Genomic DNA, 57,671 nt, shown 5'->3' with positions numbered 1-57,671 from the left:
TGCTGGCATGGGGGGCGGTACCGGTACTGGTGCAGCGCCAATCATTGCTGAAGTAGCAAAAGAGTTAGGTATTCTAACCGTTGCGGTTGTGACGAAGCCATTCAGCTTTGAAGGCAAGAAACGCATGGCGTTTGCTGAACAAGGTATTGAAGAGCTGTCGAAGCATGTTGATTCTCTAATCACCATACCTAACGAGAAGTTGCTGAAAGTACTTGGCCGTGGCATTACATTGCTAGACGCATTTGCGAAAGCAAATGACGTACTGCGTAATGCTGTTCAAGGTATTGCAGAGCTAATTACTCGCCCTGGTATGATCAACGTCGACTTTGCGGATGTTCGAACTGTAATGTCTGAAATGGGTCATGCGATGATGGGTAGCGGTATGGCTACTGGTGATGATCGTGCTGAAGAAGCGGCTGAAATGGCAATTTCTAGCCCGTTGCTTGAAGATATCGATCTTGCTGGTGCGCGTGGTGTGCTTGTTAACATTACAGCGGGCATGGACATGCGTCTAGACGAGTTTGAAACTGTGGGTAACACAGTGAAGGCATTTGCTTCAGACAATGCGACCGTGGTTATCGGTACATCGCTTGACCCTGAAATGTCTGATGAACTGCGTGTAACGGTTGTTGCGACAGGTATTGGCAAAGAGTCTAAGCCTGATATTACGTTGGTAACAACGTCGAAGCCGGTTCAAGCTGTTGCTCAAGAGAAAACAGCGACGCCAACGCCTGCAATGGAAGAAGCAAAGCCTGCTCCATTGACGCAATCTGCGCCAGTGACAGAGTCAGCTTCTCAGCCAGCGGCAGCGTCTACGGCAGCGAAAGCGAAGCCTCAAGCAGATCACGACTACCTTGATATCCCTGCATTTTTACGCAAGCAAGCTGACTAGCCTGCGTAAATAAGTTGGGATATTGGTTAAAAAGTGATATCATGTCCGACCTTTTACCGTGCTTTGGCAGGGTAAAAGGTGGCATATTGGCAAAATAATAGTTGAGATAAGCAGATGATCAGACAACGTACTTTGAAAAGCATTGTGCAAACGACCGGAGTGGGACTTCACTCAGGGCGTAAAGTCACGCTTATTCTACGTCCGGCTGCTGCCAACACGGGTGTTATTTACCGTCGTACAGATATGAATCCGCCTGTTGATTTTCCAGCAAATGCAGATTCTGTGCGCGACACCATGTTATGCACTGCCTTGGTTAACGAGGATGGTGTACGTATCTCAACTGTTGAGCACCTAAATGCGGCATTAGCTGGTATGGGTATCGATAATGTTATTATCGAAGTGGATGCGCCTGAAATTCCAATTATGGATGGTAGCGCCAGCCCGTTTATTTATCTGCTTCAGTCTGCTGGTATTGATACGTTGAATGCTCCTAAGCGTTTCTTACGTATCAAGAAAACTGTTCGCGTCGAAGATGGCGATAAGTGGGCTGAACTTCGCCCTCATAACGGTTTCCGTCTTGATTTCGCTATCGACTTTAATCATCCGGCGATTGAATCAGAGCAACAGCGTTTAGTGTTAGATTTTTCTAGCCAGTCTTTCGTTAAAGATATTAGTCGTGCCCGCACATTTGGCTTTATGCGTGATATCGAATACCTTCAGTCTCAGAACTTAGCGCTGGGCGGCAGTTTTGATAATGCCATTGTATTAGATGATTACCGTATTTTGAATGATGACGGTTTACGCTTCGACAATGAACTTGTGACACATAAAGTACTTGATGCTATCGGTGACTTGTACATGTGTGGCCACAATATCATTGGTGAAATGGTCGCGTTTAAATCAGGTCATGCCCTGAACAATAAGCTACTGCGAGCAGTGCTAGCTGATCAAGAAGCTTATGAATGGTCGACCTTTAACGAAGAACATGAAGTGCCGGTGACATTTGCTCAGCCAGGAATGGTACTTGCCTAAATCGAATAGGTAGTGTTGCCAACAGAATTAAAAAACGCCGAACTTTGTTCGGCGTTTTTGTATATCAGGGCTAGAGTTTTTTGACTTAGCTTTTCTTAGCTGACAGCGCCGCAATACGCTCAAGTCGCTTTTTGATTTTATCTGGTGCATCTTGGGCGGTATGTAATAAATATTGAGCGGCTAATGGTGAGATAGGTTTGCGGACAATATCGGGCGTTTTATCTTCTTTAATGACTGTCACTGCTGCCAGCTCGGGATTCACTTTGATATCGATGCGAGCCAAATTAGGCAGTAACTTTTCACGCAGTTTATTGATCAAGGTATTGCGTTCGTAGTTCAGGCGCATTGACCAAGCGGCTGATGCCGTTTCAATGATCAGTATCCCTTGGCGGTAATTGCTAACGCGGCAAAACTCAGCACAATCGAGGTGCAGTTTAACGGCTTTATTGAGCTTACTTAAAGCAATAGCACGCTGTTGGATGTTGCCAAGTTGGCTGTCATCAAGTAAGTCTGCTGTCGTTTGAGGGCGATGATCGCGCATAGCTAATCGTTCCTGAGCAAAAAGTAGGGGCTAAGTTCTAATTTTTCACATATGGTAAGTCTACCTAAGGGATTTGCCATAGGCGACACTGTCAATATGGCTTATTATATCAAGTCTGGCGGGGAGTGCCTCCTGTTAGCAAGGCTAGAATGTTCAAATATGGATAGTGATATATATTGCAAACTCTAGGATTGTTTTCATACTCCCCCTTGAAATTGTCGGGTAAAACCACAATATCATTTTTAACCACAGTTTTTCGGATCGGCTTCCGTTGTCACTTACGTGACGGATTTAGACGGGACAGGGATGATAGAAGTCTGAACTAAGTGTATAGCTTGGTTTGGTACAATCCCGGTTGAAAAATTCAGATTAAGCGATTCAGCCATTACTGTAGCTGAAATAACAAAGAGAAAACGGCATAGCCATGTTATCAAAACTACTGACCAAAGTTATCGGTAGCCGTAACGACCGCACACTGCGTCGTATGCGCAAAATTGTTGACCAAATCAACAAGCTCGAGCCTCAATTCGAGAGCCTCCAAGACGAAGAGTTAAAAGCCAAAACGGTTGAATTCCGTGAGCGCATAGAACAAGGTGAGAACCTTGACCTACTTTTACCAGAAGCCTTTGCAACGGTTCGTGAAGCCTCCAAGCGTGTGTTCGGTATGCGTCACTTTGACGTACAGTTGATCGGCGGTATGGTATTGAACAACTGCCAGATCGCAGAAATGCGTACAGGTGAAGGTAAAACCCTAACAGCAACCTTACCGGCTTATTTGAATGCCTTGACCGGTAAAGGTGTCCACATTGTTACCGTTAATGACTATTTGGCTGCACGTGATGCCGAAACTAACCGTGCATTGTTTGAATTCCTAGGAATGTCGGTTGGCGTCAACGTGCCAAACATGGCCCCTCAGGCGAAAAAAGAAGCGTACCAAGCTGATATCTTGTACGGCACAAACAATGAGTTTGGCTTTGACTACTTGCGTGACAACATGGCTTTCCGTGCTGAAGATCGCGTACAGCGTGAGCGTTTCTTTGCTGTTGTCGATGAAGTCGATTCCATCCTAATCGATGAAGCACGTACACCACTCATTATCTCGGGTCCTGCAGAAGATAGCTCAGAGCTTTACACCAAGATCAATACCCTGATCCCACAGCTGGTAAGGCAGGATCAGGAAGACAGCGAAGAGTACCGTGGCGAAGGCCACTACACGGTTGATGAAAAATCGAAGCAAACTCACCTGACAGAAAATGGTCAAGAGTTTGTTGAAGATCTGCTTAAGCAAAACAGCATGATGGAAGAAGGTGATACCCTGTACTCACCTGCTAATATCAGTCTACTGCACCATGTAAACGCTGCCCTACGTGCCCATGTATTGTTTGAGCGTGACGTTGACTACATCGTTAAAGACGATGAAGTGGTTATTGTTGATGAACACACTGGCCGTACTATGCCTGGGCGTCGTTGGTCTGAAGGTCTTCATCAAGCGGTTGAAGCCAAAGAAGGCGTGAAAATCCAGAACGAAAACCAAACGTTAGCGTCTATTACCTTCCAGAACTACTTCCGTCTGTATAACAAACTGTCAGGTATGACAGGTACTGCTGATACAGAAGCTTTTGAATTCCAATCAATTTATGGTTTGGAAACGGTTGTTCTACCAACCAATAAACCGATGATCCGTGATGACATGGGTGATTTGGTTTACATGACAGAGCTTGAGAAGTTTGCTGCGATTAGCGAAGACATTAAAGAGCGTGTTGAGAAAGGCCAGCCTGTATTGGTTGGTACCGTTTCGATTGAAAAATCAGAACTTTTATCTAATGCACTGAAGAAACAAGGCATTAAGCACGAAGTACTCAATGCTAAGTTCCACGAACGTGAAGCAGACATTGTTGCTCAAGCGGGTTCTTCAGGCGCTGTAACAATCGCGACTAACATGGCCGGCCGTGGTACGGATATCGTACTTGGTGGTGCTTGGCAAAGTGAAATTGCGAAGATTGAAAACCCGACAGATGAGCAAATTGCTCAGATCAAAGCTAAATGGCAAGATGCTCACGAAGCGGTATTAGCTGCTGGTGGCCTGCATATCATTGGTACTGAGCGTCATGAATCTCGCCGTATCGATAACCAGCTACGTGGTCGTTCTGGTCGTCAGGGTGATGCTGGTTCATCGCGTTTTTATCTGTCGATGGAAGATGGCCTGATGCGTATCTTTGCCTCGGATCGTGTATCAAACATGATGAAGAAGCTGGGTATGGAAGAAGGTGAAGCCATTGAACACCCATGGGTAACGAAAGCTATCGAGAATGCACAACGTAAAGTTGAAGGCCGTAACTTCGATATTCGTAAACAGTTACTTGAGTTTGATGATGTTGCCAATGACCAGCGTAAGGTGGTTTATGAGCTACGTGATGAGCTGATGAATGCTGATAATATCAGCGATATGATTGAGCAAAATCGCGAAGATGTGATTCAGTCGGTTATTGATGGCTATATTCCTCAGCAGTCTTTGGAAGAAATGTGGGATATCGCAGGTCTTGAAGAGCGACTAAAAGCGGATTACGACTTGGAATTACCAATCCAAGAGTGGCTAGACACTGAAGATAAGCTTTACGAAGAAGCATTACGTGAGCGTATCGTAGAAACGGCAGTCAGCGTTTATCGTCAGAAAGAAGAAGTCGTTGGTGCGGAAGTACTGCGTAACTTCGAGAAGACGGTAATGCTACAGAACCTTGATACGCTTTGGAAAGAGCACCTTGCTGCAATGGACCATTTGCGCCAAGGTATTCACTTACGTGGCTATGCACAGAAGAACCCGAAACAGGAATACAAGCGCGAATCGTTTGAACTGTTTGAAGAAATGCTGGAAAGCTTAAAATCTGATGTGATTGCTATCCTGAGTAAAGTACGTGTTCAGCAGCAAGAAGAAGTTGAACGTGTGGAAGAAGAGCGTCGTCGTCAAGCAGAAGAGCTTGCACGCCGTCAGCAATTCCAACACCAAAATGCTGATAATCAGATTGCAGATGAAAGCACAGAGCAAGACGATGAGTCAGCTCCTTACCAGCGAGAAGATCGCAAGGTGGGTCGAAATGAACCTTGTCCATGTGGTTCTGGTAAGAAGTACAAGCAGTGTCACGGTAAGATCAACTAATTGATCAACAGCATTGTTTGTTACTGTAAAAAGGCCGCTTAGCGGCCTTTTTTAAATCTGTTTATTTATAATTGAAATAAGTATGTGCTCTTTCTTGTTGGTGCTGACTTATCCTGCACAATGAATGATCATTTACTTATCCTGGTTGATAGTAGAAAAATAGGCGTTATACATTGGAAAAGAAACAAATATGGATATCAGCAGGAATCATTCTGAATGCTGAACAAGATCAAGTCTTTATTACTCAACGTGCGGCAAAAGCCCATAAAGGTGGTTTTTGGGAGTTTGCGGGCGGTAAAGTGGAAGCTGGTGAGACAGCCGAGCAGGCGGTGATCCGTGAACTTCAGGAAGAAGTAGGTATTCATGCCACGACGTTAGAGCATTTCATCGCACTAGAGCATGACTATCCTGAAAAAGCACTGAAGTTTGATTTCTTCTTGATCAAAGCTTTCGAAGGCGAAGCCTTTGGTAAAGAGGGGCAGCCGGGTGAGTGGGTCGCCTTATCGGCACTTTCTGAGTATGCTTTCCCTGAAGCAAACAATGTAGTGTTGCAGAAATTGATGTCGCGTTGATTAAGAGAGTAGGCTAATCGTCGGCCATTGACGATAATCTAAAGCCAAGATCCTTGTGAACGAATCAGCGGATCTTGGCGTCAGGGAGTTGTTAGTAGCCCATATCTTCAGACCAGCCATCAGAGTCGGACAGATCAGGCGCGCCTGGAATGGCTTTTTCTTCTTCTGCCCATTCACCAAGATCAATAAGCTGGCAGCGCTTGCAGCAGAATGGACGGAAAGGGCTTTGCTCTCCCCACTCAACCTCGGTTTTACAGGTTGGGCACTTCACAATAGTGACTTTCGTTGAAGGGGTAGATGATTGCGTCACAGGGAACCTCAGCAAATAGCTAATTTAAATTCAATTGTTTCAGCGATGGCTGCCCCTTCCTCAAACGGTAAGAAGCGAACAGCAAAGCGACTGCGGTGACCTGATATCATAGGATAAACGCCATGGCTTGGGCAAATATCTAATCGCAGTAAGCAGGCATCTTCGGCATCATGCTGAAAAAAACCACCTCTGGCGATTTGCGGTTGGTAATGACTTGATTCCCGTACCAGCCTTAGCCATAAATTTAGCGCGACAGTCAGTTCATCAATATGCAGGAGCCAACCTTTCATATTGCTTTGCTTGTGGGCTAAAGGCAGGTGTAACCAATGGTGAAGCGTGGGTAAGTCGAAACAACAGCTGCCGCCAGGGATTGAAAACCGTTGCTTAATACCGCCTAAAAAGCGATCTTCCCGTAATGCTTGTCCCAAGCGGTTGGCCGTGAGTAATTGGTGCTGAGCGGCTTCGAGCTTATCAAGCAGCTGAAGTAATGCACTTTGATCGACGCCTTCAATATTTAACCAGTTTTTCAATTTACTTCGCTGTTTATCAAGATCTTTGGCGAGCTCTGCTTTGAGCTGGATCTGATCGAGGATTTCGAGTAAATCGAATAATGCTCGGAAGAAAATTTGGTGCTGCCACTGATCATTGAGTTGGCTGGCATGCGTCATCTGACGAATTAAATATTCCAGACGAAGGTAAATGCGAACCTTTTCATTAAGTGGATGCTCAAAACGGTTAACTTGCATAGCAATTACCTAAATGACAGTTGACGTTGCTACGCAATCGATTTGCGTAGATATGGGTTTGTTATGATGGCGACGATTGAGACATCGCTAGGTATTGCTGGTGTAATGCTAACACTTGTTCATCAAGGCTGGCACTGTCACCATTATTACTAATGACATCATCAGCAACGGCTAAGCGTTCTTGTCGCGATGCCTGAGAAGCTAAGATGCTTTTGACTTGCTCAATATCAACACCGTCGCGCTGAGTCGTTCGTGCTATCTGGGTGTCTTCATCGACATCCACAACCAGCAAGCGATTAGTCATTGTTTGAAGGTTATTCTCAACCATTAAAGGAATAACGAGTAAGCAATAAGGTGATGTTGTTTGCTGAATATCAGCCTGCATTTTTTGTCTGATCATCGGGTGCAGTAACTCATTAAGCCAATGCTTCAAATTATCATCGCTGAATATTGCTGCTCTTAGCTTACTGCGGTCTAGATTACCATCTGTCAGTAGTATGTCAGAGCCTAATTTTTCTTCGATCGCTTGTAATCCGGCTGAACCGGGTGCCACGATCTCTCTCGCGACCACATCAGCATCAATAATATCAATGCTGTAATCGGCGAATAAGTTGGCTACAGTGGTCTTACCGCTGCCAATCCCGCCTGTTAATCCGATGACGATTGTCATAAATTAAAGTCCCACATACGCAGTTAGATACCAGTTGAGCAAAGGTTCGCCCCATAAAATTGCTATCCAGCCTGCAATTGCTAGGTAAGGACCAAAAGAGAAAGGGGTTTGGCTATCAGATTGTTGTACTCGCATTAATATGATGCCACAAATAGCGCCAACCAATGATGACAGTAATACAACAAAAGGTAGTAATTGCCAGCCTAACCAAGCACCTAATGTGGCAAGTAATTTAAAATCGCCATAGCCCATGCCTTCTTTACCCGTCAATAACTTAAACAGCCAGTAAACACTCCAAAGAGCGAGGTAGCCGGCCATTGCACCGATAACGGCATCGTGTAAAGAAACCGGAGACCAACCGAGCAGCGCAACAAGTAAACCAGCCCACAGCAACGGCAGGGTAATTTGATCTGGAAGCAGCATTTTATCGATATCGATAAAGGTTAAGGCTATCAATGCAAAACTAAAGAAAATAACCGCGATTGACCATTCTGACATTGGCAGCATTACAGCAACCGTGGTTGCAATGACGGCGGTCAATAGCTCGACGGCAGGGTAGCGGGCACCGATTTTAGCTTGGCAATGTTTACAGCGACCTTTCAGGATTAACCAGCTGATCACTGGAATATTTTCCCACATGCTTATTGGATGTTGGCAATGCGGGCAGCGTGAGCGTGGTACGCTTAAATTAAAGGGCGATGTGGTTTCTACTGCGCCAAATTCAGGAAAGCATTCAGCACAATCAGACTTCCATTCCCGCTCCATCATGATGGGAAGGCGGTAAATGACAACATTAAGAAAACTACCGACGAGAAGGCCAAAAACAGCAGCCAAAACAGGATATAGCCAAGGGTAGAAGGTCAGTAGTTCCATGAACGGTATCTCATATAAATCATTGAGGTTATTGTAGGGGAATCCTCGATCAGATCCTAGAACCTAAGCCCTAGTTCCGATAAAGAGTATGTGTTTGGCGTATATTTTAGCTTTTACTTTGTCTTGCCATTATTGTGCAATGGACTTGCTATATACGTTGCTGTTTAGCCGATGACACTCATTAGCTTGAAGATCGGCATATACATCGCAATAAGTAGTCCACCAATTAACCCTCCTAAAAAGATAATAATCAGCGGCTCAAGGATCTTACCCAGATTATCGACGGTATTATCCACATCATTTTCGTATAGGGTTGCCATCTTGTTGAGCATGTCATCCAGCGATCCCGACTCTTCACCAATCATTGTCATCTGTAACATGAGCTCTGGAAACACGTTACTTTGTCGGAGTGCAATGTGTAACGGCATGCCCGCTGCTGTACTGGCATGGGCTTCCAACATGGCTTGTTCGATATATCGGTTTCCTGCGGTTTTGCCTGCCGCATGGAGGCCGTCTAGCAGTGGAATACCCGCGCTAAAGGTTGTGGCAAGGGTGCGGGCAAATCGGGCAATGGTTGCTTTTAGCAATACAGTCCCAATGATTGGGATGCTCAGGTTGAGCCGGTGGATCGTGAGTTTGGTTTTAGCAGAACGTCGATAGCTGTAACTGAATAAAAATAACGTCAAGCCAAGGGCGATACTGAGATAAACCCCGTAATTGATCAGCCCGTCAGAAATGATGATCACTTGGCGGGTAAACCAAGGAAGCTCTGCGCCAAAGCTACTAAAAATACTGGCAAATTGCGGGATCACAAAGACCAGCATCATTATTGTCACCCCAATGGCTGTTAAGGTCACCATGGTGGGGTAGATCATGGCTTTGATCACCTTTTTACGCATTGCTTCATTTTTCTCACGATAGGTCGCGATGCGATCAAACACTTCGGCAAGGTGGCCGGTCTGCTCACCAGTATTGACCAAGTCACAATAAAAATTATCGAACAACGGCGAGCTATTACGCATGGCACGGGAAAGGGAGGCACCTGATTCTACTTGAATGGTAATTTGTGACAAAGTAGCCCGACCTTCTGCTTTGTGGTGGCTTTCTGCGATCAGTTTTAACGATTGAACAACTGGGACACCAGAGGCGATCATGGTCGACAATTGTCGGGTTAAAGCGGTGATGTCAGCTGGTGTCAGTTGGTTCTTCATTTTGCTAAATGAAGAGGGGGGGCGATGTTTGATCTTTTTTACTTGGATCATTTGTTCGCTGAGCTTAGCCCTAACTTCTTGCTCTTGAAAACCGAGGATCACTCCAGACAGCTTTTTACCGGCTTGATTGACACCGCGCCAGTGGTAATAGCGAATTTTACTGGCTTGTGCCATAACATTATCCTTCTCGGTGGTTTGTTCGGGGGGAAGATATTTAGCTAAAGTGCAATACACGCTGTAATTCGTTAAGGCTGGTGACCCCGTTACATAACTTCTCGATACCTGAGTGTTGCAGCTTTTGCATGCCTTGCTGGCAAGCAATGTCTTCTAATTCAAGCGTGCTTGCCCCACGCATTAGTGCCTCAGACAATTGACGAGAGAACGGCATGACTTCATAAATGCCAACACGTCCCATATAGCCCTTATTACACTCATCGCAGCCTTGAGCGTGAGCTTGGTACAATGTGGCTGTTGCTGGGATCATCAATCTATCGCGCATGAAATTATCGAGATCATGTTCTTGTTTGCAGGATGGGCATAAGCGACGTGCCAATCGTTGGGCGATGATCAAGCTAAGGGATGAGGCGAGGTTGAAGTCTTCAATTCCCATATTGGTCAAACGGGTAATGGTTTCGGCGGCAGAATTGGTGTGCAGGGTTGAAAGCACCAGATGGCCCGTTTGTGCAGCTTTAACCGCAATGCCGCCAGTTTCGAGATCGCGGATTTCGCCAACCATCACAATATCGGGATCTTGACGAAGAAACGATCGCAATGCTTCGGCAAAGCCCAGCCCCACGGTGGTGTTGATCTGAACTTGGTTGATCCCCGGTAAATTAATTTCTACCGGATCTTCTGCCGTCGAAATATTGCGCTCATCTGTATTGATGATATTCAGGCCGGTATAGAGTGACACGGTTTTGCCGCTACCCGTAGGTCCGGTCATTAGTATCATGCCTTGTGGTTGCTGCAGCGCAGCTAAGTAGTCCTGCTTTTGTTTGTCGTTGTAGCCCAAGAGGTCAATGTCGAGGTTGGCACTGGAGCTGTCTAAAATCCGTAATACTACCTTTTCCCCCCATAATGTCGGAAGGGTGGAAACCCGTAAATCAATCGCCAGTGTTGTCGATAGCCTGAGCTTGATCCGCCCATCTTGTGGCTGGCGGCGCTCGGCAATATTGAGTTTCGACATCACCTTAAGCCGCGTTGATAGTCGACGCGAAAGGTGAGCAGCTGGGGTGGCATGCTGATGTAAGATACCGTCACAGCGAAAGCGGATCCGAAATGTTTCCTCGTACGGTTCAAAGTGAATATCAGAGGCTTTCTTTCTTACAGCATCCATTAAGACTTGGTTGATATAGCGCGTAACGGGGGCGCTGTCTTGGGTGATATCGGTAGCATCATCGAGTAATTCGCCATCGCTTAAATCAACTAGCTCAACCAAATCGGCATCACTAACACTACGCTGATTTTGCTCTGCGCCTTTAATATCACTGCCATATACCCGGCGAATGGCTGCTTCTAGCTGTTTATGATCCAGCAACATCGGCTCAATGTTTTTACCAGTAGCAAAACGCAATTCATCCAACGCGTTCATCTGGGTGGGATCGCTCAAGCCAATGAAGATGGTATGGTCATTGGCTTGTAGTGGCAGCACTTTGTGTTGCAGCACTAAGTCTCGCTGGCTTAACGACTTGCAGCATTCACTGTAGTCGTACTGGTGTATATCTACCAAGGCGATAGCAAAGATGATTTCCAGCTGGCGAGCCAGTTCGGTGCTGCCCATAATGCCTAGTTGCACCAAAGCAGAAGGCACTGACGTGCCTTCTGCTTGGGCGAAATCCACCACTTGCTGCTGCTGCACCACGCTGAGTAAATTAGCTTGGTGCAGAATAGAGGCGAGATTGGAGTGCATTATGGGCAATAAGTTGTTTGTGCTTTATCACTAGCATCTTTGCATGATGTTACCCAAGTGATGCCGTCATTACTATATGTTGCATTCATAACATATGCTTCATCTTTGGCTATAGGGCCTTTTGCAGCATTTGCTTTAATTGTGATTGCTACATCATTGTCACCTGTACCACCTGCGGCTGTTATTTTCATATCATTCAATATGAATTCTGCTGGAACATAATCTTTAGCTGAAATACAGTTAGCCTTAAATGCAGTTCCATCAGAAGCGTTCTCATGAGCGCAAAGTTCAACAGCAAGTTTTACGGCAGATGCTGCTTTTGGAAATTCTGCTAAAGTCGCTTTCTTTGTATAGTCTTGATAGGCTGGAACAGCAAATGCAGAGATGATCCCAATAATTGCCACCACGATCATCAACTCAATTAACGTAAAGCCATTTTGCTTTTTCATCTTTTAATCCTTATTTCTTTATATCGGTCAATCACTAACCACTGAAAATGTTTTTGGTAAGCTCAGAATAAGGTTTTGCTGCAACTGTCTGAATTGGCTGGAAATGATTGCTCGGCGCAGTCGTGATTAATAATGCTGTTGTTGCAGAGGTTACAATGAAGGCTGCGACTGATTATCCGCTTTTTTACTAAGGGAATGGTTAATAAGGCTGGAAACCGGTAAATAGGGGATTAGCGCTGGGAGAAGGTTAATAATAAAGTTGGATACAAAAACGCGATAGCCGAGGCCATCGCGTAGTGTTATATCGGTAGTGCGAAGGTACGCCTTACTTAAAGCGCATCGATAAGTCCATGGCTTTCAAGTGTTTGGTCAACGCCCCGACCGAGATGTAATCAACGCCTGTTTCAGCGAACTCGCGGATTGTCTCGAGTGTTACATTGCCAGAATTTTCCAATGCCGCACGGCCTTGGTTAAGTGCTACCGCTTCACGCATCATCTCGGTGGTAAAGTTATCGAGCATGACGATATCAGCACCGGCATCAATCGCTTGCTGCAGTTCAGCAAGGCTTTCAGTTTCAACCTCAACCGGTTTGCCTGGGTTTAGCTGTTTCGCCGTTGAAATTGCCTGTTCGATGCCGCCACAGGCAATGATGTGGTTTTCTTTGATTAAGTAAGCGTCAAATACGCCGATACGGTGGTTGAAACCGCCACCGCAAGTCACGGCATATTTCAACGCACTGCGCAGGCCCGGAATGGTTTTACGGGTATCAAGTAGACGGCAGCCAGTTCCTTCCAGTTGCTTGGCGTATTGGGCAACGGTAGTCGCACAGCCCGATAGCGTCTGGATAAAGTTCATGGCGTTACGCTCGCCGGTTAACAGCATTCTCGATGGGCCAGATAAGGTACACAATGTTTGGTTTGGCTCTACCTTGTCACCGTCTTGAACATGCCACTCAATAGTCACGTCACCACCGAGCTGCTTGAAGACTTCATCTGCCCACATTTGGCCACAGAAAATACCGTGCTCACGGGTGATGATGGTTGCAACACCTTGACTGTCGGCTGGGATCAAACTTGCCGTGATATCACGGTTGGCATCGATCTCGCCACCTAAGTCTTCCCGTAGGGTGTCGGCGACGGCTCGGGTAATTTCAAGGGGTAACTGCTGTTTAAGGTAGTTTAAGCGCGATTCGCTGTCGTGCTTCTTTTCCATCTGAGTCATGACAATTCCGTAGCATGGGTTGAGCTGCTTATTATTGCGAGCTTACATCGTGGAAAGCCCCGCAATGGGATAACAGGGATCATACAATGAGATGAGGTGAGATCCTAGCGAGAGCGCGGCGTTATACATAAAGTAAAATGAATGTTTGATACAATTGTAAGCTTAATGAAGTCTGTTGATATGATGACGCACAGGATTTAGTGATGACCTTAACCATTAATTCAGAGCATTGGCTGGAAAACGTCAAGCATGTTCCTTCTCCCTTTTATGATCAACGGCCTGATAGCGACGATATTTCGTTGCTGGTGGTCCACAACATTAGTCTACCGCCGGGTGAATTTGGTGGGCCTTACATTGAACAGCTATTTACTGGGCAGCTAAACCCTGACGAACATCCCTATTTCGAGTTAATTTCCGAGTTTCGTGTGTCTGCGCACTGTTTAATTAGACGAAATGGCGATATCATTCAGTTTGTCCCACTTAATTGCCGTGCTTGGCATGCTGGTGTGTCGCAATTCGCCGATCGAGATAAATGTAATGATTACTCTATCGGTATAGAGTTGGAAGGAACGGATACCCTCCCATATACCCAAGCTCAGTACTTAACACTGGCTGCGCTCACACGGGTTATTGTTACGCGTTACCCTCAAATTATTCAAAGCCGTATCACAGGTCATGAGTTTATCGCTCCAGGGCGGAAAACCGATCCTGGGTTAGCGTTTGACTGGCTTGCTTATAAGTCGCTACTAGTAAAATAGTACATGGCTTTGATGCATAACTTCGATACATACCCTTTCGGTATACGCGGTTATAAAATGTAAGCAAATTGGTCAGACCATTGTGTGCTTTTTCGTCTCAAATCCGCTTGAACCCTGTTGGATACTGGTAGTGAACATGTTTTAACAAGTTTTCACAAGATGAAATTTTTGTTAAAACCACTCTCATTCTATGATTTCTGTCAAGTTGTCAGTGGACATCTTCAATTATTTCTGTAAACTTTCTTCGTATAGTTAAATTGGTAATACCAATTATCCGCACTCCGGAATTTTCTAGAACGCTATAAGTGTAAGAAGCATAATAAAAATGACTTATAAACGAATTCGCCAACCTAAGCTCTCTGATGCGATAGAGCAAGAACTGGAGCGCCTGATCCTTGAGGGAATTTTATCCCCTGGTCAGCAGTTGCCGCCAGAACGTGAGCTGGCTAAGCAATTCGATGTTTCTCGCCCTTCTGTTCGTGAAGCTATCCAGCGATTAGAAGCCAAACAGCTACTAACACGCCGCCAGGGTGGTGGTACTTTCGTGACTGAAAAACTATGGCAGAGTTTTTCTGAACCACTGTTAGATCTCTTAGCCGCCCATCCAGAAACCCAGCTAGACTTGCTGGAGTCTCGCCACGCCCTAGAGGGGCTAGCTGCTTACTATGCAGCTCTGCGAGGCAATGAAGACGATTTTAACCGTATTCGCGACTGCCATGCGCGGATACAGGACGCTCAGCAACAAGGTGATTTAGAAGCCGAAGCAACCGCCGTGATGCAATACCTAATTGCCGTCACAGAATCTGCGCATAATGTCGTATTGCTTCATATCATTCGTAGCCTTGCCCCATTGCTAGAGCAAAACGTATTACAAAACTTTGAGCTCCTGAACCGTCGCCCAGAAGTGGCGGGGAAGGTGCGAAAGCATCGAGCCAATATTGTGCAAGCAATCGTTTCTGGTGAGCCTGAGAAGGCCCGTGAAGCATCGCATGCACATTTGGCTTATATAGAGGAAACCCTGTTGGATTTATCGCGTGAAGATAGCAGACGTGAACGCTCTCTTCGTCGGATTCAACAACGCAAGGACGGGCTGGATTAGTGCCCCTAAAATAAGCCGTGGGTGGTAGTAAACAGTCGCGACATTGTTAGTTTTGTAGATTATCAACGAAAGGATAGATCGCATGTCTGAAGTCATGAAAAATGACGTTGACGCACTTGAAACTCAAGAGTGGCTAGAAGCTCTTGAATCAGTCGTTCGTGAAGAAGGTGTAGAACGTGCACAGTACCTGCTTGAGCAAGTACTAGATAAAGCGCGTTTAGATGGCGTAGATATGGCTACGGGCATTACTACGAACTACGTTAATACGATTCCAGCAGCACAAGAACCAGCTTACCCTGGTGATACAACGCTTGAGCGCCGTATTCGTTCCATTATCCGTTGGAACGCAATCATGATCGTATTGCGTGCTTCTAAGAAAGATTTAGACCTAGGTGGCCACATGGCTTCTTACCAGTCTGCATCGGCTTTCTACGAAGTGTGTTTCAACCACTTCTTCCGTGCACCAAACGAAGTTGATGGCGGCGATTTGGTTTACTACCAAGGTCACATCTCTCCAGGTATCTATTCTCGCGCATTTGTTGAAGGTCGCCTAACTGAAGAGCAGTTAGATAACTTCCGTCAAGAAGTTGATGGCAAAGGTATTCCTTCATACCCGCACCCTAAACTAATGCCTGAGTTCTGGCAGTTCCCAACTGTCTCTATGGGTCTAGGCCCAATCTCTGCTATCTATCAAGCTCGCTTCCTGAAGTACCTTAACGGTCGTGGCCTTAAAGATACTTCTGCTCAACGTGTTTACGCGTTCTTGGGCGATGGTGAGATGGATGAGCCAGAATCACGCGGTGCGATTTCTTTCGCTGCACGTGAAAAGCTAGATAACCTGTGTTTCCTAATCAACTGTAACCTACAGCGCCTAGATGGCCCTGTTATGGGTAACGGTAGCATCATTCAAGAGCTAGAAGGCCTATTCAAAGGTGCTGGCTGGAATGTTGTTAAAGTGATCTGGGGTAATAACTGGGATGCACTACTAGCAAAAGACACTACTGGTAAGCTTCTTCAGCTAATGAATGAAACTATCGATGGTGACTACCAGACATTCAAATCTAAAGATGGCGCCTACGTACGTGAGCACTTCTTTGGTAAATACCCTGAAACAGCTGCGCTTGTTTCTGACATGACAGATGAGCAAATCTTCGAACTTAAGCGTGGTGGCCACGATTCTTCGAAACTATTTGCTGCATTCAACAATGCACAAGAAACAGACGGTAAGCCAACCGTAATCCTTGCTAAAACTGTTAAAGGTTACGGCATGGGCGAAGCGGCAGAAGGTAAGAACATTGCACACGGTGTGAAGAAAATGGACATGACACATGTTCAACACCTGCGCGATCGTCTAGGCCTACAAGACATCCTATCTGATGAAGATATGAAGTCTCTTCCATACTTGAAGTTGGAAGAAGGTTCTGCTGAGTATAACTACCTGCACGCACGTCGTAACGCACTACACGGTTACACGCCTCAGCGTCTGCCTAAGTTCACTCAAGAATTCAAAGTGCCTGAGCTAGATGCATTTGCCCCACTACTTGGTGAGCAAAAGCGTGATATCTCGACCACAATGGCTTACGTACGTACGCTAAACATCCTGCTTAAAGATAAGAACATTGGTAAGAATATTGTTCCTATCATCTGTGATGAAGCGCGTACGTTCGGTATGGAAGGTTTGTTCCGTCAGGTTGGTATCTACAACCCACACGGCCAAGAATACACACCTGAAGACCGCGGTGTAGTGTCTTACTACAAAGAAGCGACGTCTGGTCAGGTTCTTCAAGAAGGTATCAACGAACTAGGTTCAATGGCATCTTGGGTTTCTGCTGCAACGTCTTACAGCACCAACGATCTGCCAATGATCCCGTTCTACATCTACTACTCAATGTTCGGTTTCCAACGTATTGGTGACATGGCATGGCTAGCAGGTGACCAACAAGCACGTGGTTTCCTATTAGGTGCTACTGCTGGTCGTACAACGCTTAACGGTGAAGGTCTACAGCACGAAGATGGTCACTCGCACATTCAAGCGAACACTATCCCGAACTGTATCTCTTACGACCCAACGTTTGCTTACGAGCTAGCGGTGATCATGCAAGACGGTATCCGTCGCATGTACGGTGAGAACCAAGAGAACGTGTACTACTACCTAACGGTAATGAACGAAAACTACGCAATGCCAGCAATGCCAGAAGGCGCTGAAGAAGGCATCCGTAAGGGTATCTACAAGCTAGAATCTTACGCGGGCGATAAGAAAGTTCAGCTGATGAGCTCTGGTACTATCATGAATGAAGTACGCAAAGCTGCACAGATCCTGAGCGACGACTACGGTGTTGCATCTGACGTTTACTCTGTTACCTCTTTCAACGAGCTAACACGTGATGGTCAAGATGTTGAGCGTTTCAACATGCTACACCCAGAAGCTGAGCAGAAAGTACCTTACATCACTACGGTAATGGGTTCTGAGCCAGCAATCGCTGCAACTGACTACATGAAGAACTACGCCGAGCAAGTTCGTGCGTTCATGCCTTCTGAGTCTTTCAAAGTACTTGGTACTGATGGTTTCGGCCGTTCTGACAGCCGTGCAAACCTACGCCGTCACTTCGAAGTTAATGCGGGCTACGTAGTAGTTGCAGCACTAACTGAACTGGCTAACCGTGGTGATGTTGAGAAGACAGTAGTTGCAGAAGCAATTGCTAAATTCGACATCGACGCTGACAAGATCAACCCGCTATACGCGTAAGAGGCAACTAAACATGGCAATCGAAATTAATGTACCTGACATTGGTGCAGATGAGGTTGAAGTAACTGAGATTCTTGTTAGCGTTGGCGACAAGGTTGAAGAAGAGCAATCTCTGATCACTGTAGAAGGCGACAAGGCTTCTATGGAAGTACCAGCTTCTCAGGCGGGTATCGTTAAAGAAATCAAAGTCGCTGAAGGCGATACGGTTTCTACTGGTTCTCTAATCATGATTTTCGAAGCCGAGGGTGCAGCACAAGCTGCGCCTGCTCCAGCGGCTGAAGCAGCTCCAGTAGCAGCTCCAGCAGCGGCAGCAGCGGCTGAGCTTAAAGAAGTTCACGTACCGGATATCGGTGGCGACGAAGTAGAAGTAACTGAAATTATGGTTGCAGTTGGCGACAGCATTGAAGAAGAGCAGTCTCTTCTTACTGTTGAAGGCGACAAAGCATCAATGGAAGTACCAGCTCCTTTCGCTGGTGTTCTAAAAGAAATTAAAATTGCAGCTGGCGACAAAGTATCTACTGGTTCTCTAGTAATGATCTTTGAAGTAGCTGGTTCTGCACCTGCAGCGCCTGTAGCTCAAGCTGCGGCACCTGTAGCAGCGGCTCCTGCTGTATCTGCAGCAAAAGAAGTTAACGTTCCAGACATCGGCGGTGATGAAGTAGAAGTTACTGAAATCATGGTTGCGGTTGGCGATACAGTGGAAGAAGAGCAATCTCTAATCACTGTTGAAGGTGACAAGGCTTCTATGGAAGTTCCTGCACCATTCGCGGGCACGGTTAAAGAAATCAAGATTGCAGCTGGCGACAAAGTGTCTACTGGCTCTCTAATCATGGTATTCGAAGTAGCTGGCGCAGCTCCTGCTCCAGTTGCAGCGGCACCTGCTCCGGCAGTGGCTGCTCCAGCTCCAGCGGCGGCAGCACCTGCACAAGCGGCAGCTCCAGCAGCAACGGGTGAATTCGAAGCTAACAACGAGTACGCTCATGCGTCGCCGGTTGTTCGTCGTCTTGCTCGTGAGTTCGGTGTAAACCTTGCGAAAGTTAAAGGTACTGGCCGTAAGAACCGTATTCAAAAAGAAGACGTTCAAAACTTCGTTAAAGATGCACTTAAGCGTCTTGAGTCTGGTGCAGCAGCATCTGGTAAAGGCGATGGCGCAGCACTTGGCCTACTACCTTGGCCGAAAGTTGACTTCAGCAAGTTTGGTGAGACAGAAGTTCAAAAACTATCTCGCATCAAGAAGATTTCTGGCGCTAACCTGCACCGTAACTGGGTAATGATCCCGCATGTTACACAGTGGGACAACGCAGATATCACTGCTTTGGAAGCATTCCGTAAAGAGCAGAACGCGATTGAAGCGAAGAAAGATACTGGCATGAAGATCACACCACTTGTGTTCATCATGAAAGCAGTAGCGAAAGCTCTTGAAGCGTTCCCTGCATTCAACTCTTCTCTATCTGAAGACGGTGAAAGCCTGATCCTTAAGAAGTACGTGAACGTAGGTATCGCAGTAGATACGCCAAACGGTCTTGTTGTTCCTGTATTCAAGGACGTTAACAAGAAAGGTATCTACGAGCTGTCTGAAGAATTGAAAGCAATTTCGAAGAAAGCACGTTCAGGTAAGCTTACAGCTTCTGACATGCAGGGCGGTTGTTTCACAATTTCTAGCCTTGGTGGCATCGGTGGTACTGCGTTCACACCTATCGTGAATGCGCCAGAAGTTGGTATCCTAGGTGTATCTAAGTCTGAAATGAAGCCAGTGTGGAACGGTAAAGAGTTTGAACCGCGTCTACAGCTTCCACTTTCTCTATCATACGATCACCGCGTGATCGATGGTGCTGAAGGTGCACGCTTCATTACTTACTTAAACGGCTGTCTATCTGATATCCGCCGTTTGGTGCTTTAGATTTTCCTTTCGTAGCGATCATGCCTGCAAAAGCAGGCATGGAATTGTTGCGTAGCTCACAGGCTATGGCAATTTACTTTTCAGTTTGTTAACAGGTCTGTAAACTTGTTGGCTAACTGAAACAAGAAAGTAGAACTTGCCTGATAGCCTGTTAGGGATATAAGACTTACAACGAGGTCATGATGAGTAAAGAAATTAAAGCCCAGGTAGTGGTGTTGGGTTCAGGCCCTGCAGGTTACTCTGCGGCGTTCCGTTGCGCAGATTTAGGTCTAGATACAGTCCTAATTGAAAAATACAGCACACTTGGTGGTGTTTGTCTAAACGTGGGTTGTATCCCATCAAAAGCTCTGCTTCACGTAGCGAAAGTTATTGAAGAAGCAAAAGCAATGGCTGAGCACGGTGTTGTTTTCGGCGAACCACAGACAGATATCAACAAAATCCGTCTTTGGAAAGACAAAGTAATTACCCAGCTAACTGGCGGTCTTGGCGGTATGGCTAAGATGCGTAAAGTTAACGTTGTTAACGGCTACGGTAAGTTTACTGGTCCTAACACTATCGTGGTTGAAGGCGAAGACGGTCCAACGACTGTTAGCTTTGACAACGCGATCGTTGCGGCAGGTTCTCGTCCTATCGAGCTACCATTTATCCCGCATGAAGATTCACGTATCTGGGACTCAACTGACGCGCTTGAGCTGAAAGACGTACCAGAAAAGCTACTTGTAATGGGTGGCGGTATTATCGGCCTAGAAATGGGTACGGTATACCACGCGCTAGGTTCTCAGGTTGACGTTGTTGAAATGTTCGACCAAGTGATCCCTGCTGCAGATAAAGACATCATCAAAGTCTTCACTAAACGCATCAAGAAGAAATTCAACCTGATGCTAGAGACTAAAGTAACAGCTGTTGAAGCGAAAGAAGATGGTATCTACGTTTCAATGGAAGGCAAAAAAGCACCAGCTGAGCCTACTCGTTATGATGCAGTACTTGTTGCTATCGGTCGTGTACCAAACGGTAAGCTTCTTGACGCTGAAAAAGCGGGTATCGAAGTTGACGAGCGTGGCTTCATCAACGTTGATAAGCAGATGCGTACTAACGTTGCTCACATCCACGCTATCGGTGACATCGTTGGCCAACCAATGCTTGCTCACAAAGGTGTGCATGAAGGCCACGTTGCGGCTGAAGTTATTTCTGGTAAGAAGCACTACTTCGACCCTAAAGTAATTCCTTCAATTGCGTACACTGAGCCAGAAGTTGCGTGGGTTGGTAAGACTGAGAAAGAAGCAAAAGCTGAAGGTATCAACTACGAAGTTGCGACTTTCCCTTGGGCTGCTTCTGGTCGTGCAATCGCCTCTGACTGTGCTGACGGTATGACGAAGATGATCTTCGACAAAGATACTCACCGTGTGATCGGTGGTGCTATCGTTGGTACTAACGGTGGTGAGCTACTGGGTGAAATCGGTCTAGCGATCGAGATGGGTTGTGATGCCGAAGATATCGCGCTAACTATCCACGCACACCCAACGCTACATGAGTCTGTTGGTCTTGCTGCTGAAGTATTTGAAGGTTCAATCACTGACCTTCCAAATGCAAAGGCTGTTAAGCGTAAGTAATTACGTTTTTCGACCTAATAAAAAAAGCGCCTAAGGGCGCTTTTTTTGTATCTGGTGACCCGTCCTACATAAGTACTTGCTCTGCCTTGATAACAGCAATTTTTCCAGCGTAATACTTAGATCGATTACTTATCCAGATTGGAATAAGAGAGCCGAAGCTCCCTTTTCTATGATTATCAGATCAATAGTTATCAAAAGTCGGGGTATACGCTATAGCTTAAATGTTCCAACCATGCCATCAAGGCGTTTAGATAGCTCACGCAGTGCTTGGCTGGCGCTTGCCAATTCGGTTGCAGTGTCAGCCGTACGCTGGGTGGTTTCGTTGATCTCTTCAATATTGCAGTTGATATCGGTCACCACTGTCGATTGCTCTTCAGTTGCGGTTGCCACTTGCGTATTCATATCGGAAATCAGAGTGATACGATCTGAAATTGAAATTAGTGCCCCAGATGCTTCATCGGCTGCAGACACCCCTTCATTACTCAATTGGCGACTGTGATCCATTGCGTTGACAGCATCACTGGCTTCCTCTTGTAAACGATTGATCATTGACTGGATTTCGTCAGTTGAGTCGGCGGTACGGCTTGCTAAGTTCCGTACTTCATCTGCAACCACTGCAAACCCTCGACCTTGCTCTCCGGCGCGAGCGGCTTCAATGGCGGCGTTTAATGCGAGTAGATTGGTTTGTTCCGAGATGCCGCGAATAACATCGAGAATACTGCCGATGGCTTGGGTGTTGTTGGCGAGGGAGCCAATGACTTCACTCACCTTTTCTACATCACTGGATAGTTGGTTAATCGTGTCACGAGCTTGGCCGACAACATGCTGGCCACTCTGGGTTTCTGATTCGGCATTATGTGCTGCTTCTGCGGCATAGGCGGCATTACTGGCTATTTCATTGACCGTTGCGCCCATTTCATTGATGGCGGTAACAACCTGAAGGGTACGGTCTCGTTGACTATGGCTGTTATCAAGCGTCGCTTGTGCTTGAGAAGCGACGGATTCAGCGGCTTCGCGTAGCGAGTTGCCGGTTTCCGCGACTTCTTTGACTGAGTAATGGATTTTACCAATAAAGCTGTTAAAGCCTGCTGATAGCTGCGCAATTTCATCATTGCCTTTAATGTCGATACGATGGCGCAGATCGCCATCGCCTTCACCCAAATCTTTGAAAATATGCGCTAGACGCTCGATTGGACGGGTAATATTGCTGCCGAGCCAGATTGCTAGTAAAACGAACAACACCGCAATCGCTGCAGTCCATAGCATGATTTGTTGACGGGCAGCGTTAAGTTCAGCAAAGGCCTCTTCAAGCGGCAACTCAGCTACCACGTACCAATCCATTGAGGGGATGTAAGTGGTGGCGATCAGTATTTCTTGGCCGTTTAAGTTAGCTTGAGCAACGTTAAAATCGCCTTTATATAGTAGCTTTTGGGCATATTCATAGCCATATATGGCCGCTAAGTCACGCTTACCCATAATGCTATTGTCTTTGTGGAGGCGGATCAGCCCATCACTATCAGCAAGGTAGACAAAACCGGTATCTTCAAGCTGGAATTGGTTTACAAAACGGACCATTTCATCCATGGATTTTGATAAGCCAGCCATGCCTTTACCATTGAGTTGTTGATAATTTATAAAAAGTTTTACATCGCCATTGGCTTCACGGAAGATACTCAATGATTGTGCTTGGCCACTTTGGGTAAAGCCATAGAACCAGCCATCTTGCTGTTGGTTAAGGCGACGAAGAAAACCATTTTGGTTCCAGTAATCCCCGGTAGAGCGGTCAGCGACAGAGGCATCAAAAAGGCGATATTGATTTTTAATGCCGTTCAGCTGTTGCGTGATTTGTGCTTCTTCTGCTGCAGTACGCTCTGGAGTATACATTTGAGTAATAAAGCGATTAGTCGCAAGTTGCTTGGCAGCTTCCTGCATCAGCGAGACTTCTTTATCAATGTTATTGCGGATTTGCATTAAAGTGGCAGGGAGTTCCGACTCCAGTAAGCGGTTCTCAACGACTTCTCTTGCTTGTTTTTGACTGATCACGCCAACGAGTAAGGTTGAAGCAAGTACTGCGATAACTATCGCTAGGATAAGCTTTTGCTTTATAGTGAATTGATTGAGCTTCATAATTCTTTTCTGCTAAAAATTAATAAATGAACGTGTTACCCGTTCTTGGATATATTCAGAATGACTCGACGATTGTCCCCAGCTCGAACCATTAGGTGGCTATGTTATCTGCCAAGCTATTGCATAACTTTAGTGAGAAAGATCACTTTTTTGCATTTAGTGGTGGTTATCAGCTCTGTTTCAGCGCCTGTATTTGCATCCGAAGCCCCCAAAATTGGTGTGGTACTCAGTGGCGGCGGGGCCAAAGGTGCTGCTCATGTTGGGGTATTAAAAGCACTTGAAGAGCTTCAGATCCCTGTCGATTATATTGTGGGTACCAGTATGGGGGCTTATGTTGGTGGCCTTTATGCCACCGGTATGAGTGCCAGCGAAATTGAAGCCTTACTCACCACGGTTAACTGGGAAGAGGGCTACAAAGATCGGGTTAAGCGGGGCGAGCGGCGAGTTCGTGATAAGCAACAGGAAGACCGATTTCAGTTTACGGGTGAAATTGGCTTTGATTTATTGCAATTAAAAGTGCCTCGCGGGTTTGTGCAGGGGCAGACCATGGGGGCAATTTTAAGATCAACGTCTGGTAATTTGTCTGTATTTAACAGCTTTGATCAATTAGCCATTCCTTTCCGCGCTGTGGCGACCGATATTGAGACGTTAACCCCGGTCATTATTGACCAAGGAGACTTGGCTGAAGCGATGCAAGCCAGTATGTCAATTCCAGGGTTGCTGCCGCCGATGGAGCTAGATGGCAAATTACTGGTTGATGGTGGGATCACCAATAACCTGCCCATTGATGTCGTTAAGGCGATGGGGGCTGATATTGTTATCGCGGTGGATATCAGCAATGATTTCAAAACACGGGATGAGCTGAATAATTATTTTTCGGTAATGGATCAGCTTACCGACTTCATGGTAAGGGATAACGCCGAACGTCAAATTACCGAGCTGACGGAACAAGACTTTTTGATTCGCCCAAATATTCGCGGGATCAAAACGACCGATTTTTCCCGTATGCCTTTGGCATTAGAAAGTGGTTATGTCCATACCTTAAACATGGAAGGTGGGCTTGCTTCGTTGGGCGGAGCATCCGTATTCCAAGCTTATATTGAGCGCAAGCAACAGCGTCGTCGTGGGCTACGCTACCTTGATGAGATCAAGATCGACAACATTACCTTAGTGAATAACACGACCTACTCTGATGATGTGTTATTGGGTCGGTTAGAGTTAGAAGCAGGTGATGAAATATCATCTGAAGAGCTGGCAGATAGTGTTCGTAGTCTGTACGCCCTCGATCGATTTGAGCGCGTGGATTATCGTATTGAGCATCAAGATGGTGAAAATAATATCTTGTTAGAGGTGAAAGAAAAAAGTTGGGGCCCTAACTTTATTGATTTGCGCTTCGCCATTGAAGATGATTTCGAGAACAGCACCGATTATTCGATGGGGCTGGCTTTCAATGTGACCGGATTAAGCCAGGCTGGCGCCGAGTGGCGGACAGAGCTGGAGTATGGCTCTGATAGCCGAATTGCGACTGGGCTTTATCTACCATTTATGACGAACCAAGAGTGGTTCAGTCTGTTATCTGCCGAATATAAAATTGCAGATAAAAACTTACCACTGCCAGATGATGAGCCGAGTTTAGAAAACCTTGATCTCTTTTTACCGGCAACGTACACCGATATTACTTTCGATGCTTCATTTGGCTGGCAACCCGAGCTGTGGCACGACTTCCGTGTCGGTGGACGTTATATTGTTGGTGAAACAGAAATCCAAGGGTTCTTCAATTTCGGTAAAGAGAAGCGTGAAAGTCAGGTGGCCTACATACGGTATAACCTCGATACCCTAGATGATTTTATGCTGCCTAAAAGCGGTAATTTCCTAGAGTTAGAATTCGCCATTTCTAATGACACGCTTCGCAGTTTAGGAGAAGAAGACGTAGACGTATCACTTCGCTACGATGCCATCTGGAAAGGTGCTCATACCATCGGGCGCCATACTTTGGTCGGGAAGGCGGAATATAACAGATTGGATTCTGGCCTTACTCGGGGACTAGAGCGGTTAGATCCAAATGAAATTGGTGGTTTCCTTAACCTTTCAGGTATTCCGAAGAATAGCCTCGCGGGAAATAATAAAATATTTACTGCCGGGATTTACCGTTATCACCTGACGGATACCGATTTTGGTTTGTTCAATTCATCTATCTACATTGGTGGCTCGATCGAATATGGCGGCGTGTATAACGATATAGATCTGAGCTTCGATGAAATACCGCTATATACCGCAGGTAGTTTATATACCGGGATCACCACGCCTTTCGGCCCTCTGCTTTTTGCTTATGGTCGAACAGAACAAGATAACCAGGCTTTTTATGTCTTCTTCGGTGGTGCTTTATAGAAAGCTTATCATCAGATAAATATGATTTTATGCGCATTTTGTGAATGTTGTAAAAGTCGGGCGGATTTTAATTTTAAGTTAAAAATGGTATGGTGTTTGAACGGTTTTGGTCTCCTTTGCCTTATTTTGGTTCGTGTTTGTGATGAATGAAGCAACAAATCGTGCTGATATAAGTGATAGGGGATCAATCACTTCCAAGGATGTTTAGTTAATAAAAGCTAAACCAAAAATGAGGAATATGTCGTGCTTGAAGCCTACCGTAAACACGTCGAAGAGCGTGCTGCAGAAGGAGTTGTCCCTCAGCCATTAAATGCTGAGCAGGTTGCTGCTCTCGTTGAGTTGTTAAAAACACCGCCAGCGGGTGAAGAATCTGTACTGCTTGATCTGTTAGAAAATCGTATTCCCCCAGGCGTAGACGAAGCCGCTTATGTTAAAGCGGGCTTTCTTGCTGCAATCACGACGGGTGAAGCCATTTCTCCTATCGTAAGTAAAGAAAAAGCAGCAGAACTGCTTGGCACCATGCAGGGTGGTTATAATATTGAACCACTTATCTCTCTGCTTGATGACGCTGAGCTTGCCCCAATCGCTGTAAAAGCACTATCGCATACCTTGCTGATGTTTGACTCTTTCTATGATGTTGAAGAAAAAGCAAAAGCAGGCAATGAATTTGCCAAGCAAGTGATCCAGTCTTGGGCTGATGCCGAGTGGTTCTTATCGAAACCTGAACTTGCAGAAAAAACCACGCTAACTGTCTTCAAAGTCACGGGTGAGACTAACACCGATGACTTATCGCCAGCACCTGATGCATGGTCTCGTCCTGATATTCCACTTCATGCTTTGGCGATGTTGAAAAATGAGCGTGAAGGTATTGAACCAGATCAACAAGGTTCTATTGGCCCGATCAAGCAAATTGATGCCCTGAAAGAGAAAGGCCATCAATTAGTTTACGTCGGTGATGTAGTCGGTACCGGCTCTTCGCGTAAATCAGCGACTAACTCTGTGTTGTGGTTCATGGGTGATGATATCCCGAATGTGCCTAACAAGCGTGCTGGTGGCTACGTACTTGGCGGTAAGATTGCGCCAATCTTCTTCAATACCATGGAAGATGCTGGGGCATTGCCAATTGAAGTTGATGTCACTGCGCTAAACATGGGTGACGTGATTGATGTTTACCCGTTCAAAGGTGAAGTTCGTCGCACGGATAGCAACGAAATTGTTTCAACGTTTGAGCTGAAAACTGACGTACTGATTGATGAAGTGCGTGCCGGTGGTCGTATTCCGTTAATCATTGGACGTGGTCTTACCGATCGCGCTCGTCAGTCACTAGGTCTTCCATCATCAGATGTCTTCCGTCGCCCAGTTGCGGTTGAAGATACAGGTAAGGGGTACACCTTAGCCCAGAAGATGGTTGGTAAAGCATGTGGTGTTGAAGGGGTTCGTCCTGGCACATATTGTGAGCCGAAAATGACCACGGTTGGCTCTCAAGATACGACTGGGCCGATGACCCGTGATGAGCTAAAAGACTTAGCTTGTTTGGGCTTCTCTGCTGAATTGACCATGCAGTCGTTCTGTCACACCTCGGCTTATCCTAAGCCTATCGATGTAAATACTCACCATACGTTGCCAGATTTCATTATGAACCGTGGTGGTGTATCGCTGCGTCCGGGCGATGGTGTTATCCACTCATGGCTTAACCGTATGCTACTGCCTGATACCGTGGGTACTGGTGGTGATTCACATACCCGTTTCCCGCTAGGTATTTCATTCCCAGCTGGCTCTGGCTTGGTGGCATTTGCTGCTGCAACTGGTGTGATGCCACTTGATATGCCGGAATCTATCCTTGTTCGTTTCAAAGGTGAGATGAAAGAAGGTATTACCTTGCGTGACTTGGTTCATGCCATTCCGTATTACGGTATCAAGCAAGGACTGTTAACGGTTGAAAAAGCAGGCAAGATCAACGAATTCTCAGGCCGAGTACTGGAAATCGAAGGTGTTGAGCACTTAAGTGTTGAGCAAGCCTTTGAGTTGTCTGATGCGTCTGCTGAGCGTAGTGCTGCGGGTTGTACGGTTAAGCTATCGCCAGAGTCGATTTCTGAATACCTCAGCTCAAACATTGTGATGCTTAAGTGGATGATCTCTGAAGGCTATGGCGATCGTCGTACGATTGAACGCCGTATTACTGCGATGGAAGAGTGGTTGGCTAACCCAGAATTGATGGAAGCCGATAATGACGCCGAATATACCCATGTGATCGAAATCGATTTGGCTGAGATTAATGAGCCAATTCTATGTGCGCCAAATGATCCAGATGACGCGCGCTTGCTATCTGATGTGCAGGGTACGCAGATTGATGAAGTGTTCATTGGTTCTTGTATGACCAACATTGGCCACTTCCGTGCGGCTGGTAAGTTGCTTGAGAAGTTTGGCGGCACTCTCGATACGCGTTTGTGGGTGGCTCCGCCAACCAAGATGGATAGAGATCAGCTAACCGAAGAAGGCTATTATAGTATTTTCGGTAAAGCTGGGGTACGTATCGAAACCCCTGGGTGTTCATTGTGTATGGGTAACCAGGCGCGTGTTGCAGATAAGGCGACGGTAATGTCGACTTCGACGCGTAACTTCCCGAACCGCTTAGGCACAGGGGCGAATGTTTATCTATCGTCTGCTGAGCTTGCTGCAGTCGGTGCGATCCTTGGTCGAATTCCGACTAAGGAAGAGTACCTCACGTACGCGAAGCAAATTGATGCGACAGCGGCAGATACTTACCGCTACCTCAATTTCCACCGTATGGATCAGTACACGAAAAAAGCAGATGATGTGATTGTTCAACAACCCGCATAAGCTTATCGATTGAACGTTTAAGTTGATCAAAAACGCCTCCAACTTGGAGGCGTTTTTTTTGGTTGATCTATGGCGATCGCTCAAGTGCTCAAGCCGTTTTAAGGTCCTGCTTTTGTTTGATGCGTTTTTTCAGCCAAAAGTGCTCCAGGCTAAGTCGTCCGCCACCTTGGATCATTAATGTTAGGTAAACCAACGAATAAATGAACGCGAGCTCTGCGCCAGCCCAACCTTTTAGCATGCCGATTGAATAAGCTGCAATGCCCATCGTAAATAGTAATACCAACGCACTTAGGCGTGTCATTGCACCCAGCAGTAAAGCGCTAGAACCCAGCACTTCTGCCAACATGGCAAGCACAAGGCTCGGGGTACTACCAATCCCAAGCGGGTCGATGAACGTAGGAGCCAGTTCACTAAAGTTCATTACTTTACCAATGCCGTGGGTCAGCATTGCGCCACCAATCGCAAGGCGAAGTAAGAGCAGTAATATATCTTCAAGTCGGTGTGAGCCATTACGGCCAGTAAGCAGAGAGAGTAATTTATTCATGGCTGCACTCCTGTGAGTTTCAGGGTTATAAGTGAATGATTCATCGCTTTAGCTAAACATAATTAGACGGTTGACGGGATGACTCTAACCTGAATATTGCGGATAAAAGTGAGCTGAAAGTAAAGATCGTGACATCGATCGAATGAAGCGCGGAAGGGATATGGCACAGATAAAAAAAGAGGCAGCAATGCTGCCTCTTTGATAACGACTTAATTCTGGACTAGCGTTTAGCCAACATCATTACTGCAGCCACATTGCGTGCGGTGGCTTGTACATTGAATGCAGCACCGTCAAGCGCATCTTGTAGCGTCATCGCACCTGAAACAACACTGAATGCGGCATCAATACCGTGATCATAAACCACGTTACAGTCATTCGACAGGCTACCGGCAATGCCGATCACCGGCACATCGAATTGCTTCGCGGTGCGGGCCACACCAATGGGGGTTTTGCCGTGGATGGTTTGGCTGTCAATACGGCCTTCACCGGTGATCACCAAGTCAGCATCAGCTACTATCTGTGCAAGGTTCACTGCATCCATCACAATCTCGATGCCTGGGCGTAAGCTGGCGTCGAGTAAGCCAAGCAATGCCGCACCAAGCCCACCAGCGGCACCGGCACCAGAGGTGTTTTTGATATCACGGCCTAGCTGAGACTTGATAAGCTCTGCGTAGTAGGCGAGATCGGCATCAAGTTGCTCAACCATTTCAGGTGTCGCCCCTTTTTGCGGGCCAAAGATATGTGACGCACCTTTCGGGCCACACAATGGGTTATCAACGTCACATGCAACTTCGAGTTTAATGTGGCTAAGGCGAGGGTCGACACCACTATTATCAATGGTTTTGATTTTAGCCAGTGCTTCGCCGCCAAAACCAACATCGTTACCATTTTCATCAAGCAGACGAATACCCAATGCTTGCGCCATGCCGATGCCACCGTCATTGGTTGCACTACCACCAATGCCAACAATGATATGCTCAACACCGTTATCGAGTGCAGCTTTGATCAACTCACCGGTACCAAATGTTGTGGTTTTTAGCGGGTTACGTAGTGCGGGTTCAACAAGGTGTAAACCAGACGCTGCCGCCATTTCAATGATTGCCGTTTTACCATGACCCATAAGGCCATAGAAACCGTCAACTTGCTCACCGAGGGGACCTGTTACGGCACACTCGACAATATCACCATTGGTAGCATCTACCAGTGATTGCACCGTACCTTCACCGCCGTCGGCCATTGGCAGTTTGATGTATTCGGCATCAGGTAGCACTTGGCTAAAGCCTGCTTCAATTGCGCTCGCCACTTCCATGGCTGTTAAACTTTCTTTGTACGAGTCTGGAGCAATAACAATTTTCATAGTTCTATTCCTTAAACGAAGAAGCCAAATACACCGAAGATAAGGGTTGAAACAACAGCAATTAATAAACCAACAGCAGATTCATAAGGGATTAACTTAAGACGTTCTTTGATATCCATGTGAACAGCACCACCCGTTGCATGGAAGAAGCTCCCGTGCGGCATGTGGTCAAGCACGGTTGCACCAGCATGGATCATTGCGGCACCTGCCAGTGCGGGTACACCTAACTCAAGGATGGTCGAGCTAAATACGCTGGCAGCAACAGCGGTACCCGCTGTCGTTGAAGCGGTCGCTAATGCCATCATTGAGCCAGAAATAGGTGCCAATAGGTATGAAGGCAAACCGGAAGCGGTAAGCATATCAATCAAGCCATCTTTCAGACCGGAGTTCGCGATGATCCCAGCGAGTGTACCTGTACCTAAGAGCATGACAGCAACGGGTGCCATTCGAGTCAGTCCAGATACGGCAAAATGGTTTGTGTCACGGAAACGGCCCATAACCATTGCTCCCACAAGGCCACCAAGTGGTAGGGCAATTAGAGGGTCGACATTGATATCCGCAATAGGGCGTAGCGCAAGTAATGCGATGGCAACCAATGGAGCAACGATAGCAGCCCCAAACTTTGGCAGGCGGCTATGATCGACGGCAACCACTTCGTGCTCTTGAACTTTACTTCCTTTGTTAACTAACTTCTTAGCAATGAAGTAGGCGAAAGCCATGCCAAACAGACCTGGAATAACACCAGCAGCCATAACCGAAGTTAGCGGGACATTGAATGCATCTGCAGCAGCAATTGCATTGGGGTTCGGGGACATGATGTTACCCGCTTTACCGCCGCCAACCATTGCCAGCAAAATGGCCATTTTGGAAAGATCGGCACGGCGGGCAATCGCCAGGGCAATGGGTGCAACTGTAATAACAGCAACATCAACAAACACACCGACAGCTGTCAGGATCATAGTGGCAACAGCCAGTGCCAATAATGCACGGGTTTCACCGACCTTTTTGACAATGGTTTCAGCGATGGACGTCGCGGCACCAGATTCAATCAACACACCAGCAAGTACACCTGCTGCAAGAATTCGCAGGACGGCAGTAACGATGCCTTGAGCACCGCCAATCATCAGGTTTACCGTGTCAGTGAGTGAGACACCACCGACAATCCCCCCGACAAGGGCACCAATGATCATACCATACGCTGGCGGGACTTTTTTAAGGATCAGGCTAATGGCCACTACAAGAGCAGCCAGTGCCCCCAGTGTTGATACTTCTACCATGTTTTTTATTCCAGAGATCAGAGAAAAAGGATACGTCAAAAAACTTTGCTGATATGGAATGTACTGCGACTCGCAGTGTTTAGCTTTAGGCGAGGCAACAAAAAGAAGTCACCACTGCGTGGCTATTTTGTGCAGGTGCACAATTTCTTGTTTTTCAGTTTAATTAATTAAGGCAAGGTACAAGCGAGTCTTGTCGCTTATGTTATTGAAATAAAGGCCGGTTTCTTGCTCTATACGGTCAAGGCGATAGCGGAGTGTATTACGGTGAACATGCAGCGATTCACACGTTTGAGCTAAGTCACAATTCTGCGCAAAATATGCCTGCAGCGTTTTCAATAGGGTGCCGCGCGGATCGCTCTGTTGTAATTGCACTAATGGTTGCTTTAATTGCTCGTAGCGCCACGGGTCTTGTCTTAGGCCGCTCAGCAACACAGGTAAGATGTGATCTTGGTAAAAAAGGACAGTATCATCGCTTGTTGTCGATTCTAACGTTGCTTTTGCGGTGTGATATGAACGAGCAAGTCCATGAAGTCCTGTGAAATATTCCCCCAGTGCTATTTTGATAGAGAAGTGACTTTCTTTTGCGACGCGGCGCATGAGTTTATTGACGCGCTTGAGTTCGAGTTCGCGTGACCAGCCTTCTTTCGTCAAGTGGATAGGCTTTAATACTACAATCTCATTCATTGAGACAGAGGTGATCCCGACCAGGTTGTCACGTTCAGGGTGCTCAAGTAAATGCACCATGCGCTGCAAGTGCTCAAGGGATAGGTTTTCACCTTTGGAAGGGATGACTTTTACGATAGCGGCAATACGAGGTTGGGTAAGATCCAGTGAGAGTTTCTGTGCAATGGATAGCAATTGTGACTCATTGAGCTCACTGCCACGGATCAACTGGAGAACCAATTCTTCTTGGTGGCGTTTATTCCATTGTATCTGTGACATAAGGGCTTCTTGTTCGACAATAAGCTCTGCTGTCATCTTGACCAGCTCACCGTAACTACGCACGTCAGTTGGGTCACCTGAGATCCCAACGACACCAATGGTTTGTTGCTTGAAGCGGATCGGAAGGTTAATGCCGGGTTTTACGCCTTTGAGTTGTAGGGCTGTCGCAGGGTCAATTTCAACCACTCGATTATCATTGAGAGCAAGAATTGCCCCCTCGTGCCGTTCATTGAGTCGAGAAGGATCACCAGAGCCAATGATACGACCGTATTCGTCCATGACATTGACGGAATGGTTAATGATTTTCATTGCACGCTCGACGATTTGTCGTGCGATAGTCCCATTGAGTTGCATTTCTATTTCAGATCCTGACAATGTGCGCTTCGCTTACGCTTATTACCGACAGTAATAGCATGTATCGAACCAGTTTATCACCATCGGGATCAGTATGTTCGGCATTAATCAAGAGGATAGCTATGGATTACGATTTTAAGAAAAATACCTTGGATGGTAGCTATCACGCCACGTTTTCAATGGGCCATGAGGCGTTGGGTCGCTGGCTGCTTGAAGAGATAGGCAAAAATTTTGAACGCATGGATGAGGTGATGTTCCAGCTTGGTGCACTTAAAAATAGCACACAAGAATGGCGCTTAATTGGCGATGAACTCACTTTGACCCTGCAAGATAATGAAGCGTTGATACAAGCTAATTTCTTGTTTTCACAAGACGATACTGAGCTGGAAGATGATTTTGATTTCTACGATGAAGAGTCTTTAGCACTGTGTGGCTTTGAGGATTTTGAGTTGGTATTGCAAGCTTGGCGGGCATTCGTTACGCGTTTTTAATTATTGGCGCGATCTAATCGAATAAATGCTTCCTTTTAGTGAAAGGGCTGCACCTTACTGGTGCAGCCCTTTTGCGTTTTTAAAGGGGGTTTTTGTTAACTCACTGAAAATAAAGAACTAAAAAAGTTGGCACGTTGCTTGTTTGTTAAATAACCATAACGGGAAGGAACTTCGTATATTGGGGAGCAGGCAATGAAACTAATCAACGCAATAATCAAACCATTCAAACTCGATGATGTTCGCGAAGCATTAGCGGATGTAGGGGTCGAAGGGATGACCGTTTCTGAAGTCAAAGGATTTGGTCGTCAGAAAGGCCATACCGAATTGTACCGAGGTGCAGAATATCAAGTGGACTTCCTGCCGAAGGTCAAACTAGAGATAGCGACGCAAGCTGACAACCTTGATGCCATTGTTGATGCGATTTCAAAAGCGGCACAAACCGGCAAAATTGGTGATGGCAAAATTTTTGTTTATGACCTAGACCATGCTGTACGTATTCGTACCGGTGAAACCGATTTAGAAGCTTTATAAGAATAAGATGAGTAGGGGATGAGATTATGGAATTAACAACAACCGTTACAGAGTTGCGCTATGCACTCGATACTTTTTTCTTTTTGATATCTGGCGCACTGGTAATGTGGATGGCAGCAGGCTTTGCCATGCTAGAAGCTGGTTTGGTTCGCTCGAAAAATACCACTGAAATCCTAACCAAGAACTTTTGTTTGTATGCCATCGCCTGTACCACGTATTTAGTGGTCGGTTATAACATTATGTATGTCGGTAATTCCGAAGGTGGTTGGCTACCGTCGATTGGTGCACTAATAGGCACGCAAGCTGAAGGTGCAGACCATTCACTTGAGTCAGACTTCTTCTTCCAAGTTGTATTTGTTGCAACAGCGATGTCTGTGGTTTCAGGTGCGGTAGCAGAGCGCATGAAGCTGTGGTCATTCCTACTCTTCTCGGTGGTACTAACGGCCTTTATCTATCCAATGGAAGGATACTGGACATGGGGTGGTGGTTTCCTATCAGAAGCTGGATTTAGTGACTTTGCAGGTTCTGGTATTGTTCACATGGCTGGTGCCGCAGCAGCGCTAGCAGGTGTGTTGCTACTGGGTGCTCGTCGAGGTAAATACGGCAAGAATGGTGAGATTTACCCTATCCAAGGTTCAAACATGCCACTTGCAACACTGGGTACCTTCATTCTATGGCTGGGTTGGTTCGGCTTTAATGGCGGCTCGCAGCTAATGCTTTCTGACTTTGAAAACGCAACTGCGGTTGGTCAAATCTTCTTGAATACTAATGCCGCCGCTGCTGCGGGTGCCATTGCAGCCTTAGCGGTATGTAAAACCACATGGGGCAAAGCAGATCTGACCATGATTTTGAATGGTGCGCTGGCAGGCTTGGTCGCAATTACTGCAGATCCTCTTTCACCTACGCCGCTAGCTGCTGTTGGTGTCGGTGTTATCGCTGGTGCCTTGGTTGTATTTAGTATCATCGGCCTAGACAAAATTAAAATTGATGACCCAGTAGGCGCAATCTCAGTACACGGTGTGTGTGGTTTCTTCGGCTTAATGGTCGTACCGTTTAGCAATGCTGATGCGACCTTTGGTGCTCAATTACTCGGTGCAGCGGTTATCTTTGCTTGGGTATTTGGTGCTAGCCTTGCTGTGTGGGCGGTATTGAAATACACCGTTGGTATCCGTGTAAACGAAGAAGAAGAGCTGGCTGGAATGGATTTACATGACTGTGGTATCGATGCTTACCCTGAGTTTGTAAGCGTGAAATAAGCATGTTAATCGACCAAGGAATACGTTGATTGTATTCATCATGTGATTAGGAAATTAGTAACATATATCTAGTTCACATCTTTTAATAAACGCCACTTCTTAGTGGCGTTTTTTTTCTTTTTCTTGTCTTTGCGCATTGTTTTACAGAGATGTCACAGTATAATTGCAGTGATATTGATAAGTGTTATCATTACAATTACATTTTGCGTTAAGGGAAGAATAATGAAAAAGCTGTTGGCATCGGCAATCCTATTTGGTCTGGCTGCTCCTCAAGCGGCTATGGCGGCTGAAGAAGTAAATGTTTACTCATACCGTCAGCCTTTCTTGGTTGAACCAATGTTCAAAGAGTTTACTCAAGAAACGGGCATTAAAGTAAACGTTATGTTTGCGAAAGACGGTTTAGCAGAAAAGCTTCAGCAAGAAGGTCAATACAGCCCAGCAGATGTCGTGCTAACAACAGATATTAGCCGTTTGGTTGAACTATCTGATAAAGGCTTAGTTCAAGCTGTTGATAGTAAAACGATTGACCAAAATGTACCAGCTCAATACCGTGACAATGAAGATGAGTGGTTCGCACTAACGTTACGTACGCGAAATGTTTACTCATCAAAAGATCGTATTGGTGCATTGCCGGCAGAGTTTGATTACATCGATCTCGCGAAACCTGAGTGGAAAGGTAAAATCTGTACACGTTCAGGTAAGCATGCATACAATATTTCGTTGGTTTCTTCGATGATCGCTCACTACGGCGAAGCAGAAACTAAAGAGTGGCTAGAAGGCTTCAAGGACAACCTTGCGCGTAAGCCACAAGGTAATGATCGCGCTCAGGTGAAAGCCGTTAAAGAAGGTTTATGTGATCTTGCAGTGGGTAACAGCTATTACCTAGGTAAGATGGTTAATGACGAGAAGCAGAAGTCTTGGGCTGAAGCGGTTGTGATTAACTTCCCTGGTCAAAAAGCCAATGGCACACACGTTAACGTCAGTGGTATGGCGATGGCTAAGTACGCACCGAACCAAGACAGCGCGCTGAAGTTAATGGAATTCCTAACGGGTGATACAGCACAACAAATGTATGCTGAAGTTAACTACGAATACCCAGTTAAAGAGGGTGTTAAGCGCTCTGAGCTAGTGGCATCATGGGGTGACTTCGATGCTGATGAGCTGTCTCTTGATAAAGTGGCAGAATATCACAGCACAGCAATCAAGCTTCTGGATGAAGTAAAGTTTGATCTATAAGTTTTTACAAAAAAAGGGGCTAAACGCCCCATTTTTTGTTTAAAGCCCAGTACTTTTTCCAATGAGTTGTGGTAGCTTCACTCCTTAATAATTAAAGGGTTTTTATTGTGCTTCTGGCATGGTAGTGAGGCTGTGGTTACACCGTCTGATTGCAAAAAGTACTAAGTAGTAGGCAATGAAAGAAAAATTTATGTTCTGGCAGACCAGCGGCTGGGGGCTTTCCCTGTTGCTGGTTTTGCCGATTCTGGCTATTTTTTATACCGCAATGGGCGCGTCTGACGAGGTGTTTGCACACCTCATGAGCACCGTCATGCCAACTTACACCATGAATACGTTCTTGCTGGTGGGGGGGACATTGCTGTTATCGGTGATTTTTGGCCTTCCTGCGGCTTGGATCATGGCGATGTGTCGTTTACCGGGAGAGAAAATTTTACAATGGGCACTGGTGCTCCCTCTTGCTATGCCCGGTTATATCATTGGTTATATCTACACCGACTGGTTTGACTATGCTGGCCCTGTCCAAATCCTGCTTCGCGATGTGTTTGGTTGGCAAACGGTGCAAGATTATTGGTTCCCCAATATCCGTTCTTTGGGAGGAGCCTGCTTTGTCTTAGCGTTAGTACTCTATCCCTATATCTATTTGTTGGTACGTGCTGCTTTTATGGAGCAAAGCACGAGCTTGCTGCAATCAGCCCGGTTATTGCGTTGTTCGCCGTGGGACAGTTTCCGCCGGATCTCCTTGCCTTTAGCTCGACCTTCTATTGCTGTTGGTTTGTCATTGGTGGCGATGGAAACGCTGGGTGATTTTGGTACGGTGAGCTACTTTGCCATCAACACATTAACGACAGCGGTTTATGATACATGGCTGGGTTATTCTAACCTCAATGCAGCAGCGAAAATCTCTGCGATCATGTTGATGGTTATTTTCTTGTTGATCAGTGCAGAGCGGTTTAGTCGTCGAAAACAAAAGCTGTTCCAGCAAGAGTTCGAGCATGGTGATGATATTCGTTATACCTTGACCGGTGGCAAGAAAGTTGCGGCTCTGGTGTGGTGTTGGGGGCTAGTGGTGATGGCTTTCTTGCTTCCTCTTGCACAATTAAGCTACTACGCTTGGCACTATTTCGGTGACAGTTGGACGAATCAGTTTCAACAATACAGCATTAATAGTCTGAAAGTTTCTCTCATCGCGGCTATCTGTGCTGTGATCTTAGCACTCATTGTGAACTTCTACCGCCGTCTTGATGGCCGTAGCATGACGGCTATACCATTACGAATTTCGTCTATGGGCTATGCCGTACCGGGAACTGTGCTAGCGATTGGCGTTATGATCCCACTGACCAGTGCTGATCACTTGTTAAATGATTTTACTATCGCTAATGGGCTTGGTCGTCCTGGTTTGATTTTCTCGGGCACAATGTTTGCGATTATCTTTGCCTTTGTCGTTCGTTTTGCGGCAGTAGCGATAGGTAGTGTCGAGAGTAGCCTTGCAAAAATTCCACCATCGCTGGATATGGCGTCAAAAACCATGGGGTATGCCTCTTTACCAATGTTGCGTCGAGTGCACTTACCCTTAATTCGCCGCGGCTGCCTGATTGCCGGGCTACTGGTGTTTATCGAATCAATGAAAGAGTTGAATGCAGCCTTGTTGCTGCGTCCATTTAATTTCGAAACACTTGCCACTTATGTATTTAACTTCGCATCTGATGAGCAGCTTGAGCTAGCCGCACTTCCCGCGATTTTATTGGTTTTCGTTGGCCTGATCCCTCTGGTTATCGTGAACCGTTCTTTGGAGCAGAAACACTGATGAATCATGCATTATCTGTAACTAACCTGACGTGTAAATATAACGGTCAGGCGGTGCTGGAGAATCTATCACTGCCAGTCAAAGACAATGAAATCGTCTGCTTGTTGGGAGCGAGTGGTTGCGGTAAAACAACGCTGTTAAAGGCGATTGCAGGACTGTTGCCATTAGAGAGTGGCGAAATCAGTATTAACAATCGTACCATCGCCGATAGCACGACATGGCTACCGCCCGAAAAACGCAATATAGGAATGATCTTTCAAGACTATGCGCTATTTCCCCATCTGACGGTGGCTGAGAATATTGCTTTCGGCTTACGTGATTGGGATAAAGCGCGAGTGACGGCAAAAGTTCAGGAAATGCTGACACTTGTGCACTTAACAGGGCTCGATACGCGTTATCCACATCAACTTTCAGGTGGACAGCAGCAGCGTGTGGCGATTGCGAGGGCTTTAGCCTGTGAGCCTGATTTGATTTTACTTGATGAGCCTTTCTCGAATATTGATACACAGGTTCGACATGGGCTGATCAAAGAGATCCGCCGAATCTTTAAAGCGCAAGGCGTGACAGCGATTTTTGTTACGCATAGCCGTGAAGAAGCGTTTGCTTTCTCCGATCGCATGGCAGTGATGAATAATGGCGTAATTGAGCAATTTGGTTGCGCGACAGAATTGTACTATCAACCAAGCAGTCGCTTTGTGGCTGAATTTCTTGGTACCGGCTCTTATTTGCCTGCGCAGGTGACCGACACCGGTAGTTTGACGACACCTTTTGGTGCAATTAATGTCAGTAACGACTTACCTTACGAACCTGAGTCAAAGGTTGAGTGGATGCTCCGCCCGCAAAACTTAAAGTTAAAGCTGGAGGTTAATGGCTTAGGTACGATAACCGAACAGCTGTTTATGGGTGACAACTGCCGTTATACCGTTGACTATCAAGGGCATAGTTTGATTGTTAATTCACATCTGATTTTAAACGTGGGTGACAAGGTGGCAGTGGAGTTAGAGCCGCACGCGCCTGTGGTATTTGCGACTGCAAGTTAAGCCATCATCAGGCATGCTTGAAGGAATGACCTTCACTAAACAACAAAGGCCGGTATTTTACCGGCCTTTGTTGTTTTTACGGTGAGGCTAATGACGAGGCAATAGTGCACGGATATGAGTATCAGCCTGTGCTTGCATTTGTTCGCAGTTAGGAGAGATATTTGTTTGTAGGTACAATACATAGAACAAACCTTGGAATTGCCAAGCTTGCTCTTTGGCGGAAAGTGACGCGTGTGGTTCAGCTTGTTCAAACAATGCAGTGAAAAGATCGAAGTTTTTCTGATTACTGCTGGTGAACAAAGGCCAAATTTCATCGCGCACTGAGGTACTCCATTCAAACCATACTTTTACCCAGTCTTGCTGCTCAATCACATCATCGATTAAACGATAGCAAAGTGTTGTGAGCTGGCTTTCAACTGGCTGTGTAGTATCAAGGCTTTCTTTCAATAACAGGTGGAAGTGAGCTTCTACCTGAGAAAGCACCTGCTCAACTAATGCTTCTCGAGTTGGGAAGTAGTTAAAGACCGTCGCCACTGAAACATTTGCCATGTCAGCAATATCGGCATGACCAGCACGGCCTATACCACGACGAGCGAAGACTTCAAGCGCGAAGTCAAGCAGTTGTTGTTTCCTCTTTTCTGGAGAGAGGCGGGTTCTGGTTTTCTTTACGATCGTATCCATATCGCTTATTCCCTAGCTTTAAAGTGTTTGTTTTACTTATGATTAGTGGTTATCAGATAACTTTACAGGAGCAACAGGGTGTATTCAAACTGCTTTTACTCAATGTGTGTCATATAATTGACAGAAGCGATAAAATAACTATTCGCATCAATGAGTGTTAGAATGAGCGTCCATTTTACCGTAGGCCGACAGGCGACTGGTGTAGTCGTTCTGATGGAGATAAAGATGAAGCATACAGTTGAAGTATTGATTTCTGAGCAGGATGTTCAGGCACGAGTAAAAGAGCTAGGACAGCAAATTACCGAGTGTTATAAAGACTCGGATGATCTGGTAATGGTTGGACTGTTACGCGGTTCATTTGTATTTATGGCTGATTTGGCACGTGCGATTGACCTTCCTCATGAAGTCGACTTCATGACTGCATCGAGCTATGGCAACACGATGGAGAGTAACCGTGATGTTCGAATCCTGAAAGATCTGGATGACGATATCAAAGGTAAAGATGTTTTGTTGGTGGAAGACATTATTGATACGGGTAATACCTTAAACAAGGTACGTGAGATTTTATCTTTACGTGAACCAAACTCTATTCGTATTTGTACATTGCTTGATAAGCCTGAACGCCGTGAAGTACATGTTGACGTTGATTGGTATGGCTTTGTAATACCAGACGAGTTTGTCGTTGGTGTGGGTATTGATTACGCACAGAAGTACCGTCACTTACCATTTATCGGTAAAGTGATCCCGCTAGAAGGTTAATCTTTCTTAGTTGTAAAAAAAGCGACCTAAGGTCGCTTTTTTTATGTCAGAGCGTTAGCGAAGGCTGTTCTCTAATTTAGGTAGAATGTCACTCATTGCCGATTGGTAGCTGATCTCGAGTGATTCGCGGCTTGTTGCCGTTACGCCAAGATCACGTAACACACCATTACCAATACCGTAGATCCAGCCATGGATCTTCACCTGCTGTCCTCGCTCCCAGGCTTGCTGCATAATCGTGGAGTTGCCCAGATTGTAGACCTGTGAAGCAACATTGATTTCACACAGTTTGTTATCCCATTCCTCACGGGCGAGCTGACCTAGATCGGAGCGGTGTTTTAAGTACAGATCGCGAATGTGTAATAGCCAGTTGTTGATCAGGCCAAGTTGTGGATTCTCGATAGCTGCCGTTACCCCCCCACAGCCATAGTGACCGCAGACAATGATATGCCTGACTTTCAACACGTCTACAGCGTACTGAACAACGGACAAACAGTTTAGATCGGTATGTATGACTTGGTTGGCTACATTTCGGTGAACGAAGAGTTCACCAGAATCCAGTCCAGTAAGGCGCTCGGCTGGAACGCGGCTGTCTGAACACCCAATCCATAAATATTCAGGATGCTGTGCTTTTTCGAGGTGGGTAAAAAACTCTGGCTTTTCTTCCTTGATATTTTCAGACCAAGAAACGTTATTTGCGAATAGCTGTTTAATATCTGCCATGATAATGCCTTTATTTGATACATTCGTATACCAAAGGAGTAGCGGCTGAAGTTGGCACTTCAGTTTACTCGTTGGGTACGACCAATTCACATATGTATCAGCACTAAATGATAAGATTGATAGATATGAAAACCGGCTTCACTATACACAAGTTGGCTGGCTAGCAAATCGGAGTAGTCCTCCGGTGAAATTTCTAACATAAAGATCGCATTTTATGAACGCATTGGAAATAAAAAATTTAAACAAAACCTATAAAGGTGGCGTTAATGCACTGAAAAACATGAGTCTATGTGTTAAAGAGGGCGATTTTTTCGCTCTACTAGGCCCAAACGGTGCTGGTAAATCAACCACAATTGGCATAATTAGTTCATTAGTCAATAAGTCTTCGGGCTCTGTTAACGTTTTTGGCTATGATCTTGACCGACAAAAAGTCGAGGCGAAGAAGCAATTGGGTTTGGTGCCGCAGGAGTTCAATTTCAATCAGTTTGAAACGGTTGAGCAAATTGTTGTTAACCAAGCGGGCTATTACGGCGTTGATCGTCCCCTCGCCAAAGTGCGAGCGAAGAAGTACCTTTCGCAGCTTGATCTATGGGAAAAGCGTAATGATCGCGCCCGTACCCTGTCTGGGGGAATGAAGCGCCGTCTTATGATAGCCCGAGCACTGATGCATGAGCCTAAACTGCTGATACTGGATGAGCCCACAGCAGGTGTTGATATTGAGCTGCGCCGCTCAATGTGGGATTTTCTGCGAGATATCAATCGCCAAGGGGTAACCATCATTTTAACGACTCACTACTTGGAAGAAGCTGAAATGTTGTGTCGCAATATCGGGATCATTAATAATGGTGAGCTGATTGAAAACACATCGATGAAAGCATTATTGGGCAAGTTGGAAGTGGAAACCTTTATTCTCGATATTAAGTTGAATGGCAACAAGCCTGAGCTTGATGGAGTGACGTGGAAATTGCCTGATAATCATACCTTGGAAGTTGATATTAATAAGGGCGAGAGTCTTAATCATGTTTTTTCTCAGTTAACACAGCAGGGCATTGATGTGATCTCGATGAGGAACAAGGCCAACCGTCTGGAAGAGCTGTTTGTTACTCTCGTTACCAATAGTAAGGGTGAGAACTCAAAACAAGGAGCGCAATCATGAATCAGCAGTATTGGGTTGCCTTCAAAAGCCTGATCACCAAAGAAGTGAATCGCTTTGCCCGTATTTGGGTACAAACAATGGTGCCACCCGCAATCACCATGACATTGTATTTCATTATTTTCGGTAACCTTATCGGCAGCCGAATTGGTGAAATGGGTGGTTTCAGTTACATGGAATATATCGTGCCTGGTTTGATCATGATGTCGGTGATCACTAACTCATATTCCAATGTTGCTTCGTCATTTTTCAGTGCCAAGTTTCAACATAACATTGAAGAGCTACTTGTTGCGCCTGTTCCTAACTACATCATTATTGCGGGTTTTGTGGGTGGTGGCGTATTACGTGGCTTAGGCGTTGGTTTGATAGTTTCTGTTGTATCACTGTTTTTTGTAGATTTGCAGATTGCCCACTTTGGTGTGATTGTCGCGACGGTGTTTATGACATCAGTGGTGTTTTCGCTAGGTGGATTAATTAATGCTGTTTTTGCTCGAACATTTGACGATATCAGTATTATTCCGACGTTTGTTTTAACGCCATTAACGTATCTTGGTGGGGTGTTTTACTCATTAAGTTTACTGCCGGAATTCTGGCAAGGGGTATCGAAACTGAACCCTATTGTTTATATGGTTAATGCGTTCCGCTATGGCTTTCTTGGCGTGTCTGATGTGGGGATCGTGACATCGTTTGCCGTTTTGGGGATGTTTACGGTAGGGCTTTATGCCATCGTTTACTTTCTGATATCAAGAGGTATTGGATTACGCTCGTAGCAACTGTCGTTACCGAGGGTGATACCGAAACAAAAAATCCCAGCCGAAGCTGGGATTTTTTTTCAACGGTAAAGGGCGGTTATTCCTCTGTCGCCGTTGATGGTGGAGTAAGCTCAACGACTTGATTATCAATCAAGCGGGCTTTTCCTAAGATAGCCGACATCAAAATCACAGCTTGCTGTGTTTCCTCAGTTACTGCTTGCAGGCTATTGGCATCGCGAATATAGATTTCATCCGGTTGTAGTCCAGCGGCACGTAATTGATCATTGGCATCGACAATGATTTCAGAAAGGTCGTTACGGCCACCACGCATCTGGCTGCTGATCCAGCGCATTGTGCGGGCAAGGACTGGCGCGCGTTGACGTTCGTCAACCGTGAGGTAGCCATTACGAGAGCTCATTGCAAGGCCGTCCATTTCACGTACGGTCGGTACGCCAATGATCTCGATATCCATCGCCATGTCGATAACCATTTGGCGGATCAAGGCAAGCTGTTGGTAATCTTTTTCACCAAAGCAGGCGACATCCGGCTGAACAATATTGAACAGTTTGGTGACGACGGTTGATACGCCTCGGAAGTGACTTGGACGTAATGCACCTTCTAGCATGGTAGATAAGCCGGGCACATCAACGCATGTTTGACGATCAAGGCCATCTGGGTACATGATTTCAGGTGTTGGCGTAAACACCACTTCAACAGCTTCACCGTTTAACTTAGCCAGATCACCTTCCATCGTACGTGGGTAGTTGTTTAGATCATCGGCTTTGTCAAACTGCATTGGGTTGACAAAAATGCTGACTACAACCACATCTGCGTGTTCGCGTGCTTTGCGAACCAGCGTCAGGTGGCCTTCGTGTAGGTTGCCCATGGTTGGAACAAATGCAATGCGGCGGCCTTCGCGGCGCCAGCTGCGGATCTGTTCTCTTAACGGGGCAATCTCGGCGAATGTTTGCATTTTTATTCCTTATTCAAAGGTATGTTCTGGGCCAGGGAATGTACCGGCCTCGACATCTTCTAAGTATTTAGTGACAGCTGTACGCATCTCGCCGGTTTCAGCCAAGTAGTTTTTGGAGAAGCGAGGCATATAGTTTGCTGAAATGCCGAACATGTCATGCATGACAAGGATTTGCCCATCGGTAACGTTACCGGCGCCAATCCCAATGACGGGGACTTCTACCGCGTTGGTAATACGCTCTGCCAGGCTTGCTGGCACACATTCAAGCAAGATAATTTGCGCACCGGCATTTTTCAACAGGATAGCATCTTTTACCATCTGCTCTGCGTGGTCGGAGTCACGTCCTTGCACTTTATAGCCGCCAAAAATGTTGACTGACTGAGGTGTTAACCCAAGGTGAGCACAAACAGGTACAGCACGTTCTGTTAATTTAGTGACGGTTTCAGCAAGCCAGGCGCCGCCTTCCAGCTTCACCATGTTTGCACCAGCACGCATTAGTTCAGCAGCACTCTCACAAGCTTGTTCTGGGGTGCTGTAACTCATAAATGGCATATCGGCCATTAAAAGTGAGTTAGGGCTACCAGCACGCACACAGCGCGTGTGGTAGGCAACATCAGCCACACTTACTGGTAAAGTGTCTGGTTTACCTTGTAATACCATTCCCAATGAATCACCCACGAGCATAACAGGCATCCCCTGTTGCTCGAAAAGCTGGGAAAAACTCGCATCATAAGCGGTTACAGATGCAAACTTACGACCTTCTTGCTTCCATTTCATTAGGTCGTTAATCGTGATTTTTTTCATTTTCTCTCCCTTAATACCGAAGCAATGGCTTATTTTGACCAAATAGTCAGACCATTACGGTCTACCTCTGCCAGCAAGCTTTGCAAGGCAGTGTTATCCGGTAGTACCAACTCAGGTGCAATTTCAGCAAGTGGGTAAAGTACGAATTCTCGTACTTTCATGCCGTAATGTGGCACGGTTAGGCGGTCACAGTGATGCTCAAGATTGCCATATAAAACAATATCGAGATCGAGTGTGCGCGGCCCCCAGCGTTCCGCTTTGCGAACGCGGCCATGCTCTTGTTCAATTGTCTGCGTACAGTCAAGTAGCGCCAGTGGCGTAAGTGCTGTATCGATGGCCACAACAGCGTTGATGTAATCCGGTTGGTCTTGAGGACCCATCGGTGTACTGCTGTAAAGTGATGACACCCCAACCACGGTAAGGTCAGGATGTTGTTTCAATATCTCAATGGCTCTGTTTGCCTGAGTGACGGGATCACTCAGGTTACTGCCAATAGCGATATAGGCACGGATCATGATGATTTAGCCTGTGGCTTTTTACGACGTTGGGTTGGACGGCGACGACGACGACGGGTTGTTCCTTCCCCCCCCTCGTTTATTGCCTGTACCATTTTGCCGCGCTGATTGCGGTCGCCATACTGGAAGTTATTCCACCATTGCGCGAGCTCTGCAATATCATCGCCTTCAAAGTTGGCACGCATCTCAAGGAAGTCATAAGCTGCACGGAACTTTGGGTGCTCCATCATTTTGAAGGCGCGTTTACCGCTGCGGCGGCTAAAGCGCATTTGCTGCTGCCAGATATCACGAACAGTTGTGGTAAAACGACGTGGGATAGCAATGCTTTTAACTTGCTCATCCAGCACATCGTTTGACGCGACCATGAAGGCATCGTAGTACGACAACCCACTAGCGAACGAGATTTCTTCTGCTCGAGTCACCATTGGGTACCACAGCATGGCCGCAAACATAAATGCAGGGTTAACACGCTTGTCTTCAGCTAAGCGTTTATCCGTCGCTTTTAGGATGTGCTCGATCATCACTTCCGTTTGGCTGTCCTGCTCTTCAGTAAAGTGCTCTGATAGTAGCGGGAACAGTTGCTGGAATAGGTTGTACTCTCGTAGCAGTTTATAAGTTGCGAATCCGTCGCCAGATTGCAGTAGCTTCAGGCTTTCTTCAAACAAACGCGCGGATGGAATGTCTTGTAGAAGGCTTGCCAGCGGTGCAATAGGCTCTGCGGTCTTGGTTTCAATTTCCATATCGAGCTTTGCAGCAAAGCGAACGGCACGTAGCATGCGTACCGGATCTTCACGGTAGCGTGTTTCAGGGTCGCCGATCAGACGAACAATACGGTTATCAAGATCTTCAACGCCATTCACATAGTCAGTGACACTGAAATCTTTGATACTGTAGTACAGAGCATTCACCGTAAAATCACGACGCTCAGCATCTTCTTCGATAGTGCCATAGACGTTATCACGCAATAGCATGCCTTCTTGGCTCTGAGCCGAAACCTGTTTTTTGTCTTTAAGGCTCGGTTTTGCATCTGCATGGTGCCCACGGAAAGTGGCAACCTCAATCACTTCGCGACCAAAAAGAATATGAGCAAGGCGGAAACGTCGGCCAATTAGGCGACAATTTCGAAATAGCTGCTTAATTTCTTCTGGTGTTGCGTTGGTCGCAATGTCGAAGTCTTTCGGTTGTTTGTCCAGTAGGAGATCGCGAACCCCCCCGCCGACTAAATAAGCGTCGTAACCGGCTTTATTTAGACGATAAAGGACCTTCAGCGCATTTTCGCTGATATCTTTACGTGAAATACCGTGCTCTTGGCGCTGATAAACTTGCAAGGCGAGTTCCTCGGTGTCGAGCGTACTATTATCGCGATTCAATACCTTACGGCAAAAGCTGGCTACTCGATTAAAGATAATACACCTCATTTATGTGGTTCGGGTTCAACAAACAGCCGCATATCATATATCACAGCAAAGCATTTTAGAATCCTAGCGTGATCGCAGTTGACTCTGGTAAGCACTCAATTTGCCAATTTTCGATGCCCCAGCGTAGGATATCTTCGATATTTGACGCGAGTAAGTCATCGGGCGGCGATAATCCAAGAAAACGCATCGCTTGAATGAGTGCGGGTTTCGGATTGGCTTTATCTATTGCTGGCGCATGGTTTTGCTTCGACAGCTTATTGCCATTTTCAGTCACTGCCAGCGGTAGATGCAAGTAGCTAAGCGCTTGCTGGCCCAGCAAATGATATAGACCAATCTGTCGGCCAGTGGGTTCGATTAAATCCGCACCGCGTACGACCTCGGTTATACCTTGTTCAATGTCATCTAATACGACGGCAAGGTTATAGGCATAAAGGCCATCTCGACGGCGAATAATGAAATCCTCTTCGGCGAGAAGGTGCGGGATCTCAATACGGCCATGACGACGATCGTTAAAGTGGGTGACAGGCAAGTCAACCTTTAGCCTAATCGCGCTGTCAGTCGCTGGGCGTTGTAAATCGCGGCAGGTTCCAGGGTAGAAACCACCCGCTTCTTTAATTTGTTTACGACTACATTGGCAATAATAGGCCTGCCCATGTGTTAGCCATTGATCTATTTGGGCTTGGTAGGCGGCATGACGTTGGCTCTGATACATTACAGTGCCATCCCAATGTAACCCATAGGCGTCTAGCGTTTGCAGAATGTCATCTGCTGCACCCACCACTTCACGGGGAGGGTCAAGATCTTCCATTCGCACTAACCAACAGCCTTGTTGTGATTTGGCTTGAAGGTAGCTACCAAGTGCCGCAATGAGTGAACCAAAGTGCAACGGCCCTGATGGTGAAGGGGCAAAGCGGCCAATGTAATTTGTGTTTGTAGTCATAAATAAATTAAACCAACCTCACAGCTGTTGAGTATAAAAGGTGCCAACAACGGATGATGGTTGGTAATGGATAAAAACGAAAAAGGGAGCTGACGCTCCCTCTTGATACAGTAGTCAGTCAATACCTAAGGTATTAGCCGGCCATCTGCTTTTCTTTGATTTCAGCTAATGTCTTACAGTCGATACATAGATCAGCTGTCGGACGAGCTTCTAGACGGCGGACACCAATTTCGATACCGCACGAGTCACAAAAACCAAAGTCATCATCTTCGATACGCTGCAATGTCTTCTCAATTTTCTTGATCAGTTTGCGTTCGCGATCGCGGTTGCGAAGCTCTAGGCTAAACTCTTCTTCTTGGGCTGCACGATCCACAGGATCAGGGAAGTTAGCCGCTTCATCCTGCATATGGTTTACTGTGCGGTCAACTTCTTCACGAAGTTGGTTACGCCACGCGCCAAGAATTTTTTGGAAGTGCTTTAGCTGCTCTTCACCCATATATTCTTCGCCAGCTTTTTCCTGGTAGGGCTCAAGCCCAGCAATAGCCAGGATGCCTAGCGATTTTTTAACTTTGCTCTCTGGCATATAGCATCTCCTAAATATACCTAATAACCGTCACTGGTTAAATTTGGGCGGTATCTATAGCAGAAAGGGGGTAATGTGGCAATTGCTGCATATATTCAATTTTATACCAATGTGAAGAAAGCATCACTTTGAGGTACCTGTTGGTTGAATTTTATGCAATGGTCCAAGTAGATTTCGTGTTGGTTTAATACCGCCTTGTAACACACGATTTCTACACCTTCCTGTTCTGCCTGTTGGATTAAAGTATGATATTCCGGGTCTATATGGTGTGCCGCGGTTACTTTTTCAATCCCTGAATGCAAAATAGCGAAAAAAAGTATGGCACGTTGTCCGCTTTGTGCCACTTCAATTAATTCTCGTATATGTTTTTGGCCTCGGGTCGTCACGGAGTCCGGGAAATAGCCCTGTCCATTATCCAGTAAGGTAACGCTCTTTACTTCAATATAGCAGGCTGGTTTATCCTTGGCCTCTAGAAGCACATCTATCCTACTGTTTTCGCTACCATACTTTACTTCTGTGCGAAGCGATGTATAGCCTGTTAATTCTGTGATGGCACCTTCATTTATAGCCTCAACAACTAAACGGTTGGCTTGAGCGGTGTTAACACAAATCGTATCCCCTTGTGCGGTTTGAGATAACTCCCAACTGTTGGGGTATTTACGCTTCGGGTTGTCCGATGTGGAATACCACACCGTATTGCCTGCATCGGCGCAGCCAGTCATGGCGCCGGTGTTGGCACAATGAATGGTTTTGACTGTACCGTCAGCGAGTTCGATGTCGGCCAGAAAGCGCTTATAACGCCTAATTAAGGTAGCAGACTGCAGTGAAGGTTCAAATTTCATTTACTTTCCTAGTTTATGTCGGAGCACGGTATATTCTTTTTCATTATTCGTTCGTGGCAACGGCCATTGCTGCAGGCTAGAGTAGCTCACACCGTGATGCCCTGACTGATTGCTGACGTGTGAAATATACAATCCAAATGACTCGAAATGAAAGGCAAAGTTATTGTATTCGGGCAATTGCTGCGGGCGATGGGCGACCGATTTTGTCAGCGTAATATGAGGGCGGTAAGGGCGAACCTCCTGATAAAGCTCAAGATCAGTGGTGAGAGTTTGCAGCTGTTGTGCGAGCTGAAGCAGGGCTGGCGGTGAAAATTCAGTACCAAGCCATAGAACTTTACTGCGTTTCCAATACCCTAGGACATCGAGCGTAAGGGTGAAGGGCGAAGGCAGGTGTATAGAGGAGGTCGAGGCTCTTAAGGTATTGATTTCTGACTCAGAGACATTGCCCACAAAGGCAAGGGTAATGTGCGTATTGTCGTGTGGGACTGGACGGCCGAAAACAGACAGAGTGTCGACCAGCTGGCATAACGACGTAAAATTCGGCGAATTCTTTGCTGGAGAAAGGGCAAAGAATAGGCGTTGTTTTTTCTCTTTCATGACGGTGATGTACAATGGCTTAGCTTAGTTTGAATATGACACAAGGTGTTCCCATTGTCACAGCTGCCTATCGAAGACGTTTTATCTCCGCTGCTTGAGCAACTCCAGTCCCGATCTCAATTGATCCTTAAAGCGCCGCCAGGGGCGGGGAAATCAACCCGTTTGCCATTGTTTATCTTGCAGCAAGCAGATCTACAGGGGCGGATCATCATGCTTGAACCCCGCCGCCTTGCTGCGCGTAATATTGCCGCTTATTTGGCCGAACAGCTGGGTGAGAAAGTTGGTGAAACCATAGGCTTGCGTGTGAGGGGAGAGACCAAAGTCAGCGCGAAAACCCGCTTAGAGATTGTCACGGAAGGGGTGATGACCCGCATGCTACAGCAAGATCCCGAGCTTGAAGGCATTGATCTGCTGATCTTCGATGAATTTCATGAGCGGAGTATCCATGCCGATACATCTTTGGCATTGGCGTTGGAAGTACAAGAGGCGTTGCGTGATGATCTGAAGCTGTTGGTGATGTCAGCAACGCTCGATGAAGAAGCTTTAACTGAGCTGCTACCCAATGCTGGGTATCTCGAGTCTGAGGGGCGTTGCTTTCCGGTTGTCCATCGTTATAAGCGCTTGGCCGATTCCGTCAACCTGATTGAAGCGATGGCACGTGAGATCACGGCATTACTTGATACGGAAACAGGATCGATGTTGGTTTTCTTGCCGGGGGCAGGGGAAATACGCCGCTTAGCTGAATTACTCAATGATCGTACAGATAGCCATGTAGTGATTAGCCCATTGTACGGTCAATTAGCTGGAGGCCAGCAGCAGCAAGCGATTGAACCTGCAGCCAAAGGGAAGCGTAAAGTGGTGCTGGCGACGAATATCGCAGAAACCAGTTTAACCATTGAAGGGATCCGGATTGTGGTTGATTGTGGCCTTGAGCGGATTGCGTTATGGGATCCGAAAACGGGGATCAGCCGATTGGAATCGGTGCGCATTGCCCGCTCATCGGCCGAGCAACGTGCAGGACGTGCAGGCCGTTTAGAGCCGGGGATCTGTTTACGCTTGTACAGTGAAGAGGCGTTAGCCCGCCAGCCCGCCACCCCACAACCTGAAATACTCCGCGCTGATTTAACGGCACTGGCCATGGAGCTTGCACAGTGGGGCTGTACCGATGCCAAAGATCTACATTGGCTCGATGTGCCACCAACGATAGCCGTGGATCAATCACGCCGTTTGTTGCAATCACTCGGTGCAATGGATGAACGCCAACAATTAACAGAGCAAGGGAAAGCTATCCAATCGCTCGGTGCCGACCCTCGCCATGCCGCTTTATTGCTGCTCGGTAAGACTCACGGTAGGCAGGCCATGGTAACCGCTGCAATGTTAGTAGCATTGCTGGAAGAGCCGCCAAGAGGGGTGAATAACCCTGATCTGCACTTTCAATTAAGCATGCTCGAAAGTGGCAAGTTACCGAAAAGTCGACATTACTTACAACGGGCTAAACAACACCTTGCTAAACTCGGTGGTCACCAATCTGGTGCGCTAGTGCCGGACAGAGAGTGGATTGCCCCCCTAATGGCAGCAGCTTTTCCTGATCGTATCGCTCTCTCTCGAGGCAAAAATAGCCGCTATCAATTGGCAAATGGGCAAGGCGCAATGCTGATGCCTGACGAACCGCTAGCAGATGAGGCATTGCTGGTGGTTGCTGATGTGATCAAAACACGGCAGGGCGATAGCCGAATATTCTCTGCTGTCGCAGCCAATTTATCCCGTCTGCAAGGTGTATTACCGCACCTGTTTAGTGAGCATGAGTGGCTTGATTGGGATGATAAGAAAGGCCGCCTAACAGCAGAGCAACATTTGTGCTGCGGTAAGCTTATTCTGGAACGGCGTGAAATGGGTGCGCCCGATCCAGCAAAGGCCAGTGAAGCATTGTTAAATGCCATTATTCGTAAAGGGCTTAAGGTGTTACCTTGGACACCAGCGGCGGAGAAACTGCTGGAGCGAGCGCGATGTGCCAACGAATGGCTGCCTGAATTAGCGTTACCTTGCATGGACGATGACGCCTTGCTAGCCGCTGCGGACGAATGGCTATTGCCATATATGAATGGAATGAAAACCCTAAAAGCCCTTGATAGGCTAGATGTGCTGGCCGCATTGGAAGCGCGATTAGGTTGGGATAAGAAGCAGTTACTTGATGACGCCCTGCCAACGCATTATCAAGTGCCGACGGGGTCTCGTTATCCGATCCGCTACCAAGTTGGGCAATACCCGGTACTGGCGGTGAAATTACAAGAAATGTTTGGTGAACAATCATCACCACAGATTGCTAATGGGAAAGTGGCGGTTGTATTGGAGTTATTGTCGCCGGCTCAGCGACCACTCCAGATCACCCGTGATCTGGCTGCTTTCTGGCAGGGGTCGTATAAAGATGTTCAAAAAGAAATGAAAGGGCGATACCCCAAGCATCCGTGGCCCGATGATCCGGCAACACACGCTCCGACTCGAAAAATCAAAAAATACATGTAGGGCTGAGTAAGCTCATTAGATTTCTTTGAAATTATGATGTTAATTTCCTCAGCAAGATGACGGCTGAGGAGGTAGGGATAAAGAATTTTGCCATTGAATAATATACCGGCACTTCGCTTTGCAGCGCAGGCTCCGAAAAAACCGGGGCCAAAGTCGGGCACCAAAAAGCCAACAACGCGGCGCAAGCCAGCCGCATCGACCGCGAAAAAAAAGCCTGCTAAATCAACGAAAAGTCGCAAAAAGGCTGCCGCGAAGAAATCTTCCCGTCTACCCGTGTGGCTAAAATGGTTGCTCGGGTTTGGGGTTAAAGTCGCTATTGCTATCTTTGCGGTGTTGCTGGTGGTCGGTATTTACCTTGATAACGTTGTTCGCGATAAGTTTGATGGACAGCTGTGGAATCTACCTGCCGTGGTGTATGGGCGAGTATTGAACTTGCAGCCAGGCCAAGCAATTACCTTGAACGAGGTGAGGCGAGAGCTTGATTTATTGCAATACCACAAAGTCAGTACACCACAGCGTAATGGTGAATACTCTTCTTCATCGACTCGGATTGAAATTATTCGTCGCCCCTTTGAGTTCGATGATGGCCCTGAAGGGGCACGGCATACGATGCTAACGTTTGCTGACGGTCAGCTTAAAAGTATTCATGAGGTCAGTAGCAAGCAGCAACTCGGTTATTTGCGTATCGAGCCTAAAATGCTTGGGATGCTCGGAACAACAGAAGGTGAGCAGCGAATTTTTATGCCTCGTGAGCAGTTCCCTGAAGTGCTGGTTGAGGCCTTACTGGTTACCGAAGATCGTAACTTTTATCATCATGACGGCGTTTCTCCGTTGGCCATAGCACGTGCAATGGTCGTAAATTTGAAAGCTGGGCGCACGGTGCAAGGGGGGAGTACCTTGACGCAGCAGCTGGCGAAAAATATTTTCCTGACCCGTGAACGCACACTTTGGCGCAAGTTAAGTGAAGCATATATCGCGTTGATCATCGATTATCGCTATAGCAAAGATCGGATCCTCGAGGCGTATTTAAATGAAATATATCTTGGTCAGAATGGCGGCAAGGAAGTGCATGGTTTCGCGTTAGGGGCGAGGCTGTATTTCGGGCGACCATTGCAAGAGCTACGTATTGACCAGCAAGCACTGTTAGTTGCGATGGCGAAAGGACCTTCTTATTACAATCCGTGGCGAAACCCGGAACGTGCACGTCAGCGTCGTGATCTGATCTTACGCTTGATGATGGACAGCGGTACGCTAAATGGAGCCCAATATGAACAGGCGGCTTCTCGCCCGCTTGATGTGCAAAAGAATGGCCCGCGAATATCAAGCCGTCAGCCTGCATACTTTCAGCAGTTGCAACGTGAACTAAAAGACAAAGTCGGTGATAACTTTACCCCAGGTGTTGGCTTGCGAGTCTTTAGTACACTTGATCCATTATCACAGCAAGAAGCGGAAGAGGCGGTATTAAAAATGATCCCGCAACTCGATAAGAAGGCCGGCGTTAAGGTGGAAACGGCACTGGTTGCTGCTGATAGGCAAAGTGGTGAAATCCGTGCGATGGTTGGCGGCAGCCGCCCGGGGTATGCGGGCTTTAACCGTGCATTGGATGCAAGCCGGCAAATAGGCTCTTTGGTTAAACCAGCGGTCTACCTTTCTGCATTGCGAGAGCCTGAGCAATTTACATTAGCATCAACGATTGATGATAAGCCGATAAAATTGGCGGGGAGCCGGGGCAACAGCTGGCAACCGAGAAACTACGATCGCAAGTTCAGAGGCGAAGTACCGCTGTACTACGCGTTGGCTAAATCGTTGAATGTACCAACGGTCAATCTTGGTTTACAGGTTGGGCTTGATGGGGTGATTGATACCATGGTTGATTTAGGGGTTGATCGCAATGAAATCCCGAAGTTGCCATCTATTTTGTTGGGGGCTTTTACTCTCACACCTTATGAAGTCACCCAGATGTACCAAACTGTCGTGAGTAGCGGACGGAAAGCAGAATTGACAGCGCTGCGCTCTGTGGTTGATATACAAGGAAGCATGTTATATCAGAGCTTCCCTAGAGCGACTCAGGCGGTACCTGAGCAAGCAGCATGGCTGACAACCTATGGTATGAAGAACGTCGTATCACAAGGCACTGCACGCTTTTTACAGCCTCAGTTTGGTTGGGCTGCGCTTGCGGGTAAAACAGGTACAACCGATAAGAACAGAGATAGCTGGTATGTGGGAGTTGATGGCCGAGAGGTCGTGACCGTTTGGATCGGGCGAGATGATAATAAATCGATTAACTTAACCGGTTCATCGGGTGCACTGCGTCTTTATAGCGATTACCTGCATCGACGTAACCCTGAACCATTGCGATTGACTTGGCCTTCCAAGCTCACCACGGTGAAATTTAATCGATTGGATAATGGTACTTTGTCACAAGACTGTAGTGGCCAGCATTCGTTACCCGTTTGGGACAGCGATGGCTCGGCGAAAGCTTATTGTGACTCGAGTCAGCCTGCTGGTTGGATCAAAGAGATGTTCAGTTGGTAGAATAATTAAAAAGGTTTGAAGAAAAACGCCTTGGCTTACAACCAAGGCGTTTTTTTTGAGAAGCGTTTGCCGTTTTAGCTTACCCGTATCGCTGAGTGTTAATCATCAGGATCAAAATAATACGACATTCGAACCCGAGGGTTTAAATAGGTATGTATTTTTTCGGGGAGCTTATGGGGGGGGATTGCCTGCTCAATACGCAGATCACTCTCTTCAAGCTCGATAATTGGTGCTTCATTTGATGGTACTGTTGGGTCGTATAACAAAACGTTGGGGTGCAACAGGCTTTCGCTATTGACTGAAATAACCAGCCCCAATTGCTTATTGGACAGCTGTACAACACTGCCTGGTGGGTAGACGCCCATTAAGCGAATAAGAAGCGCTAGGTAGTCATTGTTATATTGTGCCTTTTTGTTTTTAAACAAAAAGGAAAGAGCACTATAAGGGATCCGCGCCTTATTTGGGTCTTGTGGGTGGCAGAGGTTATCGTAAGCGTTTACAACAGCAACCAGCTGTGCTTTTAGATCAATTTGCTCGTCTTTAAGTTGTTTCGGGTAACCACTGCCATCGAGTAACTCATGGTGCTGATATAAAATAGGTTTTGCCGCTTCAGGAAAGTCATCAGTCAAATTGGCTAGATCTAAGCTGTATTTGGTGTGCAGCTTGAGGTAGTTGTTTTCCGGATCGGTTAACTGGGTGGTTTTTCGCGTGATAGCGGTGGGGATCTTTAATTTACCCATATCGTGAAACAGCGCCCCAAGGGCAATGGCTTTGATGTCTTCTTGTGACATACCGCAAGAGCGAGCTAGCATCATCGACATTATTGCGACATTCAGGGAGTGAAAATAAACATCTTCATTCTCTTTGTTATCGCCCATCAGGTGAAGCGCGACATTGTCAGATTCAAGCAGGGCATCCACCATCTCTTCCACTAACATCTCGGCTTCTTTTATCGCGGTGACAGGGCGGCTTTTTATTTTACCGACAATGGAACGCAATTGAGCCATTGAGCGGCCAAAACTTTTTTCACAGCGGTGGAGTTTCCGCTTATAGTTTTTTAACCGCGTAATTCGCCCCTGCTTCTCTAGCCACAGCTTTTCAGCCTGTTTATCAAGGAACAAGCTTTCTTGTTTACTAATCGCCTCTATGTGCGCTTCAGGGCCTTGTGGCTCGGTATCACTCTTTTCTGGGATCAAGAAAACATATTTAACGCCAAGGTTTTTAATCAAGCGAATTTGTTGTTGGTCTTTAATCTTGAAGTGGTTCAGTAGAAAAGGGTGATCTGTCCATTGTAAGGGGAGCTTGATATATAAACCTTCGGTTAAGCGCTCTACTGAGATTTTTATGCTTGCCATAGTTTCAGCGCGACCTGTGTCGTTATTAGAATTTGGGTGGAGTACCCCGTATCACTGCCAGCAAGAGACCATAAGCGACTGGCATGAATGAAAAATTTAATTGTAAACCATAATACCAACAGGCCAAATATGCACTCTGGGTAATATGGTGGTTATCGATTGAAGGTATCACTATGTCTTTTATCGCGCGGCACCGTATGGCGGGTAGTGTAAGTTGGGCTGTTTTTTTACAGGCAAAAAAAAACCTCATCATAAGATGAGGTTTCAAAAATGGTGCCGACTACCGGAGTCGAACTGGTGACCTACTGATTACAAGTCAGTTGCTCTACCTACTGAGCTAAGTCGGCAAATTATTTTTATTATCCTAAGCTCGAAAGCTTAAGATTTATTTGGCTCCCCCTGCAAGACTTGAACTTGCGACATACGGATTAACAGTCCGCCGTTCTACCAACTGAACTAAGGGGGAATTATTCTTTATCTAATACGATAAATCATATCGGATGAATAATGGTGCCTCGAGGCGGAATCGAACCACCGACACGAGGATTTTCAATCCTCTGCTCTACCGACTGAGCTATCGAGGCAAAAGTCACACCGAAGTGTTAACTCTTGCAACACTGCTTACGCAGTACTTGCTAA

At 46.5% G+C, this 57,671-nt stretch carries 47 protein-coding genes and 3 tRNA genes (1 of these 50 running past the window's edge); 22 read left to right on the top strand and 28 right to left on the bottom strand.

The window, feature by feature from the left end; all coding sequences use genetic code 11:
- A protein-coding gene (gene ftsZ / locus L4D09_RS06815) for a cell division protein FtsZ (protein ID WP_428456741.1) crosses the window boundary here: on the top strand, positions 1-892 show its 3' portion. 305 nt of this gene lie to the left of the window's left edge; 892 of the gene's 1,197 nt are visible here — the last part of the coding sequence; its start codon lies beyond the left edge, outside the window; its stop codon occupies positions 890-892.
- 114 nt (positions 893-1,006) lie between these two features.
- Entirely contained in the window at positions 1,007-1,924 is a 918-nt protein-coding gene (gene lpxC, locus L4D09_RS06810) for a UDP-3-O-acyl-N-acetylglucosamine deacetylase (RefSeq protein ID WP_428456740.1), read from the top strand.
- Positions 1,925-2,009: 85 nt separating this feature from the next.
- Here lpxC and L4D09_RS06805 read toward each other — a convergent pair whose 3' ends face one another.
- Entirely contained in the window at positions 2,010-2,465 is a 456-nt protein-coding gene (locus tag L4D09_RS06805; RefSeq protein ID WP_428456739.1) for a DUF721 domain-containing protein, read from the bottom strand.
- A 424-nt stretch (positions 2,466-2,889) separates the two neighbouring features.
- Here L4D09_RS06805 and secA point away from each other — a divergent pair, with 424 nt between their 5' ends.
- Positions 2,890-5,619: a preprotein translocase subunit SecA gene (secA, locus tag L4D09_RS06800; protein WP_428456738.1), complete on the top strand. Its 2,730-nt coding sequence runs from the start codon at positions 2,890-2,892 to the stop codon at positions 5,617-5,619.
- Positions 5,620-5,792: 173 nt separating this feature from the next.
- Complete coding sequence (gene mutT, locus L4D09_RS06795; protein ID WP_428456737.1) at positions 5,793-6,191, top strand: 8-oxo-dGTP diphosphatase MutT; 399 nt, start codon at positions 5,793-5,795, stop codon at positions 6,189-6,191.
- Positions 6,192-6,282: 91 nt separating this feature from the next.
- Here mutT and yacG read toward each other — a convergent pair whose 3' ends face one another.
- The 8 genes from yacG to nadC form a co-directional block, all read right to left on the bottom strand.
- A complete protein-coding gene (gene yacG, locus L4D09_RS06790; protein ID WP_428456736.1) occupies positions 6,283-6,501 on the bottom strand; it encodes a DNA gyrase inhibitor YacG in 219 nt (72 codons plus the stop codon).
- An 8-nt stretch (positions 6,502-6,509) separates the two neighbouring features.
- On the bottom strand, positions 6,510-7,247 hold the full coding sequence (gene zapD / locus L4D09_RS06785; RefSeq protein ID WP_428456735.1) for a cell division protein ZapD: 738 nt from the start codon (positions 7,245-7,247) through the stop codon (positions 6,510-6,512).
- 61 nt (positions 7,248-7,308) lie between these two features.
- Positions 7,309-7,917 carry a dephospho-CoA kinase gene (coaE, locus tag L4D09_RS06780; protein WP_428456734.1) on the bottom strand — a complete coding sequence of 203 codons (609 nt, stop codon included), beginning with the start codon at positions 7,915-7,917 and terminating at the stop codon, positions 7,309-7,311.
- Between the two features lie 3 nt (positions 7,918-7,920).
- Entirely contained in the window at positions 7,921-8,790 is an 870-nt protein-coding gene (locus L4D09_RS06775) for a prepilin peptidase (protein WP_428456733.1), read from the bottom strand.
- Positions 8,791-8,954: 164 nt separating this feature from the next.
- Positions 8,955-10,175: a type II secretion system F family protein gene (locus tag L4D09_RS06770; protein WP_428456732.1), complete on the bottom strand. Its 1,221-nt coding sequence runs from the start codon at positions 10,173-10,175 to the stop codon at positions 8,955-8,957.
- Between the two features lie 40 nt (positions 10,176-10,215).
- A complete protein-coding gene (pilB, locus tag L4D09_RS06765; RefSeq protein ID WP_428456731.1) occupies positions 10,216-11,910 on the bottom strand; it encodes a type IV-A pilus assembly ATPase PilB in 1,695 nt (564 codons plus the stop codon).
- On the bottom strand, positions 11,910-12,359 hold the full coding sequence (locus L4D09_RS06760) for a pilin (protein WP_428456730.1): 450 nt from the start codon (positions 12,357-12,359) through the stop codon (positions 11,910-11,912). The genes pilB and L4D09_RS06760 overlap by 1 nt, the downstream gene beginning before the upstream one ends.
- Positions 12,360-12,684: 325 nt before the next feature.
- The gene (gene nadC, locus L4D09_RS06755; RefSeq protein ID WP_428456823.1) at positions 12,685-13,572 is read right to left on the bottom strand and encodes a carboxylating nicotinate-nucleotide diphosphorylase; all 888 of its coding nucleotides are present in this window, start codon (positions 13,570-13,572) and stop codon (positions 12,685-12,687) included.
- A gap of 212 nt (positions 13,573-13,784) precedes the next feature.
- On the opposite strand from nadC, the gene ampD reads away from it, so the two are divergent.
- The 5 genes from ampD to lpdA all read left to right on the top strand — a co-directional run bounded on the left by ampD (position 13,785) and on the right by lpdA (position 21,694).
- On the top strand, positions 13,785-14,339 hold the full coding sequence (gene ampD / locus L4D09_RS06750) for a 1,6-anhydro-N-acetylmuramyl-L-alanine amidase AmpD (RefSeq protein WP_428456729.1): 555 nt from the start codon (positions 13,785-13,787) through the stop codon (positions 14,337-14,339).
- A gap of 325 nt (positions 14,340-14,664) precedes the next feature.
- Positions 14,665-15,438, top strand: a complete 774-nt coding sequence (gene pdhR / locus L4D09_RS06745; RefSeq protein ID WP_428456728.1) for a pyruvate dehydrogenase complex transcriptional repressor PdhR — start codon at positions 14,665-14,667, stop codon at positions 15,436-15,438.
- Between the two features lie 82 nt (positions 15,439-15,520).
- Positions 15,521-18,184 (top strand): pyruvate dehydrogenase (acetyl-transferring), homodimeric type, encoded by a 2,664-nt coding sequence (gene aceE, locus L4D09_RS06740; RefSeq protein WP_428456727.1) that lies wholly within the window; start codon positions 15,521-15,523, stop codon positions 18,182-18,184.
- 13 nt (positions 18,185-18,197) lie between these two features.
- Entirely contained in the window at positions 18,198-20,084 is a 1,887-nt protein-coding gene (aceF, locus tag L4D09_RS06735; RefSeq protein ID WP_428456726.1) for a pyruvate dehydrogenase complex dihydrolipoyllysine-residue acetyltransferase, read from the top strand.
- Between the two features lie 182 nt (positions 20,085-20,266).
- Positions 20,267-21,694 carry a dihydrolipoyl dehydrogenase gene (gene lpdA / locus L4D09_RS06730; RefSeq protein ID WP_428456725.1) on the top strand — a complete coding sequence of 476 codons (1,428 nt, stop codon included), beginning with the start codon at positions 20,267-20,269 and terminating at the stop codon, positions 21,692-21,694.
- A gap of 210 nt (positions 21,695-21,904) precedes the next feature.
- Here the strand turns inward: lpdA and L4D09_RS06725 are convergent, their stop codons facing one another.
- Positions 21,905-23,821 carry a methyl-accepting chemotaxis protein gene (locus L4D09_RS06725; RefSeq protein WP_428456724.1) on the bottom strand — a complete coding sequence of 639 codons (1,917 nt, stop codon included), beginning with the start codon at positions 23,819-23,821 and terminating at the stop codon, positions 21,905-21,907.
- 132 nt (positions 23,822-23,953) lie between these two features.
- Here L4D09_RS06725 and L4D09_RS06720 point away from each other — a divergent pair, with 132 nt between their 5' ends.
- Positions 23,954-26,209 (top strand): patatin-like phospholipase family protein, encoded by a 2,256-nt coding sequence (locus L4D09_RS06720; protein ID WP_428456723.1) that lies wholly within the window; start codon positions 23,954-23,956, stop codon positions 26,207-26,209.
- 243 nt (positions 26,210-26,452) lie between these two features.
- Entirely contained in the window at positions 26,453-29,050 is a 2,598-nt protein-coding gene (acnB, locus tag L4D09_RS06715; RefSeq protein ID WP_428456722.1) for a bifunctional aconitate hydratase 2/2-methylisocitrate dehydratase, read from the top strand.
- An 88-nt stretch (positions 29,051-29,138) separates the two neighbouring features.
- On the opposite strand, the gene L4D09_RS06710 is transcribed toward acnB, so the two are convergent.
- The 4 genes from L4D09_RS06710 to L4D09_RS06695 form a co-directional block, all read right to left on the bottom strand.
- Positions 29,139-29,594: a DoxX family protein gene (locus L4D09_RS06710; RefSeq protein ID WP_428456721.1), complete on the bottom strand. Its 456-nt coding sequence runs from the start codon at positions 29,592-29,594 to the stop codon at positions 29,139-29,141.
- A 220-nt stretch (positions 29,595-29,814) separates the two neighbouring features.
- Complete coding sequence (locus L4D09_RS06705; protein ID WP_428456720.1) at positions 29,815-30,951, bottom strand: glycerate kinase; 1,137 nt, start codon at positions 30,949-30,951, stop codon at positions 29,815-29,817.
- Positions 30,952-30,962: 11 nt separating this feature from the next.
- On the bottom strand, positions 30,963-32,228 hold the full coding sequence (locus L4D09_RS06700; RefSeq protein WP_428456719.1) for a GntP family permease: 1,266 nt from the start codon (positions 32,226-32,228) through the stop codon (positions 30,963-30,965).
- A 159-nt stretch (positions 32,229-32,387) separates the two neighbouring features.
- Entirely contained in the window at positions 32,388-33,524 is a 1,137-nt protein-coding gene (locus L4D09_RS06695; protein ID WP_428456718.1) for a sugar diacid recognition domain-containing protein, read from the bottom strand.
- A gap of 122 nt (positions 33,525-33,646) precedes the next feature.
- Here L4D09_RS06695 and L4D09_RS06690 point away from each other — a divergent pair, with 122 nt between their 5' ends.
- From L4D09_RS06690 to L4D09_RS06665, 6 genes are all read left to right on the top strand, one after another.
- Complete coding sequence (locus L4D09_RS06690) at positions 33,647-34,015, top strand: YacL family protein (RefSeq protein ID WP_428456717.1); 369 nt, start codon at positions 33,647-33,649, stop codon at positions 34,013-34,015.
- A 192-nt stretch (positions 34,016-34,207) separates the two neighbouring features.
- Positions 34,208-34,546: a P-II family nitrogen regulator gene (locus tag L4D09_RS06685; RefSeq protein WP_036832809.1), complete on the top strand. Its 339-nt coding sequence runs from the start codon at positions 34,208-34,210 to the stop codon at positions 34,544-34,546.
- A gap of 26 nt (positions 34,547-34,572) precedes the next feature.
- On the top strand, positions 34,573-35,802 hold the full coding sequence (locus L4D09_RS06680; protein ID WP_428456716.1) for an ammonium transporter: 1,230 nt from the start codon (positions 34,573-34,575) through the stop codon (positions 35,800-35,802).
- A 222-nt stretch (positions 35,803-36,024) separates the two neighbouring features.
- The gene (locus tag L4D09_RS06675) at positions 36,025-37,038 is read left to right on the top strand and encodes a Fe(3+) ABC transporter substrate-binding protein (RefSeq protein ID WP_428456715.1); all 1,014 of its coding nucleotides are present in this window, start codon (positions 36,025-36,027) and stop codon (positions 37,036-37,038) included.
- Positions 37,039-37,213: 175 nt separating this feature from the next.
- On the top strand, positions 37,214-38,842 hold the full coding sequence (locus L4D09_RS06670; protein ID WP_428456714.1) for an ABC transporter permease: 1,629 nt from the start codon (positions 37,214-37,216) through the stop codon (positions 38,840-38,842).
- Positions 38,842-39,882: an ABC transporter ATP-binding protein gene (locus L4D09_RS06665; protein WP_428456713.1), complete on the top strand. Its 1,041-nt coding sequence runs from the start codon at positions 38,842-38,844 to the stop codon at positions 39,880-39,882. The genes L4D09_RS06670 and L4D09_RS06665 overlap by 1 nt, the downstream gene beginning before the upstream one ends.
- Positions 39,883-39,969: 87 nt before the next feature.
- Here the strand turns inward: L4D09_RS06665 and L4D09_RS06660 are convergent, their stop codons facing one another.
- On the bottom strand, positions 39,970-40,563 hold the full coding sequence (locus L4D09_RS06660; protein ID WP_428456712.1) for a TetR/AcrR family transcriptional regulator: 594 nt from the start codon (positions 40,561-40,563) through the stop codon (positions 39,970-39,972).
- Between the two features lie 225 nt (positions 40,564-40,788).
- On the opposite strand from L4D09_RS06660, the gene hpt reads away from it, so the two are divergent.
- On the top strand, positions 40,789-41,322 hold the full coding sequence (gene hpt / locus L4D09_RS06655; protein WP_428456711.1) for a hypoxanthine phosphoribosyltransferase: 534 nt from the start codon (positions 40,789-40,791) through the stop codon (positions 41,320-41,322).
- Positions 41,323-41,376: 54 nt separating this feature from the next.
- Here hpt and can read toward each other — a convergent pair whose 3' ends face one another.
- Positions 41,377-42,042, bottom strand: coding sequence for a carbonate dehydratase (gene can / locus L4D09_RS06650; protein ID WP_428456710.1), 666 nt, complete (start codon positions 42,040-42,042; stop codon positions 41,377-41,379).
- Positions 42,043-42,256: 214 nt separating this feature from the next.
- Here can and L4D09_RS06645 point away from each other — a divergent pair, with 214 nt between their 5' ends.
- A complete protein-coding gene (locus tag L4D09_RS06645) occupies positions 42,257-43,198 on the top strand; it encodes an ABC transporter ATP-binding protein (protein ID WP_428456709.1) in 942 nt (313 codons plus the stop codon).
- The gene (locus tag L4D09_RS06640) at positions 43,195-43,965 is read left to right on the top strand and encodes an ABC transporter permease (protein WP_428456708.1); all 771 of its coding nucleotides are present in this window, start codon (positions 43,195-43,197) and stop codon (positions 43,963-43,965) included. Before L4D09_RS06645 ends, L4D09_RS06640 begins: the two co-directional genes overlap by 4 nt.
- 79 nt (positions 43,966-44,044) lie before the next feature.
- On the opposite strand, the gene panC is transcribed toward L4D09_RS06640, so the two are convergent.
- From panC to thpR, 8 genes are all read right to left on the bottom strand, one after another.
- Positions 44,045-44,920, bottom strand: a complete 876-nt coding sequence (gene panC, locus L4D09_RS06635; RefSeq protein ID WP_428456707.1) for a pantoate--beta-alanine ligase — start codon at positions 44,918-44,920, stop codon at positions 44,045-44,047.
- A 9-nt stretch (positions 44,921-44,929) separates the two neighbouring features.
- Positions 44,930-45,724: a 3-methyl-2-oxobutanoate hydroxymethyltransferase gene (panB, locus tag L4D09_RS06630; protein ID WP_428456706.1), complete on the bottom strand. Its 795-nt coding sequence runs from the start codon at positions 45,722-45,724 to the stop codon at positions 44,930-44,932.
- A gap of 29 nt (positions 45,725-45,753) precedes the next feature.
- Positions 45,754-46,239, bottom strand: coding sequence for a 2-amino-4-hydroxy-6-hydroxymethyldihydropteridine diphosphokinase (gene folK, locus L4D09_RS06625; protein WP_428456705.1), 486 nt, complete (start codon positions 46,237-46,239; stop codon positions 45,754-45,756).
- A complete protein-coding gene (pcnB, locus tag L4D09_RS06620) occupies positions 46,236-47,657 on the bottom strand; it encodes a polynucleotide adenylyltransferase PcnB (protein WP_428456704.1) in 1,422 nt (473 codons plus the stop codon). The genes folK and pcnB overlap by 4 nt, the downstream gene beginning before the upstream one ends.
- A 55-nt stretch (positions 47,658-47,712) precedes the next feature.
- Positions 47,713-48,597: a tRNA glutamyl-Q(34) synthetase GluQRS gene (gene gluQRS / locus L4D09_RS06615; protein WP_428456703.1), complete on the bottom strand. Its 885-nt coding sequence runs from the start codon at positions 48,595-48,597 to the stop codon at positions 47,713-47,715.
- Between the two features lie 133 nt (positions 48,598-48,730).
- Positions 48,731-49,180 (bottom strand): RNA polymerase-binding protein DksA, encoded by a 450-nt coding sequence (dksA, locus tag L4D09_RS06610; RefSeq protein WP_428456702.1) that lies wholly within the window; start codon positions 49,178-49,180, stop codon positions 48,731-48,733.
- A 101-nt stretch (positions 49,181-49,281) separates the two neighbouring features.
- Positions 49,282-50,022, bottom strand: a complete 741-nt coding sequence (gene sfsA / locus L4D09_RS06605; protein WP_428456701.1) for a DNA/RNA nuclease SfsA — start codon at positions 50,020-50,022, stop codon at positions 49,282-49,284.
- Positions 50,023-50,634, bottom strand: a complete 612-nt coding sequence (thpR, locus tag L4D09_RS06600; RefSeq protein ID WP_428456700.1) for an RNA 2',3'-cyclic phosphodiesterase — start codon at positions 50,632-50,634, stop codon at positions 50,023-50,025. It lies immediately after the preceding gene.
- Positions 50,635-50,673: 39 nt separating this feature from the next.
- Between thpR and hrpB the strand changes: the two genes are divergently transcribed.
- On the top strand, positions 50,674-53,142 hold the full coding sequence (gene hrpB / locus L4D09_RS06595) for an ATP-dependent helicase HrpB (RefSeq protein WP_428456699.1): 2,469 nt from the start codon (positions 50,674-50,676) through the stop codon (positions 53,140-53,142).
- An 87-nt stretch (positions 53,143-53,229) separates the two neighbouring features.
- On the top strand, positions 53,230-55,677 hold the full coding sequence (mrcB, locus tag L4D09_RS06590) for a penicillin-binding protein 1B (protein WP_428456698.1): 2,448 nt from the start codon (positions 53,230-53,232) through the stop codon (positions 55,675-55,677).
- A gap of 98 nt (positions 55,678-55,775) precedes the next feature.
- Here the strand turns inward: mrcB and L4D09_RS06585 are convergent, their stop codons facing one another.
- The 4 genes from L4D09_RS06585 to L4D09_RS06570 all read right to left on the bottom strand — a co-directional run bounded on the left by L4D09_RS06585 (position 55,776) and on the right by L4D09_RS06570 (position 57,616).
- On the bottom strand, positions 55,776-57,032 hold the full coding sequence (locus tag L4D09_RS06585; protein ID WP_428456697.1) for a cyclic di-GMP phosphodiesterase: 1,257 nt from the start codon (positions 57,030-57,032) through the stop codon (positions 55,776-55,778).
- Between the two features lie 271 nt (positions 57,033-57,303).
- A tRNA-Thr gene (locus L4D09_RS06580) sits at positions 57,304-57,379 on the bottom strand.
- 43 nt (positions 57,380-57,422) lie between these two features.
- A tRNA-Asn gene (locus L4D09_RS06575) sits at positions 57,423-57,498 on the bottom strand.
- 42 nt (positions 57,499-57,540) lie between these two features.
- Positions 57,541-57,616: transfer RNA gene (locus L4D09_RS06570), tRNA-Phe, on the bottom strand.
- Positions 57,617-57,671: the final 55 nt, after the last annotated feature.

The sequence above is a fragment of the Photobacterium makurazakiensis genome, from assembly GCF_050336715.1.
GTDB lineage: Bacteria > Pseudomonadota > Gammaproteobacteria > Enterobacterales > Vibrionaceae > Photobacterium > Photobacterium makurazakiensis.
This window is presented reverse-complemented; position numbering and strand designations above follow the sequence as displayed.

Excerpts from the sequence above, each read along its gene's own strand:
- lpxC (WP_428456740.1), top strand. The coding sequence starts at position 1,007 with ATGATCAGACAACGTACTTTGAAAAGCATTGTGCAAACGACCGGAGTG.
- L4D09_RS06805 (WP_428456739.1), bottom strand. The coding sequence starts at position 2,465 with ATGCGCGATCATCGCCCTCAAACGACAGCAGACTTACTTGATGACAGC.
- secA (WP_428456738.1), top strand. The coding sequence starts at position 2,890 with ATGTTATCAAAACTACTGACCAAAGTTATCGGTAGCCGTAACGACCGC.
- zapD (WP_428456735.1), bottom strand. The coding sequence starts at position 7,247 with ATGCAAGTTAACCGTTTTGAGCATCCACTTAATGAAAAGGTTCGCATT.
- coaE (WP_428456734.1), bottom strand. The coding sequence starts at position 7,917 with ATGACAATCGTCATCGGATTAACAGGCGGGATTGGCAGCGGTAAGACC.
- L4D09_RS06775 (WP_428456733.1), bottom strand. The coding sequence starts at position 8,790 with ATGGAACTACTGACCTTCTACCCTTGGCTATATCCTGTTTTGGCTGCT.
- L4D09_RS06770 (WP_428456732.1), bottom strand. The coding sequence starts at position 10,175 with ATGGCACAAGCCAGTAAAATTCGCTATTACCACTGGCGCGGTGTCAAT.
- pilB (WP_428456731.1), bottom strand. The coding sequence starts at position 11,910 with ATGCACTCCAATCTCGCCTCTATTCTGCACCAAGCTAATTTACTCAGC.
- L4D09_RS06760 (WP_428456730.1), bottom strand. The coding sequence starts at position 12,359 with ATGAAAAAGCAAAATGGCTTTACGTTAATTGAGTTGATGATCGTGGTG.
- nadC (WP_428456823.1), bottom strand. The coding sequence starts at position 13,572 with ATGGAAAAGAAGCACGACAGCGAATCGCGCTTAAACTACCTTAAACAG.
- ampD (WP_428456729.1), top strand. The coding sequence starts at position 13,785 with ATGACCTTAACCATTAATTCAGAGCATTGGCTGGAAAACGTCAAGCAT.
- pdhR (WP_428456728.1), top strand. The coding sequence starts at position 14,665 with ATGACTTATAAACGAATTCGCCAACCTAAGCTCTCTGATGCGATAGAG.
- aceE (WP_428456727.1), top strand. The coding sequence starts at position 15,521 with ATGTCTGAAGTCATGAAAAATGACGTTGACGCACTTGAAACTCAAGAG.
- aceF (WP_428456726.1), top strand. The coding sequence starts at position 18,198 with ATGGCAATCGAAATTAATGTACCTGACATTGGTGCAGATGAGGTTGAA.
- lpdA (WP_428456725.1), top strand. The coding sequence starts at position 20,267 with ATGAGTAAAGAAATTAAAGCCCAGGTAGTGGTGTTGGGTTCAGGCCCT.
- L4D09_RS06725 (WP_428456724.1), bottom strand. The coding sequence starts at position 23,821 with ATGAAGCTCAATCAATTCACTATAAAGCAAAAGCTTATCCTAGCGATA.
- L4D09_RS06710 (WP_428456721.1), bottom strand. The coding sequence starts at position 29,594 with ATGAATAAATTACTCTCTCTGCTTACTGGCCGTAATGGCTCACACCGA.
- L4D09_RS06705 (WP_428456720.1), bottom strand. The coding sequence starts at position 30,951 with ATGAAAATTGTTATTGCTCCAGACTCGTACAAAGAAAGTTTAACAGCC.
- L4D09_RS06700 (WP_428456719.1), bottom strand. The coding sequence starts at position 32,228 with ATGGTAGAAGTATCAACACTGGGGGCACTGGCTGCTCTTGTAGTGGCC.
- L4D09_RS06695 (WP_428456718.1), bottom strand. The coding sequence starts at position 33,524 with ATGCAACTCAATGGGACTATCGCACGACAAATCGTCGAGCGTGCAATG.
- L4D09_RS06690 (WP_428456717.1), top strand. The coding sequence starts at position 33,647 with ATGGATTACGATTTTAAGAAAAATACCTTGGATGGTAGCTATCACGCC.
- L4D09_RS06685 (WP_036832809.1), top strand. The coding sequence starts at position 34,208 with ATGAAACTAATCAACGCAATAATCAAACCATTCAAACTCGATGATGTT.
- L4D09_RS06680 (WP_428456716.1), top strand. The coding sequence starts at position 34,573 with ATGGAATTAACAACAACCGTTACAGAGTTGCGCTATGCACTCGATACT.
- L4D09_RS06675 (WP_428456715.1), top strand. The coding sequence starts at position 36,025 with ATGAAAAAGCTGTTGGCATCGGCAATCCTATTTGGTCTGGCTGCTCCT.
- L4D09_RS06670 (WP_428456714.1), top strand. The coding sequence starts at position 37,214 with ATGAAAGAAAAATTTATGTTCTGGCAGACCAGCGGCTGGGGGCTTTCC.
- L4D09_RS06665 (WP_428456713.1), top strand. The coding sequence starts at position 38,842 with ATGAATCATGCATTATCTGTAACTAACCTGACGTGTAAATATAACGGT.
- L4D09_RS06660 (WP_428456712.1), bottom strand. The coding sequence starts at position 40,563 with ATGGATACGATCGTAAAGAAAACCAGAACCCGCCTCTCTCCAGAAAAG.
- hpt (WP_428456711.1), top strand. The coding sequence starts at position 40,789 with ATGAAGCATACAGTTGAAGTATTGATTTCTGAGCAGGATGTTCAGGCA.
- can (WP_428456710.1), bottom strand. The coding sequence starts at position 42,042 with ATGGCAGATATTAAACAGCTATTCGCAAATAACGTTTCTTGGTCTGAA.
- L4D09_RS06645 (WP_428456709.1), top strand. The coding sequence starts at position 42,257 with ATGAACGCATTGGAAATAAAAAATTTAAACAAAACCTATAAAGGTGGC.
- L4D09_RS06640 (WP_428456708.1), top strand. The coding sequence starts at position 43,195 with ATGAATCAGCAGTATTGGGTTGCCTTCAAAAGCCTGATCACCAAAGAA.
- panC (WP_428456707.1), bottom strand. The coding sequence starts at position 44,920 with ATGCAAACATTCGCCGAGATTGCCCCGTTAAGAGAACAGATCCGCAGC.
- panB (WP_428456706.1), bottom strand. The coding sequence starts at position 45,724 with ATGAAAAAAATCACGATTAACGACCTAATGAAATGGAAGCAAGAAGGT.
- folK (WP_428456705.1), bottom strand. The coding sequence starts at position 46,239 with ATGATCCGTGCCTATATCGCTATTGGCAGTAACCTGAGTGATCCCGTC.
- pcnB (WP_428456704.1), bottom strand. The coding sequence starts at position 47,657 with ATGAGGTGTATTATCTTTAATCGAGTAGCCAGCTTTTGCCGTAAGGTA.
- gluQRS (WP_428456703.1), bottom strand. The coding sequence starts at position 48,597 with ATGACTACAAACACAAATTACATTGGCCGCTTTGCCCCTTCACCATCA.
- dksA (WP_428456702.1), bottom strand. The coding sequence starts at position 49,180 with ATGCCAGAGAGCAAAGTTAAAAAATCGCTAGGCATCCTGGCTATTGCT.
- sfsA (WP_428456701.1), bottom strand. The coding sequence starts at position 50,022 with ATGAAATTTGAACCTTCACTGCAGTCTGCTACCTTAATTAGGCGTTAT.
- L4D09_RS06585 (WP_428456697.1), bottom strand. The coding sequence starts at position 57,032 with ATGGCAAGCATAAAAATCTCAGTAGAGCGCTTAACCGAAGGTTTATAT.